This is a genomic window from Hymenobacter jeongseonensis (assembly GCF_015694725.1).
GTDB lineage: Bacteria > Bacteroidota > Bacteroidia > Cytophagales > Hymenobacteraceae > Hymenobacter > Hymenobacter jeongseonensis.
Genome location: NZ_JADQDQ010000008.1, coordinates 171,722 through 229,392, shown reverse-complemented (window position 1 = coordinate 229,392; position 57,671 = coordinate 171,722). Strand labels below are relative to the sequence as shown.

Sequence of the window (57,671 nt, the reverse complement as noted above, 5' to 3'; positions counted from 1 at the left end):
TGGTCACGGAACTGGGCGATAAGTTCATGGTCATTCGGTGGGAGCGGTTCCGGGCGGGCTAGGCGCCGGAGTGGTGAAAGGGAGCTATAGTAATTAGCGAAAATATAGTACTGGGGTAGCAAAGCGCTGGGTGGCGCTGCTACTTAGAGGTGGCTAAGACTTCCGGGGCGCGGGCCAGTGCTAAGCTGTACTATATCACTCACTTCCATTCACCAACCCTTTCATTGCTTATGCGAACTCCTCGCTACGCTTTAGCCCTTAGCGGCTTGATGCTGGCCAGCGCCGGTGCGGCTTTCGGCCAGGTGCCCACTCCGCCTCCCACGCCCCCGGCCGAAACGCCCACGGTGCCCGCCGGTACCAATCCGCTGCCCTCGGGCCAGCAAACGCCGTCGGCTCCGGTGGCGCCAGCAGCGGGCAGTGCGGCCACGCCGGTTCCCACCGAATCGGTGCCGTACGGGGCCGGGATGAAAATTAACATTTCCCCGGACGGGTCGAAATACCTCCGTTTCCTGACCTGGCACCAAGTGTGGTCGCGCTATACCCAGAACAACACGGGAACGCTGCGGGCGCCCGGCAAGCCCCAGGCCGAGCAAGTGGACTTTGCGCTGCGCCGGTCGCGGATGATTGTGCTGGCTCAGCTCAACCCGCGTTTTCTGGTGTACACCCACATTGGCATCAACAACCAGACGGCCGTGAGCGGCGGTGTGGCGCCTGCCACCGATGGCAAAAAGCCGCAGCTCTTCGTGCACGAGGCCGTGGTGGAATACAAGGTGAACAAGTACATGAGCCTGGGCGCGGGCATGCACTACCAAAACGGGCTTTCGCGGATGACCCGCGCCAGCACCGTGAACTTCCTTACCATGGACGCGCCGCTGACCAACTGGCCCACCATTGAGGCCATCGACCAGTTTGTGCGGGGCATTGGCGTGTACGCCAAGGGCCGGGTAAGCAAGCTGGATTATGCCTTCTCGGTCAACGAGTCGTTCCTGACCAACCAAGCCGGGCCCTTTAGCACGGCTGTCGGCCTGGGAGTAACCAACGCCACTTCGGGCGAGAACAGGGGCCGTAATGTGGCCGAGTACAATCCGCAGGGCACCAACCACGTGTACCAGGGCTACCTGGCTTGGGAATTTCTGGAGCAAGAGTCCAACCTGCTGCCTTTCAACGTGGGTACCTATTTGGGCACCAAACGCGTGTTCAATTTGGGGGGCGGTTTTTTCTACAACGCCGACGGCATGGTTTCGCGCCCTACGGACAACGTGCTGACCGCCGCGCAGACGGCGGCGGCCGCTTCGGCGGGCTTCTCGTCCTTCAACAACGCCGCCAATCAAGTGCAGACGCATGACATCGGCCTCTGGTCGCTCGATGCCTTCTTCGATACGCCCATCAACAAAGAATCGGGCACGGCCTTCACGGCCTATGCCGTGTACTACAACTACGACATGGGCCCGAACCACGTGCGGTTCATCGGCGCTTCGAACCCCGGCTACGGCACCGATGCCCGCCGCGGCAATGCCGTGCCGCATTCCGGTACGGGCCAGGTGGGCTACGTGCAAGCAGGCTTCCTGCTCCCCAAAAACCTGCTCGGCCCCAAGCTGCGGGTGCAGCCCTACGCCTCACACTTGCTGGCGAGCTACGAGGGGCTGAGGGATGCTTCGGGTGAGAAGAAAGGGGTGAACATTTTCGACGCCGGCGCCAACTTCTACGTCGATGGCCACAACGCCAAGTTCACCATCAACTACCGCGCCCGGCCCGACTTCACGGTGCCCGCCGGCACGGCCGGCACCGCGCCAACCGACGTGAAGTACCGCCCCGAAATCACGCTGCAAACGCAGGTGTTCTTGTAGGCCGCAGCGCCTCCGCTTCATTAATCAACCATAAACCTTCGTCACCTCATGGAACAAAGCATTCCCTCTGCATATGGTGCGCCGGCCGAAGCCAGCGTTGCGCACGACAACAACACAACCCCGACCAGTAAAATCTGGCAGGTAATCACGGCTTCTTCGGTTGGCACGGTCATCGAGTGGTACGACTTCTACATTTTTGGCTCGCTCGCCACCATCATCGGCCCCGTGCTTTTTGGCTCGAAAGGCAAGATTGAGGACACGCTGCTGGGCGCGCTGGCCGTTTTTGGGGCGGGGTTTGTGGTGCGGCCGTTTGGCGCCGTCTTCTTTGGCCGCATCGGCGACATGATTGGTCGCAAATACACCTTCCTGCTCACGCTGCTCATCATGGGCGGGGCCACGTTCGTCACGGGCCTGATTCCGAGCTATGATAAAATCGGGCTTGCGGCCCCGGCCATTGTGGTGGTACTGCGCCTGTTGCAAGGCCTGGCCCTGGGCGGCGAGTACGGCGGTGCCACTACCTACGTCGCCGAATACGCGCCCGACAACAAGCGCGGCTACTACACCAGCTTCATTCAAATTACGGCCACGGCCGGCCTGTTTCTTTCGGTCCTCGTAATTCTGGCCACCCGTAAAATTCTGGGCGAAGACGCCTTCAAAGAGTACGGCTGGCGCATTCCGTTCCTGCTATCGGGTATCCTGATTGTGGCTTCCTACTACATCCGCCGCAAGCTGGCCGAGTCGCCTTTGTTTGCCAAGGCCAAGGCCGAAGGCAAAACCAGCACCAACCCGCTGCGTGAATCCTTTGTGAACCCCGTCAACCGCCGCTTGGTGCTCATCGCGCTGTTTGGCGCCACCATGGGCCAGGGCGTGGTGTGGTACACCGGGCAGTTCTACGCCTACTCGTTCATGCTCTCTACTTTGAAGATGAGCATCGTGGACGCCGCCATTGTGCTCTGCACCGCGCTGGCGCTGGCCACCCCGTTCTTCGTGTACTTCGGTAGCCTGTCGGACCGCATTGGCCGCAAGAAAATCATTATGGCGGGCCTGCTGTGCGGAGCCGTCTTCACCGTGCCCATTTTCCATGGCTTGCAGGCCTTCGCTGGCCCGTTGACGGAAAAGACGGCTGCTGTGCCCGCCACCGTTGACGCCGCTGGGGCTGCCGTGGCCGCCGTACCGGCCGTGATGCAGTCGGCTTCGCCGCAGCTGCTGCCCATGATATTGCTCACCTTCTGCCTCGTACTGTTCGTGACCATGGCCTACGGGCCCATTGCCGCTTACCTCGTCGAATTGTTCCCCACCAAGGTGCGCTACACATCACTTTCGCTGCCGTATCACATTGGCAACGGGGTGTTTGGCGGGTTTGTGCCCTTCATCGCCACCTCGCTCACGGTGTGGGCAGCGGCGCAGCCCGAAGGCACGTTTACCAAGGAGCACAGCACGCTGATGGGCCTGGCCTATCCGGTTATCATTGCGCTGGTGTGCTTCATCATTGGCTCCTTGTACATGAAGGATGTGCGCAATGTGAAGCTGATGGACGACCAGCCCTCGGCGGCCGCATAGCGCCGGTGTTCTTGGCTGCAAATGCCAAAAAAAGCCGCTGGTCCATTGGGCCAGCGGCTTTTCCGTTAAATTGGAGGGCTACCGCACCCGCGTCGCGCCCTGGTTATGCCCACCGATTCCAACTCATCCATGCCGAACCGCACCCGCCCCGAGGACATCGAAATTCGGCGGGGGCAGCGGCTGCTGTTTCTGACGGTCTTATTTGGCGTAATGCTCACCTACCCGCTGCTGGCCGTGTTCGACCACGACACCCGCATTGGCGGCGTGCCCTTGCTGTACCTCTACATTCTGGCGCTCTGGATTATGCTGGTGGCCCTGACCGGGTATCTGGTCCGAAAAACCAACCACAAATCCAGGGAGTGAGTCTCGCCACCAATGGTAAGTAGGGTAATGGGGTAACTCATTGGCCATTCTTGCCTTCCTGTCCTTGCCCGTCCAGCTTTATTCAATATGTCCAAACTGCTCGTCATTGCCTTTTCGTTCGGCTACCTGGCCTTGCTCTTTGGCGTAGCCTACGCCGCAGAGCGACGGTCGGAAGCGCGCAAAAGCTTGGTGAGCAACCCCTACGTGTATGCCCTGAGCATGGCCGTGTACTGCACGGCCTGGACGTATTACGGCAGCGTGGGCCGCGCCGCGCACCACGGCTTGGAGTTCGTGAGCATTTACCTCGGGCCCACCTTGCTGGCGCCGGCCTGGTGGCTGGTGCTGCGGAAAATTATCCGGGTGTGCCGGCAGCAGCGCCTCACGTCCATCGCCGACTTTATTTCGGCCCGCTATGGCAAAAGCGCCTCGCTAGGTGCCCTTGTTACCGTGGTTTGTGTGCTGGGCATCGTGCCGTACATCGCCCTGCAAATTAAAGCCATTGCCATGTCCTTCGTAACCATGACGGGCAGCGGCGCCGGGGGCGAAGGGCCGGCCGCTGCTACTGCGCTCTACACCACCGGGGCGCTGGCCGTGTTCACCATTTTCTTCGGGGTGCGCTCGGTAGAAGCCACCGAGCGCCACGAAGGCATCGTGCTGGCCGTGGCCCTGGAAAGTGTGCTGAAGCTGGTCGCGTTTCTGGTGGTGGGGCTGTTCGTTACGTTTGGCCTGTTCGGCGGCTTCAAAGACTTGTTTGACCAAGCGGCGGCGGTGCCCGCGCTGCGGCAGTTATTTACCCTTCAGGGAGCCGGCGTTACCGGAGGCGGGTGGCTGACGCTGTTGGTGCTGAGCATGTCGGCCGTGCTGTTGCTGCCCCGCCAATTTCAGGTGTCCGTAGTGGAAAACGTGGACGAGGACCACCTGCGCAAAGCCATGTGGCTGTTTCCGTTGTATCTCATCGTCATCAACGTTTTCGTGCTGCCCATCGCCTTTGGCGGCATGCTGAAGCTCGGTGGCCGCGGCATCGATGCGGACACGTTTGTGCTGGCGTTGCCGCTGGCTGCGGGGCATTCTTGGCTGGCGCTGCTCACTTATCTGGGCGGAATTTCGGCGGCCAGCAGCATGATTATCGTCGAAACCATTGCCCTGAGTGTGATGATGAGCAACCACCTGCTTATGCCGCTGCTGGTGCGGGTGCCTGCCGCCCGGCCGGCTCTGCAAACCCGGTGGTTTGCTTATCTGGGCCGGGTGGCCTTGCAAAGCCGGCGGCTGGCCGTGTTGGCCGTGCTGCTGCTGGCGTATGGCTACTACGCCGAAGTGGGCAAACAGCTGCCGCTGGTGAACACCGGCTTGGTTTCGTTTGCGGCCGTAGCGCAGTTTGTGCCCGCCGTGCTGGGCGGCTTGTACTGGAAAGGCGGCACGCGGCGCGGGGCCACAATGGGCTTGCTGGCCGGCTTTGGCATCTGGTTTTTTACGCTGGTATTGCCCACGATGGTGGGGCCGGGCAAGCTTCCGCCGTCCATTCTAACCGTAGGCGTGGGGGGCATTGCCGGGTTGCGGCCCTTTGCCTTGTTTGGGCTGGAAGGCCTGGATTACCTCTCGCACGGCCTGTTCTGGAGCTGGTTTTTCAATATCGGCTTATACGTGGGCCTGTCCTTGGCGAAGCCGCCCACGGCGCTGGAGCTGCGGCAGGCCGACGTGTTTGTGGACGTGTTTCAGCGGCGCAGCCTGGGGGAGGAGGTGGCCGGCTGGCAGGGCCGCACCCCATACCCGGACGTTCGCGCGCTGCTGCTGGGCTTTCTGGGGAAGAAGCGCACCAACCAGGCCCTGCGCACGTTCGGCTCCCGCTTTCCGGATGCCATGCCGCAGGATAACCCGTCAGCCAATGCTGCCCCGGCTCATTTTGCCTCCGCCGACCCGCGCCTGCTGACCTACGCCGAGAAGCTCCTAGCCGGCAGCCTGGGCCCGGCATCGGCCCGCATGTTGGTGGCCTCAGTGGCCGGGGCCGAACAAATCAATTACGATAACGTGGTGGGCATGCTCCGCGAAAGCCAGCAGCTGCTCGAAGCCAACCGCCAGCTCCTGAAGCAGTCGCGCCAGCTCCAGCGCCTCACCGACGAGCTGCGCATGGCTTACGACCAGCTCCAGGCCCTGGACCAGCGCAAGGACGAGTTCCTGTACACCGTCACCCACGAGTTGCGCACGCCGCTTACCAGCATCCGGGCCCTGGCCGAAATCCTGGCCGACAACCCGGACCTTGAGGAGCCCGAGCGCCAGCGGTTCCAACTCACCATCAGCCGCGAAGCCGAACGGCTCACCCGCCTCATTTCGCTGGTGCTCGATTTGGAGAAGTTCGAATCGGGCCAGGCCACGTTGGAGCGCCAGCCCGTGCCCGTGCCCGAACTGCTGGAGGAAGCCGTGGAAGTAGTGGGCCAGCTGCTCCGCGACAAGCAAATCAACCTGCGCATCGACCTGCCGCCGCACGTGCCCGCTTTGCCCGCCGACCGCGACCGATTGATGCAGGTGCTGGTGAATCTGCTGTCGAATGCCATCAAGGCCTGCCGGGCCGATGGTTCGGGCCGCATTCGGCTCACCGTGACGTGCGCGGCGCCCCCTTTGCGCGCAAATGCGGCTGCTCATTCCGAAGTGCTTACCCTCGTCGTTTCCGACAACGGCAAGGGCATTGCGGTGGCCGAGCAGGAGCATATTTTCGAGAAATTCTTCCAGGCCCGCAACCAGACCACCCGCAAGCCCGAAGGCACCGGTTTGGGTCTGGCCATTACCAAAAAAATTGTCGACCTGCACCACGGCCGCCTTTGGGTGGAAAGCCAGCCCGACCAAGGGGCTTCCTTCTTTATAGAGTTGCCCGTTGTAAGCACCCCCGAGCTGGTCAGTTAGCCCATCTGATTTCCCCCGCCTGCTACCCATGAGCCATGAAAACACCCCACATTTTAATTGTTGACGACGAGCCCAACATCGTCATGTCGCTCGAATTTTTGATGCGCAAAAACGGGTACCAAGTGGGCATTGCCCGCAATGGCACCGAAGCCCTGGCCGCCATCGAGCAAACGTCCTACGACTTGGTGCTGCTGGATGTGATGATGCCCGACGTGGACGGCTACCAGGTGTGCCGGCAGTTGCGCCAGCGGCCCGACCGTACCGGCACCAAAGTCATCTTTCTTTCGGCTAAAAGCCGCGAGCCAGACATCAAAAAGGGGTATGAAGTGGGGGCCGATTTGTATATTCCCAAACCCTTCAGCACCCGCCAGCTTATGGAAAAAGTCCGGGAGCTGCTGGGCGTTGCGGCCTAAACCGCGCTTGTATTCCAGTGCTGGAAATTCCGCCTGCGCGCCCCCGCAGTTTCTCCCAGCCGCGCTTCTCACTGCCCACCCGCCCAATCCCACCCGCCCCATGAAACCTGCTTGCTCCTACGCCGCTACGCATGCCGCTAGCCTAGCCGACCCCGCCGCCTTTTGGCTGGCCCAGGCCCAGCAACTGCAATGGGATACTCCGCCCGGCGAAGCCCTGTTTCAGGATGCCAATGGTTTTTACCGGTGGTTTAAAAAAGGCACGCTCAACACGTCGTTTCTCTGCCTGGATTTCCACGTGCAGCACGGCCGTGGCCAGCAGCCGGCTCTGATTTATGATTCGCCGGTGACCAATACGCAGCGCACTTACACCTATGGCGAACTGCTGGAAATGACGGCTCGCTTCGCCGGGGGCTTGCGCGAATTGGGCGTGGCGCTCGGCGACCGGGTTATCATCTACATGCCCAACCTGCCCGAAGCCGTGGTGGCCATGCTGGCTTGTGCCCGCATTGGGGCAGTGCATTCGGTGGTGTTTGGTGGGTTTGCGCCCCACGAGCTGGCCGTGCGCATCGACGATGCCCAGCCGCGGGTTATCGTGTGTGCTTCGGGCGGGATGGAATTTGACCGCATCGTTGCCTACAAGCCGCTTGTGGAGGAAGCCATGGCTCAGGCTACGCACCAGCCGGCGCATGTGGTGGTATTGCAGCGCGATTTCGTAACGGCCAAGATGCAGCCCGGGCGGGATGTTGATTACCAGGAACTGCTGCAAGCCGAGCCTGTGGCGGCTGTGCCCGTGCCCGCCACCCATACGCTCTATATTCTTTACACCAGCGGCACTACCGGCCGGCCCAAAGGCGTGGTACGTGACCACGGCGGCCACGCGGTGGCCCTGCGTTTCAGCATGAAAGCGGTGTACGGCCTTGCTCCTGGCGACACCATGTTTGCGGGGTCGGATATCGGCTGGGCGGTGGGGCACTCCTACATTGTATACGGGCCCTTGCTGCAGGGCTGTACGTCCGTTTTATTCGAAGGCAAACCCGTGCGGACGCCCGATGCGGGTACTTTTTGGCGCCTGGTCGCGCAGCACAAGGTGCAGGTGATGTTTACCGCCCCCACGGCCATTCGGGCCATCAAAAAAGAAGACTCCGAGGGGCTACTGGCCCGGCAGTACGACCTAAGCAGCCTGCGCCAGCTCTTTCTGGCTGGCGAGCGTTGCGACCCCGCTACCTACACCTGGGCCGGCCAGCTCCTCGGCGTGCCCGTGGTGGACCACTGGTGGCAAACCGAATCGGGCTGGCCCATGCTGGCCACCATGGTGGGCCTGGAGGGGATGCCGCCACCCCGGGCGGGCAGTGCGGGCTTTCCCGTGCCGGGCTACAACGTCCAGATTCTCGATGAAGAAGGCGCGCCGGTACCAGCCGGCGTCACCGGCTTAGTGGCGGTGAAGCTACCGTTGCCGCCGGGCTGCTTGCCCACGCTATGGAACGACGACGTTCGGTTTCGGGAAGGCTACCTCAAGCCGTTTCCCGGCTACTATTTCAGCGGCGATGGCGGCTACCGCGACACCGATGGCTACTGTTACATTATGGGCCGGGTTGATGACGTAATCAACGTGGCGGGCCACCGCTTGAGCACCGGCGAAATGGAAGAAATTCTGGCCGCGCACCCCGCCGTGGCCGAGTGTGCCGTGCTTGGCATTGCCGACGCTCTCCGGGGCCAGGTGCCGATTGGCCTGGTGGTGCTCAAAGACGGCCAAACCATAGGGGAGGAGGCCGTGGAGCAGGAGCTGGTGAGCCGCGTGCGCACCCTGATTGGTGCCCTGGCCTGCTTCCGCTCGGTACTCGTGGTGAAGCGCTTGCCCAAAACCCGTTCGGGTAAAATTTTGCGCAAAACCCTCCGTCAGCTCGCCGACGGCGAAGGGTTTGCAATTCCCTCCACCATTGACGACCCGCTGATTCTTGACGAAATCAGCGCAGCTTTTCGGCGGCGGGCCATTGGGGCGGCTTTCGAAAAAGCTGGGTAATTCAGGTTCAAGGGCCTTTTACAACATTAAAATACTTCTCATTCTGCACCATACCAATCACCCCATTATGTCTGAAAATACCCCAGCTCACGCCCGCGTTCGCACCCTCGACGAATACCACGCCGCTTATCAGCAGTCGGTGGAAGACCCCGACGCCTTTTGGGCAGCCGTGGCCGAGCCCTTCACCTGGCGGCGCAAGTGGGGCAGTGTGCGCGGTGGGCAGTTTTCGCCCGAAGGCCAAAGCACTTGGTTCGACGGCGCTACCCTCAACATCACCGAAAACTGCCTCGACCGCCACCTCGAACAGCGCGCCAATAAGCTGGCCATCATCTTCGAACCCAACGACCCCCGCACCCGCCACCTGCGCCTGACGTATCGAGAGTTGCACGCGCAAGTGTGCGAAATGGCCAACGTGCTCAAGAAAAATGGGGTGAAAAAGGGCGACCGAGTGGTGCTTTACCTGCCCATGATTCCGCAACTGGCCATTGCCGTGCTGGCTTGTGCCCGCATTGGGGCGGTGCACGGCGTGGTGTTTGCCGGCTTCTCGGCCGCCGCCATTGCCGACCGCATAAACGATGCGCAGGCCTCCTTCGTCATCACGGCCGACGCCCTGGAGCGCGGGGCCAAGCAAATCCCAGTGAAGAGCGTGGTTGATGAAGCCTTGGCGCAGTGCCCATCGGTGAAGCGCATGCTGGTGGTGGAGCACACCGGCTGGCCCGTGCAAATGGTGGCCGACCGGGACGTCTGGTTTCACGAAGAGGTGATGGAGGTAGATAAAAACTGCCCCGCCGAAGAAATGGCGGCAGAAGACCCTCTCTTTATCCTTTACACCAGCGGCAGCACCGGCAAGCCAAAGGGCGTGGTGCACACCCAGGCCGGCTACATGGTCTGGGCCGATTATACGTTCCGGAACGTGTTTCAGGTGGAGGAAAACGACGTGTACTGGTGCACGGCCGACATCGGCTGGGTAACCGGCCACACCTACGGCCTCTACGGCCCGCTGCTGGCTGGCAGCACCACCGTGTTGTTTGAGGGCGTGCCTACCTTTCCTTCGCCGGGCCGGTTCTGGGAGGTGATTGACAAGCACAACGTCACCATATTCTACACTGCGCCCACCGCCATCCGCTCGCTCATGGCCGCGCCCATCGACCACGTGCTGGCGTATTCGCTCAGCAGCCTGCGCATACTGGGCTCGGTGGGCGAGCCCATCAACGAGGAAGCTTGGCATTGGTACCACCAGCACGTGGGCAAGGGCCGCTGCCCCATCGTGGACACGTGGTGGCAGACGGAAACCGGAGGCATCATGATTTCGGCCATGGCGGGCATTACGCCTTCGGTGCCGGCGCGGGCGGGCCTGCCGCTGCCGGGCGTGCAGCCCGTACTGCTGAACCAGGACGGGACCGAAATCAAGGGCAACGACCAGGAAGGCTACCTCGCCATTAAGGGCAGCTGGCCGGGCATCATCCGCACCACTTGGGGCGACCATGCCCGTGCGCAGCAAACGTATTTCCAGCCCTATCCCGGCTACTATTTCACCGGCGATGGCGCCCGGCGCGACGAACAAGGCCTTTACCGCATCATTGGCCGCGTCGATGACGTTATCAACGTGAGCGGCCACCGCTTTGGCACGGCCGAGATTGAAAGCGCCATCAACGAAAGCGAGTTTGTGGTGGAGAGTGCCGTTGTGGGTTATCCGCACGACGTGAAAGGCCAGGGAATTTACGCCTACGTCATCTGCCAAAACGGGGTGCCCACGACCGATATCGACATTCAGCGTACCGAGGCCAGCATTGTCGAAGCCGTGGTGGCCCACATCGGCCGCATCGCCAAGCCCGACAAAATTCAACTCGTTTCGGGCTTGCCCAAAACCCGCTCGGGTAAAATCATGCGGCGCATCCTACGCAAAGTTGCCGAAGGCGAAACCACCAACCTAGGCGACGTTACCACGCTGCTGGACCCTTTGGTGGTAGACGAGATTGTGGCCGGAAAGAAGTAGGCAGCTCCGCCAAAATCAGAAAGCGGCCCACCGGATTCATTCGGTGGGCCGCTTTTTGATTTTAGGCAGCAGTAAGCGTTAGCTTTCAAATCACCCAAATACCTTCACCCGCTCGCCTTTGTGCCTGGTGCGCAGGTGCAGCCGGATAATTTGCTGGATGTCCTTGTTATCAGTGAAAGGCTTAATTACATCGCGGAAATCGGCCAGTTTGCGAGCCGAAAACGTTTCGTCGACGTACCCAAAACCGCGGTAGCTGCCGTTCTCGACCAGCACAATGGTCTTTTCCAGTTCGGTGCGGCCCGCGCCAATTACCACGAACGTGTCGTGCTCGTAGCTGATGCTGTCGATGGCTTCGTCCACGCGCAAGTTGTAGCTCTCCGGCGCCTCCTGGCCCACGCAGGCGCCCTGGCAGCGGTGCACCTGATAGTCGAAGCACGCGCCCTGCGTTTTGTAAAGGCCGCACAGCTTTTGGCAAAGGTTGTACTTGGCCACTTTGTGGTAAAGAAAACCCTGGGCTTTGTATTGGTTGCCCAGCGCAATGATGGGAATTTCGGCGTTGCGGGCATCGGCGCGGCCGTAGGCCAGGCGCTTGTAGCCTTGCTCATCAATGCGCAGGTAGATGCCGGCCGGAAACACCGAGCGCCGCTGCTGTCGGTTGTAAGCCGGTTTGAGCTGTTTAATCAGGTGCGATTCGTAGAGCAGCGCCACCAACTCCGAGCCCGTCAGCTCCCAGGTGATATCGGCAATAGAATTTTTGAACTCCAGGCTTTTGCGCGATTTGACGTCCACTGCAAAGTGCTGCTGAATGCGCTTGTAAATGTTGATGCTCTTGCCCACGTAAATCACCTCGCCGGCTTCGTTGTGGAAGTAGTACACGCCCGTGGCCTGCGGCAGGCTGGCCACCAAAGCCGGCGAAACGAGCGGCGGAATCAGCGCCGTGCGAATGGCTTCCTGCACCGCCGCCACGCGCTTGGGCGAGGGTCCCTTGGTGCCATCGGGGCGGCGGCCGGCCGGTGCCAGGGCATCCACCCGCGCCAGAGTGTCGGCCGGAGGAAGCCCGTTTTGCACCGCTTCGCTATCCTGCGTGATTTTGAGCAGCCGGCCGAATAGCACCGCCGTGGCATGGGCATCGCCCGCGGCGCGGTGGCGGTTTTCCAGCGTAATCCCGATGTTCTGGCACAGCTTGCCCAGGCTGTAGCTAGGCTGGCCGGGAATGAGCGAGCGGCTTAGGCGCACCGTGCACAAGGTTTTGCGCGAATAATTGTAGCCGAGGTCAGCAAATTCCTTCTTCAAAAAGGAGTAGTCGAACCGCACGTTGTGGGCCACAAACACGCAGCCCTCGGTCATTTCCACCACCTTGCGCGCCACTTCATGGAACTTGGGGGCATCGCTCACCATGTCGTTGGTGATGCCCGTGAGCTGGGTGATAAACGGCGGAATCGCCCGGCCCGGGTTGAGCAGGGTCGCGTACTCGTCCACGATTTTCTCGCCGTCGTGGATATAAATGGCTATTTCGGTGATGCGGTCCTGGGTGGGCTGCCCGCCGGTGGTTTCAAGGTCAATAATGGCGTACAAATCGCAGGGCCGGGATAGTGGTCAGAAGAAAGACTAACAAACTTAGCCGGGCAGAAGGTTGCACAAGAAAAAAGCCGCCCCAATAGGACGGCCTTTTCGAGGAATATTAATCAGTGAAAGCAAGTCCGCAACTTAGGCGGGCCAACAGTACGGCCTTGACATTACTTAACCTGGCCTTTCAGCTGGGTTACCATGTTTTTGGCGTTCAGAATCTGACTGCGCTGCTGCTCAATTACACTTTTGGCCTGCATGGGCAAGTCAGCTGAGAGGGCCGTTTCGTAGGCTTTTAGGGCCGTGGCATCGCCAGTTTCACACTCGTTGAGGATGGCCTTGTCGTCGTGGCCCGTAATGGCCGATTTAATGTTAATCCAGCCGCGGTGGACGGCGGCGGCAGCATCTGTCATGGCGCCTTCCAGGGTGCCGCTCTCGTTCACATTTACCCCAAACTGCTTGGCCTGCTGCGACAGTTCGGACGCAAATTGGGCCCGCTGCTGCGAGAGGCGACTCAGTTCCGTTTTGATTTTGGGATTGGTCACACCCTCGGCAGCTTCCTGGTAGCCTTTGGTTGCCGACTTGTTGATTTCAACCAAGTCATTGTAAGCACGGACGGTTTTTTCATTCGGTGTTGCCATAGCATAAAGGATGGTTGGTGGAAGATATATTTCCTGTAAATACTGCCGCCATCAGTTATTGGTTACACAAAATAAGGTTAAAGTCCAGCTTCTACATGCGCTTTATCATGTGCCAGGCTTTGCCAAAAAAGCCCGGTTTGCTGCTCGAAGTGTCCTTTTTGCTGTCGTCACCGTCCGTGACGTCGCCCAGCAAAAATCCCCAGGGTTCGGTCGTTTTGTTCGAGTCAAACACAACCTTGAGTACGGCCACAAGCGGGATACTTAATATCATGCCCGGCGTGCCCCACAACTCGCCTCCCAAGATGAGGGCCACAATGGCTGCCATGGGATTGATGCTCACTTTGGAGCCGGTAATCATGGGCGTGATGAAGTTGCCTTCCAGAAACTGCACAAACACAAACACGCCCACCACCGCGGCCGCCTTGCTTGGGGAACCGGTCTCGACCAGTGTAATCAGGGCCGGAATGGTGGCGCCTACCAGGATACCGATGTAGGGAATAACCGCCAGCACCGAAGCGAAAATGGCAAAAAAGATGGCAAACTTCACCCCGAGCAGCAACAGCCCAATGCCATTGAGCACCGCCACAATCACAATCACCATGAGCAGCCCCGTGATGTAGGCCTGCACCACGCTCTGAATGTTGTCCATGGTATGCAGCACGGCCGTGCGCTTGTCTGGCGACACGAAGCGGAACATGAACTGCCGCATATGGTCGCGGTAATACAGGAAGCAGAAAATATAAATGGGCACCAGCGTGAGCACGCTCAGCACCCCGGCCGTGGTGCTGATGGTGCTGCCAAGAAAGCCGCCGGCCGACTTTTTGGCCGAGCTCAGCGAAGAGTCAATCAGCTCGTCTTTGCTCATCACGCGCATGCCAAACCGGTCGTGCAGCCACTTCTGGCCTTGGTCGAAAAACGTCACCAGCTTTTGCTGAATCATGGGCAACTCGGCCCGTAAATCCATGATTTGCGCGCCGAATACCACGACCAACCCGGCAATGCCGCCAATCAGGAGCAGAATGGTTGCGAGAATGGCGATGGACCGCGGCCAGCCCCGCGCTTCCAGCTTGCTCACCAAGGGCAGCAGCAGGGTGGAAAGCAAGGCCGAAAAGAACAGCGGCAGCAGAATGCCGTCGAGCTTGTGCAGCACAAAAACCAGCAGCGACAGGCCAATTAGCAAAAATGTGTAGTGTATCACCGGCGCCAGCTTGGCTTCGGTCAGCGCTCCGCTTTGCTGAGATACGTTGGAATGCGGCGAGCCGCGGTTGATTAGAGGAGGAAACATAAGTAAGGAGTGAGAGGGGAGTGGAGATGATGCAATGGGCCGAAGCATTGCGAGTGAACCGGAGCCTGGAAAGCGGTGTTGGAAACTAAATAAATTAGTGAGAAGATGCTAAAAGAGCTGGCAATATTTCTTGCCCTGCTGCTATTTTGTGCGTTATTTTACCTAAAACCTGGACAACAGTTGCCCCAATGAACGACGAATCCCTGACCGAAGCCGCCGAAGTGGCGGTTAAAGTCGCCGACCACGGCTACAACGAAGACAGCATTCGCTCGCTGGACTGGCGCGAGCACATCCGGCTGCGTCCGGGTATGTACATCGGCAAGCTGGGCGATGGCTCCGCTTACGACGACGGCATCTACGTGTTGGTGAAAGAAGTGGTCGATAATTGCATCGATGAACACGTGATGGGCCACGGCCGCACCATCGATATTAAGATTTCGGATTCCCGGGTGCAGGTGCGGGATTACGGCCGCGGCATTCCATTGGGCAAGGTGGTGGACGTGGTGAGTAAAATCAATACGGGCGGCAAATACGATTCTAAGGTGTTTCAGAAGTCCGTGGGCTTGAACGGCGTGGGCACCAAAGCCGTGAACGCCCTCAGTGGCTATTTCTTGGTGCAAAGCGTGCGCGAAGGCGTGCTGAAGTCGGCCGAGTTTGCCCAGGGCAAGTTGGTGAGCGACCCCAAACCCCAAAAAACCAGCCAGCGCAACGGCACGCTGGTCACGTTCCAGCCCGACGACACAATTTTCAAGAATTACCGCTTCATCCCGGAGTACCTCGAAAATCAAATCTGGAACTACGTCTACCTCAACGCCGGCCTGACCATCAACTTCAACGGGCAGAAGTATTATTCCGAAAACGGACTGCTCGATTTGCTCTCCCGCAAGGCCGACGTGGAGCACCTGCGCTACCCCATTATCCACCTCAAGGCGGCGGATATCGAGATGGCCATGACGCACGGCAACGACTACGGCGAGGAGTATTACTCCTTCGTGAACGGCCAGTATACTACACAGGGCGGCACTCACTTAGCGGCATTCCGCGAAGCCGTGGTGAAGGCCGTGCGCGAATTCTACAAGAAAGATTACGACGCGGCCGACATCCGGGCCAGCATCATTGCCGCCATTTCGGTGCGGGTGCAGGAGCCGGTGTTCGAGAGCCAGACCAAAACCAAGCTCGGCAGTGTGAACATGGGCGAGGACGGCCCCTCGGTGCGCGGCTTCATTCTCGATTTTGTGAAGGAGCACCTGGACAACTACCTGCACAAAAACCAGGCGGTAGCCGAGGCGCTGCGCAAGCGCATCGAGCAGAGCGAACGGGAGCGCAAGGACATGGCCGGCGTGAAAAAGCTAGCCAACCAGCGCGCCAAGAAAGCCAACCTGCACAACCGCAAGCTGCGCGACTGCCGCTTCCATTTGGGCGAGAATGCCAAGGACGGCGCCGAAAAAGAATTGCTCACCACGCTTTTTATCACCGAAGGCGACTCAGCTTCGGGCAGCATCACCAAGAGCCGCAACGTGGAGCTAGAGGCCGTGTTCAGCCTGCGCGGCAAGCCGCTGAACTGCTTTGGCCTGAAGAAAAAAATCGTGTACGAGAACGAGGAATTAAACCTCCTGCAGCACGCGCTCAACATTGAGGAAGGCATTGAGCACCTGCGTTACAACCGCGTGGTAGTGGCTACCGATGCCGACGTCGATGGCATGCACATTCGCCTGTTGCTGCTCACGTTTTTCCTGCAGTTTTTCCCCGACTTGGTCCGCAACGGCCACGTCTTCATCCTCGAAACGCCGTTGTTTCGGGTGCGCAACAAGAAGGAAACCATTTACTGCTACAACGAGCAGGAGAAGCAGGCCGCCATGCGTAAGCTGGGCAAAAACCCCGAAATCACGCGTTTTAAGGGTCTGGGGGAGATTTCGCCGGAAGAATTTGGCAAATTCATCGGCGAAAACATCAAGCTCGAGCCCGTTATTCTGCAGTCGGACCGCAGCATTCAGCAGGTGCTCACTTACTACATGGGTAAAAACACGCCCGACCGCCAGAATTTTATCATCGATAATCTTCGCCTCGAAAAAGACTTGATTACCAGTGATGTACTGCCGGCAGCGGAAGTGCTGGAAGTGGAAATAGTTTAATTTTATCATGCCGTTCAGTAGCGTTATAATGCGCTGTTTGGCAACGGCCGAGCAGCGCATTATTGCATTTAAGTAATAAATTATGAAGGGCTAATCGGGTAGACGTTTTGTTCAACCTCAACAATATTACCTTTATCTGATTATTGCCAAGCTGAATGCGAAAACCTTTACTGAAGTGGCATCGAGTGGCGGTGCGGGCGTTATTCATCTTCGCGGGCGGCGTTGTTCTTCTAGCTGCGCCAGCCCGTTTGGCCGCGGCCGTTAGCAGCCAGCCTACTGCTCTGGCAGCCGTTCCGCCGCCGCAGTCTAGCCTGTGGCACTCCCAACAGCATCGAATTGATAGCATCAAAGCGCTGATTGAAAACCATTCAGATTTCGATTCAACCCGCGTGGTCCTGCTCACGAACTTGGCGTGGGAAGTCAAGCTGCAAAATGTGAAGGCTGCGCGCCCGATATTAGAGGAGGCCCTTTCGCTGGCGCGCCGCCTGCGATACAAAGATTTAGTGGCCGAAACCCTATTGGATTTGGCCGATTACCACATCACCCTGGCGGAATATGGCCCGGCGGTGCGGCTCCTGAACGAATCGCGCGATGAGTTTAAGAAGGTGCATGACCAAGGCGGTGAGGTACGCTGCCACGGCCGCTTGGCGCAGGTAGCCGACCAGCAAGGGCAGTACGCTGCCAGCTTGGCCCACTGCTTTCAGGGCTTGGCCTTACCCACCAACACGAATACCCGCCGATTTCAGACCAACCTGAAAATCCAGGTGGGTAACACGTTTACTAAACTGGGCGACTACGCTCACGCCCGCGACTATCTTTTCGATGCCCTGCAGGTAGCTCGTCGTTATGACTATCCTGACCGCATCAATTTGGCGTTGGGCGGCCTTGGGGATGTAGCCAAGAGCCAGAAAAAGTGGGCTGAGGCGCGGCACTATTACGTGCAAAGCATGGCCGTGAGCCAGAAATTGCACAATGCATCTGAGGTACTTACCATGCAACTGAACTTGGCTGAGGTGAGTGAGCGGCAAGGAGATTTCGCTCAGTCGTTTGCGTTAGCATCGGCCGCATTGCGGCAATCCATTCTGGCTGGCCAGCGGGTGGCCATTCCCCGAGCACAGGGGATTTTGGCTCGGGCCTTCCTGCGGCAAGGGCAGTCCGATAGCGCGATTATCTACGGCGAGCGCAGCCTGCAAGCTAGCAAACTAGTCCGGGCCGTTGAGGGCAGCCGGGCGGCTAATGAGGTGCTGGCGCTGGCCTACGCGAAGGAGAAGGATTTTGCGCGCGCTTATCAGGCTTCCATTGGCCGCAAAGCTTTCAATGATAGCCTGCTCAACGAATCGACGGTTCGCCGCACGGCCGCCCTGCAATTAAACTTTGAATTGGGGCAGCAACAGGCGCAAATCAAACTGCTCACGCAGCAATCGCGCCTGCAGGCACAGGAACGCGAGCTCGATAAGTTGCGGCAGCAGCGCCAGTTGCTTGGTCTGAGTGGGCTTGGGGTGCTTGCAATTGGCTTTGCCGGTTATTTGCTGTGGCGCTTTCGCCAGCGGCAGTCCGCCCGCGAATCGGCGTTGCGAACGCTGCTGGCGGCCGATTTGCGGGACGATGTGGGCGCGCTGCTCCGCCAAATCAGCCTTCAAAGCAACCTCCTGCAAGAGGGCTTAGCCGATGCCGCGGGCCAACGCCTGCAAATCAGCCGGCTGTCGGAAGCCAGCCGCACCGCGGTGCGCCAGCTCAACGACGTGGTGTGGAGTCTCGACACCCAACAAGATTACCTGGCCGAGCTACTGAACCGCATGCGGGAATATGCCCACGAACTGCTGTGTTCCCGGGGCATCGAAGTTGTGCTTGAAGCTCCCGAGGTAGCCGCCACGGTGCGGCTACACACCCGCCTGCGCCGCAACTTGTACCTGATTTACAAGGAAAGCCTGCAGCATATTCTCAAGCACGCAATTCATGCCACGCAGGTCATTATTCGCATTCGGCTCGAGGGGCCTCAGCTAATCATTGATGTCATCGACAATGGCCAGTCCGTTCCTGCCGGCGGCCAAGCCGGCTTGGACTTGCGGGCCGGGCAGGGGTTGGCCCACATTGACGCTCGAGCCAATGCTATTGGTGGAGCCGCCACTACCGGACCCGTCTTGGCCGCCGATGGGACTCGCACCGGCTTCGGCGTGCGGATAGCTGTCCCATTGCCAACCATTTAAGCTGAACCGTTAATTGATTATTGTCAATATCACTTTCGCGTGATTCAATTTTTGCAATTATGTTTTTACAAGAACCAAATAATTGATTATTTGCGATGTTTCTGGTAGAATAATTTGTATTTATATTGCAATAAATAATTTAACATTATCAATAACAAGGCTTGTTTTAGTATCAGATTGACACAAGCCATGGCCGTTGCCTTTTTTATTTAGAGACCTAGGCAAGGCTAAAATATTTTACTCGAGAAAGTTCGGCATTTTGCATTGTTGGTTTTTTTGCGTAGGTTTGAACCGCCGCCTAGGGGTAGACTAGTCGGCACATTCCACGGAAAAGCTCGGGCCTTTGGCTCGGGCTTTTTTCGTTTGGCGAGGTTTGGATTAATTGTCCAGCTTGCTGGAATGTAAATCACAGCCGAATTGGCTATTGATATTAGTTTGCGGTTTGTGATTTAATGCCGTTATTTGATTCAGGACAGCGTTTGCGATTAGTTGCAGGCTGTGCGAAACCCCTGAAGTAGCTAAAAAAATTGGGAACTTTCCAGCTCTGCCTGGAATTGTAATTTGTTGCGCTCCTCGCTGATTCCGGTATTTTTGACGGCAGTTCGCCGACTTCTTTTGATTTCCCTGTGGCTACTCTCGATACTCCTGCTTCCGAATCTCCTGACGAAAATTTCTTGCAGCCCGGCGATTCGTTGGACTTTGACCTGACGGCGTTTTCGCCCGCCGCCGCGGCCGATGCGGTAGAGCCCGCCAGTTTTGCGGACCACGATGCGGCGGAGCAAGCACTCGCGCATCCCGCCGGTGGCGCGCTCACTCCGCCTGTTGAGGCGAATAGCTTGTTTGGCGAAACGCCCGCCGTTCATATGGCCGTCGACATTGCGCCCGAACCCGAGACCGAGGAAGAGCCCAAGTTTGCGCCCGGCGAGACTATCCACGACGTTGCTACTGTGAAAGGAATGTACCAGAACTGGTTTCTGGATTATGCTTCCTACGTAATTCTGGAGCGCGCTGTGCCCGCCATTGAAGATGGCCTGAAGCCCGTGCAGCGGCGCATCCTGCACGCCATGAAGGAGATGGACGACGGTCGCTTCAACAAGGTGGCCAACGTCATCGGCCAAACCATGCAATACCACCCGCACGGCGACGCCAGCATTGGTGACGCCATGGTGAACCTGGGCCAGAAAGATTTGCTAATTGAAACCCAGGGCAACTGGGGCGACGTGCGCACCGGCGACGGCGCCGCCGCGCCGCGCTACATTGAAGCCCGGCTGAGCAAGTTTGCCTTGGATGTGGTGTTCAATCCCGACACCACCGAGTGGCAGCTTAGCTACGACGGCCGCAAGCGCGAGCCCACCACGCTGCCCGTGAAATTCCCGTTGCTGCTCGCGCAGGGTGTGGAGGGCATTGCCGTGGGCTTGAGCACCAAGATTATGCCTCACAACTTCCGGGAGTTGTGCAAGGCCAGCATCGACGTGCTGCGGGGCCGGGAAGTGCAGCTGTTTCCAGACTTTTCGACGGGCGGACTGTGCGACGTGACCAACTACAACTCGGGCATGCGCGGTGCCAAAATCCGGCTGCGCGCCACCATTGAGAAGGTCGATAAAACGCTGCTCATCATCCGCGACATTCCGTACGGCTCCACGACTACGGCGCTGATGGAAAGCATCGTGAAAGCCTCGGAAGCCAACAAAATCAAGATTAAAAAGGTGGTCGATAACACGGCGGCCAACGTGGAAATTCAGGTGCAGTTGCCTGCGGGCGTTTCGCCTGACCTGACCATGGACGCGCTGTATGCCTTCACCGATTGTGAAATCAGCATCTCGCCCAACACCTGCGTCATCATTGATGACAAGCCCCGCTTTGTGGGCGTGGAAGACGTGTTGCGGCAAAGCACCAAAGCAACGGTGCGCCTGCTGGAGCGCGAGTTGGAAATCAGGCAGGATGAGCTGTGGGAAAAGTGGCACAACGCCTCGCTGGAGAAGATTTTCATCGAAAACCGCATTTATCGCAAGATTGAAGAGTGCGAAACGTGGGCCGAAATTCTGGAGACGATTGACAAAGGGCTCAAGAAATTTGTGCGCATAGAAGGGGAGAAGGCCAAGGCCGACGACCAGCGAATTCTGCTCCGGCGGCCCATACTGGAAGACGACTTGACCCGCCTGACCGAAATTCGCATCAAACGCATTTCGAAATTCGACGGCTTCAAAGCCGATGAGTACATCCAGCGGCTGGAAGCAGAATTGGCTGAAGTAGCCGACCACCTAGCCAATCTGACCCGTTACGCCATCAATTACTTCGAAGGCCTGCTGAAGAAGTACGGCGCGGGGCGTGAGCGCAAAACGCAGCTGCGCACCTTCGACGTGGTGACGGCGCAAAAGGTGGCCATTGCCAACCAAAAGCTCTACGTGAACCGGGCAGATGGCTTTGTGGGTTTTGGCCTCAAAAAGGACGAGTTTGTGTGCGATTGTTCCGACCTCGACGACATCATTGCCATCAAGCGCGACGGCACGTTTACGGTGACCAAAATCGCTGAGAAAACCTTTGTGGGCCGCGATATTCTTCACGTCGGCGTTTACAATAAGAACGACGACCGGCTGGTGTACAACATGGTGTATTTGGACGGGGCTTCGGGCATTTCCTTCGCGAAACGCTTCCTGGTTTCGGGTATCACGCGCGACAAAACGTACGACCTGACCAAGGGCACGAAAGGCACCAAAACCCTGTACCTGACCGCCAATCCCAACTCAGAGTCCGAAATCGTCAGCATTCAGTTGTCGGACAAGGCCCCGGCGCGGGTCAAGCAGTTTGATTTCGATTTTGCGGAGCTGGGCATCAAGGGAAAAGGTTCGATGGGCAACATCGTGACCAAGCAGCCAATCAAGAAGATTACGCAGAAAACCCTTGGCGATTCCACCCTGGGCGGCCGCGAAATCTTCTTCGACAGCGTAGTGGGCCGCCTCAATACGGCCGGCCACGGCCGGTACCTGGGCACCTTCGATACCGAAAACCACGTGCTGGTTGTTTTCAAGGACGGCAGCTACGAGCTGACCACGCCCGACCCGGCCAACCATTACGACGTTCCTAACATTGTGCTGCTGCGCAAATACGAGCCCGAAACGGTGCTTTCGGCGGTGTACGTTGATGGCGATACCAAAATCCACTACGTGAAACGCTTCCGCATTGAGACCACGACGTTGGCCAAGCGGTTTACTTTTATTTCCGAATCAAAGGGCTCTAAAATGCTGGCCGTCACGGCTAACCCGGAGCCGATGATGGAGGTGAAAGTGCAAAAAGACAAAAAGGCGGAGAAGGAAACGGAGAAAATCAGCCTGCACGAATTCATCGACGTGAAGGGCTGGAAGGCAATGGGCAACAAACTCAACTACTTCAAGCTGCACGCCTTGGCCCTCCTCACCGACGAAGGCCCGGAGCCGCAACGCCGCGAAGTATCCAAGAAGCGGGTGGTTGCCGCACTAGCCAAGCCCAGCGAGGGCGGGGCAGGTGCGGCCACCACGGAGCGCACGGAAACGAACGGAGCCGTTGACGTCACCGCCGAAGAAGTGGCTCAGGCCCGCGAATTGCTTAAGCGGCCCAAAGCACAGCTCGGCTTGTTCTAGGGCGGGCTGCGATTCAAATTGGCGTTGAAACTTGATAATCCGCGCTTCTGTTTCGCCTAGCAGAAGCGCGCTTTGCAACGCTAACCCCGTTTTCTTGCCCTTGGGCACAAGCGGGACTAGCCGAGCCCATTTATTTGCTTTATGTCGTCGTTGTTGTGGTTACGGCTGTGCGTGTTGCCTGCCTGCACCTGGGTGCGATGGCTAACGCTGGCATTTCTGTGCGGTACCATGGCGCCACTGCCCGCCGCGGCCCAGTTTCGAAACCGGACGCGGAAGCCAGCCACTGCCCGGCCGCCCGTAGCCGCGGCCTTAACTGCCGACCCGCCTGCCGTTCTTCAGAAGCTGGTGCAGGCGAGTACCTTAGTGAACCAATTCAAGGATTCCGAAGCCCTGGCGGTTTACCAGGAGGTACTCAAAACCAATCCTACTCACTACCTGGCCTTGTGGCAGGCCGCTGTACTGAGTGTGAAAATTGGCGCTCGGTACTCCGACGAAACCCGCAAGGCGGCTTATTTCGACGCGGGGCGCCAGTACGGGGACCGCGCCTTGCTGCTCCGACCCGAAGGAGGCGAAAGTAATTTTGCCGTGGCGTTGGCTTTGTTCAACCAAGCCACTCTTTATAAGGCGGGGGCGCGGCTTAAGGCCTTCGACGACTTGCGCTCGCACGTGTACTTGGCCACTCAAAATCGGCCTGATTTGCCGCAGGCCTGGCAGTTGCTGGGGCGTTGGCAGTACCGCGTGGCCCATTACAACTTGCTCGAGCGCGTGTACAGCAACTTGGTACTGGGCGGTGTGCCGTCGGGCGGCGACAGCCGCAAGGCCATGGAAGCGCTGGAGAAAGCGCGTAGCCTGGCACCAACCAATTTGCAGTTCTGTTATGACCTGGCGCGGATGTATCAATACCAGGGCCGCCGCCGCCTCGCCATCCAGACGCTGCGGGATGCGGAAAAAATAAGCCCCATCACCAGCGAAGACCTGGTGATTAGCAGGCTTTGCCGCCAGATGCTGCCCCCACTTTTACGCGCCGATGCCCAACGACAAAAGCGGTTAACATCATTGGAGAGGAAGAATGCTGACCCTGACAAAGTCCCAGTAAATTCTTCAGTCAGTAAATAGTAGTAGTGGCTTGGCTTCGGTTCTCCTTGGATGCACATTGGCTAGTGTGGACGTTGCTTCGTTTTATCTTCGTTCAGGAAAGCGCCTATTTGGATTGGATTCGGGGCCGTTTTTTCTCTGTAATAGCTTGTGGGGCATCCCAGAATCATGAATTATCAGCGGTTATTAAGGCTTGGTTGGAGTTCATTGGTCGTGCTGGCGTTTCCCAATTGCTCGACGCAACCCGCAGAGCGCCCCGACACCATGGTAAACCTCGCAACGGTGCAAAGTGGGCCGCGGGTGCAAGCCGATGAGCTCAACGGCGCCATTGCCCAGGAACCGCGCAATGCGGCGCTGTGGGTGCGGCGCGCGACCCTGCGGCTAGCCGCAGGCGACCCCCGCGCCGCGCTCAGTGACGTTACTGCCGCCTTGGAAATCGATGACGCTGATGGTACCATTTATTACGTGCAGGCCCGCGCTTTGCGAACGCTGGGCCGATTGCCAGAAGCACTGGCAGCAGCGCGCCTGGCGGCCAAATACGGGTTTACGGGGCCTGAATTGCCCTTGTTTGTTGGGGAAACCCATCTGGCAGCACGTGACTACGGCGCGGCACTTGATAACCTCGACCGTACCCTGCGCCTGGACCCGGACCAGCCCGCCGCGCTGTTCTATAAGGGGCTAGCTTACGCCGCTACGGCCGATACCTCCACGGCCGTGCAGTACTTGCAGGATGCGCTCGCCCGTGCCCCCCGGCAACCCGAAATTCTGCACCAGCTAGCCTTTCTCCTGAATGCCTGGCGTGTACCGACCGATGCCGCCCGCTACGCCGCCCTCGGCATGAAGCTGGACACTACGTCTGGACTTTTGCACTACGACTACGGCCGTCAGCTTGAGTTGCGGGGCCGTCCCGACAGTGCCCTGTGGTACTACCGCCGGGCCCTTGCCCTTGATACCACCGTATACCGGGCCGATTACCGGCTGGGCTTGGCTGCTGCCCGCGAACGCCGACCCGCCGCCGTGGTCGAGCACCTGAAGCGGGCGTTGCGCCGCAACCCCCGCTTGCCTCAGGCCCGGGCCCTGTTGGCCGAAGCCTTGGAAGTCCAAAACCGGCTGCCCGAGGCATTAGCGCAGTTTCGTCGGCTGGTGGCGGAAAACCCTGGCAACGCGCATTGGACTTTCAAAGTTTGGAAAACCAACGAGCGGGTGCAGGCCACACTGCCCGATAGCCTGCGCACCTCGCCCCGGTACTATTACCGCCGCCCGGCCGGCATCGTCCGGCCGGCGCCCATTAGCCCCTTGCCTTCCCTCAGGCCCACCGCCGAGTGAGAAGGCGATGAAACCAGCCAGGGAATTGATGAATAAGAAAATGCCCAATTTCGCATTCTCAATTCTTAATTCCTCATCGGGCAAGGTGTAACTTGCGCCTTGCTTTGCCCATTGGGCCCCTTTTACAACATTTCTATGCTCAACATAACCCTCCCCGACGGTTCGGTTCGCCAGGTCGAGTCCGGCTCGACCGGCCATGCCCTGGCCAACAGCATCAGCGAAGGCTTGGCCCGCAATGCCTTGGCCGTGCGCGTCAACGGCGAAGTTCGCGACCTTCACCGCCCCATTACTGAGGACGCTACCGTCGAAATTCTGACCTGGAACGATGAGGCCGGCAAAGCGACCTACTGGCACTCCTCGGCCCACCTGATGGCCGAAGCGCTGGAAATTCTTTACCCCGGCGTGAAGTTGGCCATTGGTCCTGCTGTGGAAAACGGCTTCTATTACGACGTAGACTTGGGCGAAGGGCGCAGCATTTCCAGCGAAGACTTCCCCGAAATTGAGAAGAAAATGTTGGAGCTGGCCAAGCAAAAAAGCCGGTACATCCGTCAGGAAATCTCCAAAGCCGACGCCATTGCTTATTTCCAAGAAAAGCAGGACCCGTATAAGCTGGAGCTTCTTGAAAACCTGGAAGACGGCCAAATCACTTTCTACACGCAGGGGGGCTTCACCGACCTCTGCCGCGGCCCGCACATTCCCGACACTAGCACCATCAAAGCTGCTAAGCTGATGAACGTGGCGGGCGCCTATTGGCGCGGCGATGAGAAAAATAAGCAGCTGACGCGCCTTTACGGCATCACTTTCCAGAAAGCCAAGGACCTAGCCGAGTACCTCGAGCGCCTGGAAGAAGCCAAACGCCGCGACCACCGCAAGTTGGGCAAAGAGCTCAAGCTGTTCGCTTTCTCGGAAAAAGTAGGAGCGGGGCTGCCGTTGTGGCTGCCCAAAGGCACTGCCCTGCGGGAGCGACTTGAGCAGTTTCTGCGCAAAGCCCAGGTTAAATCCGGCTACCAGCCCGTGGTCACGCCCCACATCGGGTCCAAGGAACTGTACGTGACCAGCGGCCACTACGAGAAATACGGCGCCGATTCGTTTCAGCCCATCAAAACGCCCAATCCCGGTGAGGAATTCTTCCTCAAGCCGATGAACTGCCCGCATCACTGCGAAATCTATAAAACCGAGCCGCGCAGCTACCGTGACCTGCCCGTGCGTTTGGCCGAGTTTGGTACGGTGTACCGCTACGAGCAGTCAGGCGAGTTGCACGGCCTGACGCGGGTGCGGGGCTTCACCCAAGACGATGCCCACATCTTCTGCCGGCCCGACCAGGTGAAGGACGAGTTCAAGAAGGTGATTGACATCGTCCTCTACGTGTTGAAAGCCTTGGATTTTCCCGACTTCACGGCCCAGATTTCCCTGCGCGACCCCAACAACAAAACCAAGTACATTGGCTCGGATGAGAACTGGGAGCGCGCCGAAACGGCCATTCAGGAGGCCGCGGCCGAAAAAGGACTGAATACGGTGACGGTGCTAGGCGAAGCTGCCTTCTACGGCCCCAAGCTGGATTTTATGGTGCGCGACGCCATTGGCCGGCGCTGGCAGTTGGGGACCATTCAGGTTGATTACAATCTGCCCGAGCGGTTTGACCTTGAGTATGTTGCGTCGGACAATTCACGCCAGCGCCCCGTCATGATTCACCGGGCGCCGTTTGGCTCGTTGGAGCGTTTTGTGGCGGTGCTTATCGAGCATTGCGGCGGCAATTTTCCACTGTGGCTCACCCCGGAGCAGTTCATTGTGTTGCCCATCTCGGATAAATACATTGACTATGCCCATGAGGTGAAGGCCCAGTTGGAACAGCACGAGCTACGCGGTACCGTGGACGCCCGCGATGAGCGGATTGGCCGCAAAATCCGTGATGCTGAAATGAGCAAAATTCCTTACCTGCTGGTTGTGGGGGAGAAAGAGGCTCAGGACAACATCATTTCGGTGCGCAAGCACGGCGAAGGCGACTTGGGTTCCATGCCCCTGGATGCCTTCGTGCAAAGCGTGCAAAGCCAGATTGTAGAAGCTTATTAGTAGGTGCTGGGGAAGATGCTGCTGTGAACGGAGACCGAGAATGGCTTCCATTTACAGCATCCTTTCAGGCTTTTCTGTACTCATTGCAAGAGGGATTTGCCTTTACCAACATAAATACCGATATTTGCCCCCTGATTGCCAGGCCCTACCCGGCCGGAATCGCCCAGAATCTCATTTCCCGCCACTTTTTAGGAGGAGGACCAAACCATAGCAGCCCCGAACCGTCGGTACGTGCCCCGCCAGCAGGTGGAAGAGCCGTTCAAAATCAACCAAAAAATCCTGGCCCGCGAAGTGCGTCTGGTCGGTGATAACGTCGAACAAGGCGTTTATCCAACCGACCAAGCCCGCAAAATGGCCCAGGACCAGAACCTCGACCTCGTTGAGATTTCGCCCACGGCCACGCCGCCCGTTTGCCGCGTCATCGACTACTCGAAATTCAAGTACGAGCAGAAGAAGAAAACCCGCGAGCTGAAGGCTAAGCAGACCAAGGTCGTGCTCAAGGAAATTCGTTTCGGCCCCAATACCGACGAGCATGACTTCGCCTTTAAGGTGAAGCACGCCCAGGAGTTTCTGCGAGAAGGTGCCAAAATCAAGAGCTACGTGCATTTTGTGGGCCGTAGCATTGTTTTCAAAGAGCGGGGCGAAATCCTGTTGCTCAAGTTTGCGCAGGCCCTCGAAGACCTCGCCAAAGTCGAGCAACTGCCCAAGCTGGAAGGCAAGCGCATGTTCCTCTACCTGGCTCCGAAAGCAGCTGCCGTAGTTAAACCTGCCGCCAAACCCGCTGCTACTCCGGACAAAGCCGAGAAGAAAGCGCCTAAGCCAGCCGAGCCCAAAGCTGAAACTGCCGAACAAACCTCCGAAACGGCTCCGGCTTCTGCCGATGCCGCCGAATAGATTTTTACCCGGTTGAAGATGGCTTCCCGACCCTTGGTCGGTCAGCAATCAACAATCAACAACCAACCCTCCAACACTTACTACAATGCCGAAAGTAAAGACGAAATCCGGTGCTAAGAAGCGCTTTGCGCTCACCGGAACGGGCAAGGTGAAGCGGAAGCACGCCTTCAAATCACACATCCTCACGAAGAAGACGACCAAGCAGAAGCGCGGTCTGACCCATACCGGCCTCGTGAGCAGCGCCGACATGAACCGTGTGCGCCAGATGTTGAACATCTGATTTTACTTGTTTCTGGTCTGGGCATAATTTTTTTTGCCTCGGGCTTGAACAGTACGTCACCTCATTATTTAAATTTCACCAGGCTTCCGGCCTTAAGACAATAACCCGTCGCCGGCTGCCAAAAACTCTCTAGGTTATGCCAAGAAGTGTCAACCACGTGGCCTCGCGCCACCGCCGTAAGAAAATCATGCGTTTGGCGAAAGGCTACTACGGCCGTCGCAAAAACGTGTGGACCGTAGCCAAGAACGCCGTTGAAAAAGGCCTCTTGTACGCTTACCGCGACCGTAAAGTAAAGAAGCGTGAATTCCGGGCCCTCTGGATTCAGCGTATCAACGCCGGTGCTCGTGAGCACGGGTTGTCGTATTCGCAGTTGATGGGCGGCTTGAAAAAAGCTGGCATCGAACTCAACCGCAAAGTTCTGGCTGATTTGGCCTTAAATCACCCCGCTGCCTTCAAAGGCATCGTGGATAAAGCGAAGTAAGTGCCTTTCAGCGCGATTTAGCAAGAAAACGCTGGCCTTTGGGTTCAGCGTTTTCTTGTTTTGGGGCCCTGCTATTTCTTGTGGCGCTATACTCGAGGCAACCCGCTATTCCGCGGCCACCCCAACCTTAAAACCAGTTAAAGGTTAGCTTAAAATAAAAAAACCGCTCCAGCCGATAGCCGAAACGGTTTTTGAAGTAGCGGGGACGAGAGTTGAACTCGTGACCTCAGGGTTATGAATCCTGTGCTCTAACCAACTGAGCTACCCCGCCGGGTTTTTTGTGGGTGCAAAGGTAACGTTACAAAAGGCCCCGACGCAAGCTGCAGGGGCAAAAAACACCATATTTCTCTCCCGTGGCCGGATTTAAACCGTGGTTTGTCCAGGCTCCTTCGTCTTAATTCCTATGGCTTTGCCTGATACCCAAACTAAAACGCGTTTCGTTGTTGAATTCCCCATCAATGCGTCACCCAAAATTCTTTTTCCTTACTTGGCAACTGCTTCAGGTCTTTCGCAGTGGTTTTGTGACGATGTACGGTACGTAGAGGGGCAACGCCTCAACTTTATCTGGGACCAGGACAACCACTACGCCGAGATTTCGGGCCAGCGCCTGAACCGCGGGGTGCGGTTCGTATTCCTCGACGAACACCGCCAGCCCGTAGCCGATGCCAACTTTTTAGAATTTACCCTCGATTCCTCGCAGGTGACCGACGAAGTGTACCTGCGGGTTGTGGATTACTCCTCCGCGCACGATACCGATGAGCAGCAGGAAATGTGGGAAAGCCTCGTGGCCAAGCTACGGGAGCAGGTAGGCGGGTAGCATTCCTGGAATGCTGGTTGCCTGAAGCACGTTGTGCTCCGGTACTTTTTCGCGTGGAGTTTCGTTTTCCTGCTGGCATCAGTCCACTCCCGTTGCCATTACTTATGCTCAAAAAGCTCGATAAGCTTATTTTAAAGGCCTTTGCCGGGCCGTTTCTGCTCACGTTTGCGGTAGTTCAGTTTATTCTACTCACGCATACACTCCTAAAGTACCTTGATGACATCATCGGCAAGGACTTGGGAACGGGCGTGTTGCTGCAGCTGCTGTTTTATTTCAGTGTGCTCATCGTACCGGTGTCACTGCCCTTGGCGGTGCTGCTCTCATCGCTGATGACGTATGGGAATTTAGGTGAGCACCACGAACTTACGGCCATCAAAGCATCGGGCATCGCCCTGACTCGTATTTTGCTGCCCGTCTTTTTGCTTACCGCTGGCTTGGCGGTGGGGGCGTTTTGGTTTAACGAAACCATTGTTCCGCGCGCCAATCTTAAAGCGTATAGCTTGTTGTGGGACGTGCGGCAGCAAAAACTGGCCTTGGATATTCGGGAAGGCGTGTTTTACAACGGAATTCCGGGTTACACCATCAAGGTGGACCGTAAATCCGGGGAAAACGGCGACCGGTTGCACGGCGTCATGATTTACGACCACACCCAACAATCGGGCAATGCCAAAGTCATGCTGGCCGATTCGGGCCGCATGTTCACCCGGTTCAATGGCGGCTACCTTGGTCTGGAACTCTTCCACGGCCACAACTACGTGGAGCAGCCCGATGCGCAGGACCGGGCCGGCGCCAGCTTCGTCCGGCAAGGCTTCGACCACAACATGGTCACCTTCTCCTTGGCTTCATTCGGCACTACCCGTACGCCGGAGGACCTGTTTAAGGAAAACCGAATGATGCTCAACATCGCGCAGTTGCATACGGCAACCGATTCGGTGCAAAAAAAGCTGCACGTCGAGCAAGGCCAACTTACGCGGCAAACCAATGCCTATTATACCTTTTTGCGGTTCGACACCACTGGGCGGGCCGCAAATCGTCGGGTTGAGGCATTGCAGGTGCCGGCTTCGCGTTTGGCCGTGACCACGGCTCCCATCCTGCAGCAGGCGGCCAACCGCGCCAACAACATGAAAGCTTTTGCGACATCCAGCGCGGAGCGGATGAATGAATATGCGCGTAGTTCGGCCTTGTTCCGGATTGAGGTCTACCGGAAATATTCACAGTCGATGGCTGTATTGCTCATGTTCCTGATTGGAGCGCCCTTGGGGTCTATTATTAAGAAAGGCGGATTGGGGGTGCCCATTCTGGTGTCCATCCTCTTTTTTATCATCTATTACGTGCTTAGCATCATGGGCGAAAAGTACGGGCGCGAGTTTGTCATGCCCGTTGGCATTGGCATGTGGATGTCTAATCTGGTGCTGCTGCCCGCTGGCTTGTTCTTCTTGTATCAAGCCTACAACGACTCCGGCCTCTTGGAAATGGACTTTTGGCGTCGGTTGCCGCAGCGTCTTGGCATTCCGGCACTGCGCAAAATCACGGAGCCTGCGGTAGAAGAATAGGCGGGGCTTTGAGCCACCTTTCAGGGCATTTGCATAAATCCTCCACCGCGCTTTTATCCTGTTTTTAAATTGCGTACCTTTGCGGCACCCCAATGTGTGGGGTATCATAACAACATTTTTTTCATCCCAAAATCTAAGACGGGGTAATACCTATCAACCGATGATTTTAACTACAGAAGCAAAACAGGCCATTTTCGAAAAGAATAGCCTGCAAAAAGTGAAAACCGATACCGGTTCGGCCGAGGCGCAAATTGGTCTCTTCACCCACCGCATCAACCACCTCACCGAGCACTTGAAGGCCAACAAGAAGGACCACAGCACTCGCTTGGGCCTGCTGAAGCTGGTAGGTAAGCGCCGCCGCATGTTGGACTACCTGCAGCACCGCGAAATCAACCGCTACCGCGCCATCATCAAGGAGCTGGGCATCCGTAAGTAAGTCCAGAGTCTGAGAGTAGGGAGCCTTCCAACGAAGGTTCCCTACTCTTTTTTTGTTCGGGTCGGTTTTGCGCCGAGGCTGGCCCGTGGCACTGTTTTGTATCGGCGCGCTGTTGCTGTGTTTACCTGAGTAACGAAGGCCGCTGGCGGCGTTCGTTTTTGGCTGCTCGCCCGCTGTCGCTTTTCCAAGCAAATCCCGCTGATGTCCCAACCCCACGCCATTACCAAAACCTTGGCGCTGCCTGACGGCCGCGTTATCTCCATCGAAACCGGCAAGCTGGCCAAATTCGCCGACGGCGCCGTTGTGGTTCGCCTCGGCGATACCATGCTGCTCGCCACGGTGGTTTCGGCCCCGAGCCAGCGCGAAGGCGTTGACTTCCTGCCGCTGTCGGTAGACTACCAGGAGAAATTTGGCTCGGCCGGCAAAATCCCCGGCTCGTTCCAGCGCCGCGAAGGCCGCCTGTCGGACTACGAAATCCTAGTCTGCCGCCTCGTCGACCGCATCCTGCGGCCGATGTTCCCCAAGGACTACCACTACGAAGTGCAGGTGATGATTACGCTCATCTCTGCCGACAAAGAAGTGCAGCCCGACGCCCTGGCCGCTTTGGCCGCTTCGGCAGCTTTGTCGATTTCGGACATTCCGTTTGCTGGCCCCATTTCCGAAGTGCGCGTGGCGCGCATCGACGGCCAGTTCCAGATTAACCCCAAGACTTCCGATTTGGCCCGCGCCGACATGGACCTCATGGTAGGCGCTACTGCCGACTCCGTGGCCATGGTGGAAGGCGCCATGAAGGAAGTGAGCGAAGAGGAAATGGTGGCGGCCATTGCCTTCGGCCACGAAGCCATCAAGGCCCAGTGCCAGCTGCAAAAGGACCTGGCCGAGGCTGTGGGCCGCACGCCGGAGTCGCAGCCACGCGAGTATCCGAAGTACGACGAGAACGAGGAGCTGAAAAAGCACATCCATGCCGGCATCTACCAAGGTGCTTACGACGTGGCCCGCGCCGGCAACACCAGCAAGGGCGGCCGCAAAGAAGGCTTTTCGCAGGTGAAAAAGGCGTTTTTGGAGAAGCTGTTGGCTGACCAGCCCGAACTGGACATGAAGATGTTCGGCCGCTACTACAGCGCCGCCGAGAAGAAAGCCATCCGCGACATGATGGTGAAGGAGCGGGTGCGCCTCGACGGCCGCCAGCTCACCGAAATCCGCCCCATCTGGTCGGAAATCAACTACTTGCCCGGTGCCCACGGCTCGGCCATCTTCACCCGCGGCGAAACCCAGAGCCTGACCACGGCTACCCTCGGCACCAAGCTCGACGAGCAGATTGTCGACCAGCCCCTCACCAAGGGCTACTCGAAATTCATGCTGCACTACAACTTCCCCGGTTTCTCGACCGGTGAGGTGAAGCCTAACCGCGGCGCTGGCCGTCGCGAAATTGGTCACGGCAACTTGGCCCTGCGCTCGCTGCGCCAGGTGCTGCCGCCCGATGAGGAGAACCCCTACACCATCCGCATTGTGTCGGACATCCTGGAGTCGAACGGTTCCAGCTCGATGGCAACCGTATGCGCCGGTTCGCTGGCGCTGATGGATGCCGGTGTGAAGATTTCGGCCGCCGTGGCCGGCATCGCCATGGGTCTGGTACAAGACAAGGAAACGGGTGAGTACGCCGTATTGAGCGACATTCTCGGCGACGAGGACCACCTCGGCGACATGGACTTCAAAGTGACCGGCACCGAAAAAGGCATTTGCGCCTGCCAGATGGACATCAAAATCCAGGGCTTGAGTAATGAGATTTTGACGGCTGCGCTGCACCAAGCTCGCGAAGGCCGCCTGCACATCCTGCGCGAAATGGCGAAGACCATTGCCGCGCCGGCTGCGGAGTTGAAGCCTCACACGCCGCGCTCGCACAAGATGTTGATTGACAAAGAATTCATCGGCGCGGTAATCGGGCCAGGTGGCAAAGTCATTCAGCAAATCCAGAAGGATACCAACGCCACGGTTATTATCGAGGAGAAGGACGAGAAGGGCCACGTGAGCATCTACGCCTCCAACCAGGAGGACATGCAGGGCGCCATCGACCGCATCCGGGCCATCGCGGCCCAGCCGGAAGTGGGTGAAACCTACAAAGGCAAGGTGCGCAGCATCCAGCCCTACGGTGCCTTCGTGGAAATCATGCCGGGCAAAGATGGCTTGCTGCACATCTCGGAGGTGACGCACGAGCGGATTCAGACCCTGGAAGGCTTGTTGGAAGTGGGGCAGGATATTGACGTGAAACTGGTGGAAATCGATAAGAAAACCGGCAAGTACCGGCTCTCGCGCAAGGTGCTGCTGCCCAAGCCCGAGGCGGCGGCCGCCAGCAATGGCGAAGCTCAAGCCTAGATAGGCGCCGAAGTCCCGAACTAATGTCAGGGGGAGCCTGTTGGCTTCCTCTGACTGAGGGGACTAGCCGGGCGGCTTTTTCTTACGTACAACCCCATCAGATATCGTTCTTACCTAGTCCCATGAGACAGCTAAAAATTAGTAAGCAGATTACCAACCGCGAAAGCCAGTCGCTGGATAAATACCTCCAGGAGATTGGCAAGGTTGATTTGCTCACGCCCGACGAGGAGGTAACGCTCGCGCAGCGTATCCGCGACGGAGACCAGCAAGCGCTGGAGAAATTGACCAAAGCCAACCTGCGTTTCGTTGTATCGGTAGCCAAGCAATACCAGAACCAGGGCCTGAGCCTCGGTGACCTCATCAACGAGGGCAACCTCGGCCTTATCAAAGCTGCCAAACGCTTTGATGAAACCCGCGGTTTTAAATTCATTTCCTACGCTGTATGGTGGATTCGTCAGTCTATTCTGCAGGCCTTGGCCGAGCAGAGCCGTATTGTGCGTTTGCCCCTGAACCGCGTGGGTTCGCTGAACAAAATCAGCAAGTCATTCTCGGAACTGGAACAGAAGTTTGAGCGCGAGCCTTCGCCCGAAGAAATCGCTGAAGTTCTTGAGCTGACCACTTCAGAAGTAGTGGACACCCTGAAAATCTCGGGCCGTCACGTATCCGTGGATGCACCGTTTGTGCAGGGTGAAGAAAACCGCTTGCTCGACGTACTCGAAAACGAGGACGAGGAGTCGCCGGACATGGCCCTGATGAACGACTCGCTCCGCAAGGAAGTGCAGCGCGCCCTGAGCACGCTCACCAAGCGCGAAGCTGATGTTATCACGCTGTACTTTGGGTTGAACGGCGAAGCCGCTTTGACTTTGGAGGAAATCGGCGAGAAGTTTAACCTGACCCGCGAGCGGGTTCGTCAGATTAAGGAGAAGGCCATTCGTCGTCTGCGGCACACGTCGCGCTCAAAAGCGCTGAAGCCTTATCTCGGCTAATCAATTAGTTTTGCAGAATGAAAAACCCCGACCGTTAGGTTGGGGTTTTTTGTACAGCCTCAGCATTGCGGTAATGTGAAGTGCCGTGTGATGTGAGCATTTAAATTCTATAATTCAACGATTCGCAAAGCAGGGCTTTGCGCTACAATCTTCGAAATGTCTGAACACATCAAGTGCCTGATTATTGGCTCCGGCCCGGCCGGTTATACTGCTGCTATTTATGCGGCTCGGGCGAACATGGCGCCGGTAATGTACATGGGTTTGCAACCGGGCGGTCAGCTCACTATTACCAACGACGTGGAGAATTTCCCTGGCTATGCCGATGGCGTGATGGGGCCGCAGATGATGGAAGACCTGAAAAAGCAGGCCAGTCGGTTTGGTACTGATATTCGTTACGGCATTGCCACCGCGGTTGATTTTTCGGTGCACCCGCGTAAAATCACCATCGATGAAACACTGGAGTTGACGGCTGATACCGTGATTATTGCAACCGGGGCTTCGGCTAAGTGGCTGGGTATTCCTTCGGAAGCGAAGCTCAATGGCTCGGGGGTATCGGCCTGCGCTGTGTGCGACGGCTTTTTCTACCGGGGCCAGGAAGTGGCCATTGTGGGCGCGGGTGATACCGCTGCTGAGGAGGCCACTTACTTGGCCAACCTGTGCAGCAAGGTGACCATGATAGTGCGCAAAGGCGAAATGAAAGCCTCAAAAATCATGCAGCAGCGCGTGCTGGATAATCCCAAGATTGAGGTGTTATTCAACACCGTGACCGACGAGATTTTGGGCGAGCACGCAGTGGAGGGGGTACGAGTAAAAAACCTGCTGACCCATGAAACGAAGGAAATCAAGTTGACGGGCTTCTTCGTGGCCATTGGCCACGAGCCCAACTCCAAGATTTTTCAGCCCTTCCTGCACCACGACGAGCAGGGCTATTTGAAGACCATACCCGGCACCAGCAAAACCAACGTGGACGGCGTATTTGCATGCGGCGACGTGCAGGACTACACTTATCGGCAGGCCGTGACGGCGGCTGGCACCGGCTGTATGGCGGCGCTCGACGCGGAGCGTTATTTAGCCGCGCTCGGCGCACACTAAAATCCTTGCATTGACGTGTTAGGCAAGACGAGCTTTGTGGTTCGTCTTGCCTGACTTCTTTGTTTAGACTGAACGGCACGAGGGTGTGGACTTTTGCTCCAATGCCCTCGGCCTTTTTCCTGTTTGCTTTTGACCTTTCTGAAAACAACTTACTGGCGGCCGGCGCTGCTGCTGCTGGCATTTTTGCTGGTGCTGGCTGGCCTCAATCCGGCCCAGGCTCAGCGGCGCAAGGCGCCCCGCACCAAAGCCCGGGCGGGCAGCACCTCCGGCAATGCCGATTTTTTTCGCATCAAAACGCCCAAGATGCGCTACGTGCGTCCCGATACAACTACGGTGATTGAGACCGAGGAATTGCCCGACGACAACTCCGATGCGGCGAAATCAATTTTCTTTAATCCAGCCAAAAAGCTCAGCATTGTGAGCGAGGATACTTCCAAACTCAATTTGGGCGGGCAGGAAATTGTGGAGATGTCGGAGGAAGTGCTGATTGATTCTTCCTGGGTGAAAGTGGCAGGCTATTATTCCATTTGGGATACGCGCAGCGTGAACCCTTACCGCGTGGATGGCCGCAGCTACCGCGACTCCCTGAAGCTGAAGCTGATTGACCCGCCGCGCCAGCGCTTCGCTAGTATGCCCCTGGTTAAAACCCCCATTACCTCGGGGTTTGCCTTCCGGGGCTACCGTTGGCATTACGGCATGGACCTTGACCTGAATACCGGCGACTCAGTGAAAAGTGTCTTCGATGGCGTGGTGCGCATCAACGCGTGGGACGGGGGCGGCTACGGCAACTACATTTTGGTGCGCCACTACAACGGCCTGGAAACGATTTATGGCCATATGAGTAAGGCCTTGGTACCCGTCGGTACTTTTGTGAAAGCGGGGCAGCTCATTGGCTACGGCGGTAACACGGGGCGGAGCACGGGCTCGCATTTGCATTTCGAGGTGCGCTACCAGGGCAACCCTATCAATCCGGCGCTGGTGTACGATTTCCCGGACTACAAACTGCGCAAGGATAATTTCACCATTACGTCGGAACTGTTCAACTACTACAGCCGCGCCCTGCAAAACCGGAGTCGGAGCAGCAATAGCCGGAGCAGCAGCAGTCGGCCTTCCAAGGCCCGGCAGACCGTCACTTACAAAGTGCGCTCGGGCGATACCCTTTCGGAAATTGCCGAACGACACGGAGTGGGACTGAGCACCTTGAAAAGATTAAATCCCGGCGTCAAGACCTTGCAGCCCGGCCGCAGGGTCCGCATTAAGTAAAACAAGCGGTATTAAGTAAGCGGTACGCCTCATACCTATTTCCCTCGGCTTGACAAATGCTGCCTGCCAGTCGTAACCCCCTGTAATTTGTGATAAAGCTCGATATTCTGGCCCTGGGGGCTCATCCCGACGACGTTGAGATGTCGTGCTCCGGCACGCTAGCTGCATCGGCCGTTGCGGGCAAAAAAATTGGGGTCGTTGACTTTACCCGCGGGGAGCTAGGGACCCGGGGTACGCCCGCAATTCGGGCGGCCGAGGCAGCAGCGGCTGGCCTAATTCTGGGATTGAGCGCGCGCGAAAACCTGGGCCTGCCCGATGGTTTTTTTCGCAATGAGCGGGAACACCAACTCCCCCTTATTGCCGCCATTCGTCGTTATCGGCCCGAGGTAGTGCTCTGCAATGCCGTTCAGGACCGGCACCCCGACCATGGACGCGGCGCGCAACTGGCCACGGATGCCTGCTTTCTGGCGGGCCTGCGCATGATTGAAACCATTGGCGATGACGGCCTGCCGCAAGCCCCGTGGCGACCCCGCAACGTGTACCATTACATTCAGGACCGCGCCCTCGTGCCGGCTTTCGTGGTGGATATATCGGCCCATTGGGAAACGAAGTGGGCTTCCATTCAGGCCTACGGAACGCAGTTTTTCAATCCCAACCTCGACGAGCCAAGTACCTACCTGTCGAGCCAGGAATTTTCGAAATTCATGGAAGCGCGCGCCCGCGAGTTCGGCCACATGATAGGCGTAGAATTTGGGGAAGGCTTCACGGTACACCGGCCGGTGGGGGTGCGGGAAGTGACGGATTTTATTTAACCGCAAACGACTTCCTGAGCTAATCGGAACAAAGTGGAAGTTTTTCCCGTTTCTACGGAAAATATTCCCATCTTTGGGAATGTACCATCCGCCTGCACTCATGACTGCTGCTCTGCCCTCCGCTGCTTACTCGCCTGCCTTGCTCGGGCTGCAGGCAACCGTGGCCGATTCCTTCGCGCTGGTGATGCAGGCCCGTACCGGCGTGCTGGCCAAAACCGCCTTCGACGTGGCTGCGCTGCTGCAATTGAGTGCCGACGAATTGGCCAACTTGCTGCACACCACCACCAAAACCCTGCGTACTTACCGGCTTGGCAAAAAACGCCTAGCCCCCGCCGCCAGCGAGCAAGTGCTAAAACTGCTGGCCCTGGCCCGCCAGGGAGAGGAAGTGTTTGGTTCGGTGCCCGCATTCCGACGGTGGCTCGATAAACCTGCCTACGGCCTCGATAATCAGCCGCCGTTGGCCTTGCTGGAAACCAGCGGGGGTATTGATTTGGTGGCCGACGAAGTCGACCGCATTGCCCACGGCGACTTCGCCTAGGCCCGCGCGTGGAAGTCTACCGCATCTGCCTGGCAAAATATGCCGGCGAACTAGTGGCCTCCGGCAATCCCGGCCGCTGGAACCTGCGCGGCCAGTTGGTCATTTACGCCGCCGGCAGCCGCGCTTTGGCCTGCCTCGAAAACGTGGTGCACCGCAGCGGCGAAGGCCTCAACAGCCTCTTCAAAGTCATCCGCATCGAAATCCCTGACGCGTTGGCAATAGAAAGCTTAACCTTGGACGAACTGCCAACGGACTGGCAATTGCCCCGCCACTACGCCCGCTGCCAGCCGCTGGGTGCGGCCTGGTACCAACGCCAGACGGCAGCCATCTTGCGGGTGCCGTCGTCCATCATCGCCCACGAGCACAACTACGTGCTCAACACCAGGCACCCGGATTTTGCACAGATTCGCATCGTGGGATGGGAGGATTTTGCGTTTGACCCACGAATTAAGACGGACGCTGAATAGCAAAGCCAAGGGAACAGCGGGCCCGTTGCGCTTACTAAAGGGCTTCACCGCAAGCGTGTCCTAAGTAAGCCCGCTCGCGTATGCAGAGGTATGGATACTGCGGTTTTCATATCGAATATACCCCCGTGGGCCCTATTTACTTTGGTGTTTGGCGTGGGCTTAGGGGCTAATGAGTTGGGGTTTCGCTTGGGCCGGCTGCTGATTCGAAGGAAGGCACGCGAGCCGGAACCGCCCGTCGCGGCGCTGGTGGGGGCTATTCTTGGGCTGCTGGCTTTTTTGCTCGCCTTCACGTTTGCCATGACTTCTTCCCGATTTGATGCGCGCCGGGAACTGGTGATAGAGGATGCAAACCGGATTCGAACCGCCTACCTATACACCCGCCTGCTACCGGAGAAACAGGGGCAAGCGCTGAGGCAGCTTTTCCCGGAATACGTAGCGCTCCGCCTGCATATTACTTCGTTGGCCGTCGCCAAAAAACGAGAGCCCCGAATCGATGAAGTTCAGCGGTTGATGTGGCGGGAGGCCATGTCGCTGGTACCGGAAAATATGGATTCGGAGGTGCGCAGCTTGTTTATCAATGCTTTGAACGAAGTACATACTGTGCATACCACCCGCAAAACAGTTGCTCTGAACTACCACATTCCGGGCGCTATCTGGGCGGTATTAAACTTGCTTTCTGCCATGAGCATGCTCAGCCTTGGGTACCAAACCGGCATGTTCAGTGCGCGCCGGTTGGCCGGAATCCCCTTGCTGGCCGCAGCATTTGCCTTGGTGATAACCATGATAGCGGCAATGGACGCAACCGGCCAACGGGGATTTTTAATTAGCCAACAGCCCTTAGAAGACGTGCTGAAGCTAATCCAGTCAGGCAAGTACTAATGCCGGCAGAATCGGGTTTATGTGTTAAAAGCAGGGACCCCCGGCCACATTCGGTTCTTGCTGGGCGGCTGTTTTATGCCCGCTGAGCAGCAGGCTGCCTTGATACACGACGACTTACAACCGGTAACGTAGACCAAGCGATGTGGAAAAGCCAAGGTTGAACCCGTAATAATTTTTGATGTTCTGGTCGGGGTTGGTGCTGCCCAGCAGGTCAGAGGTTAATTGTAGGTGCTGGCCCAGGCCGTAGCGCAACCCAATACCCGCCGAAAGCAGGGCGTTGAAGCCGTTTTGACGGGGCAGGGTGAATACTTGGGGACTGGTAGGATAGGAAAACTGGAGCTCCTGGCGTTTGACGTGCACAAAAGTTGCCTCCAAAATGCCATCGACCTGAAAGCGTCGTTCCGGCTGGGAAAACGTGGCGCGCAACTGCACCGGTAGTCCCCAAATTGCGTGCTGCTGGTTTTGATTTAACTTGCCCCTACCGTATAAAACCCCAGCTTGTACCGCCAGATTGGACGTGAAATAATAGCCGCCATGCGCACTGCCCGTGTAAAGTAGGCCGCCGGTGTCAAAGTCGTTGATGATAAAAGTATGGCCTTCGAAGGCCGATTTTACGCCTATGTACCAAGGGGAGGGGGGCGGCGGGCCAGCTGCCGTTTGGGCCTGTGTCGTGCCTGCCAGCAGCCCGCAACAAGCACTCAAAACACAGGTTTTTATTAACGTCGCCAGCGGCCGAGGTAGAGGAAGCAAGTGCATGCGCGTGGAAGCGGGGTTACAAGTAAGGGATAAGAGAAGGGCAGATGGTTTACTAACGAAGTGCTAAACAGGCTGAAGGTGCCTGATTACCGCACGCCCAATCGATTCCGGCGCCAGCCCGAAACTGCTGCGTCCGTTGCTTCCCCATTCGCGCTAGCCATTATGGTCTTTTTATCGCTGAGCAGAAGCGCCCCCAGCACCGCAGCTACTTGCGCTGTTTCCGCATCTGGGGCGGCGGGAGCGAGGGTAGTGGGTGAGAAATGGTCGCGGATAAAGTTTGTGTCGAAGTTGCCGCTGACGAATGCCGGATGCGTTAGCACGTAGGTGCCGAAGCCTAAGGTGGTTTCGATGCCGGTAATTTTAAACTCCTCGATGGCGCGCAGCATGCGGGCAATGGCCTCGGCGCGGTCGGCCCCGAAGGCGACCAGCTTGGCAATCATCGGGTCGTAATGAATCGGAATGTCCATGCCCTGCTCGAAGCCGTCGTCGACGCGCACGCCGGGGCCCTGGGGGCGGACGTAGGTGCTCAGGGTGCCGATGTCGGGCAGGAAGTTGTTTTGCGGGTCTTCGGCGTACACGCGTACTTCAATGGCGTGGCCCGTGATGGAAAGTTCTGCTTGCGAGAAGGCGAGGAGCTCGCCCTGAGCCACTTTGATTTGCTCTTTCACCAAGTCGAGCCCCGTGATTTGCTCCGTTACGGGGTGTTCTACCTGGAGGCGGGTGTTCATTTCCAGGAAGTAGAAGTTGTGCTGGTCATCGAGCAAAAATTCTACTGTGCCGGCGCCGGTGTAGGCGCAGGCGCGGGCCACGTCCACGGCGCACTGGCCCATTTGGGCACGCAGCTCAGGGGTGAGCACCGAAGAAGGCGCTTCTTCAATGACTTTTTGGTGGCGGCGCTGGATGCTGCACTCGCGTTCGAACAGGTGCACGATGTTGCCGTGCTCATCGCCCAAAACCTGGATTTCGATGTGGCGCGGGCCAGTCACGAATTTCTCAATGAAAACGGCACCGTCGCCGAAAGCCGACACCGCTTCGTTGATGGCCAGCTGCATTTGTTCTTCAAACTCCCCGGCGTTGTTCACGATGCGCATGCCCTTGCCGCCGCCACCGGCCGAGGCCTTGATAAGAATGGGAAAGCCCACTTCCTGCGCAATCTGCTTCGCGGCGGCCACGTCGGAAATGGCTTCGTCGGTGCCGGGCACCAGCGGAATGTTGTAGGCTTTCACGGCCTGCTTCGCCGAGAGCTTGTCGCCCATCATTTCCATGGCCTCGGGGCTGGGGCCCACGAAAATGAGGCCGGCCTCGCGCACGGCGCGCGCAAAGCCGGCATTCTCGGAGAGGAAGCCGTAGCCGGGGTGAATGGCATCAACGCCCAATGTTTTGCAGACTTCGAGAATTTTGTCGCCGCGCAGGTAGCTGTCTTTGGACGCGGGCGGGCCCACGCACACGGCTTCGTCGGCGTAGCGCACGTGCAGGGCGTTGCGGTCGGCTTCGGAGTAGATGGCCACCGTGGCGATGCCCATTTCTTTGGCGGAGCGGAGAACCCGCAGGGCGATTTCGCCCCGGTTGGCGACGAGCAGCTTGGAGATTTTCTTCATGAGGGGGCTCCAACCGGCAGTTGGAGAGGCATTGAGCGGTGGGTGGGAAGCCGCAGGGGCGGACAAAACTCCTGCGGAAAGCAGGAGTGAGGGCGCAAAGAAAGTTGGAAACTCATGGGTTACCGTAAACATCGAACCCAGAATGACGTTATTAAGCCCAAATTATGTACAACGGCGGCCCCGGGCTACCTTTGTGATTGGGCCTGCTGTGCGTGCTATGCGCGCGCCTCCTGCGGCCCTTATGCTGCTTTTACAACCACCCTATTTCCCGTTTTTTCAGTGGATATTTTCGACCGGATTTCGGCCAACCGCGGCCCCCTGGGCTCGCAATCGCATTACGCCCACGGTTATTTCGCTTTCCCCAAGCTGGAGGGCCAAATCCATCCCCGCATGCAGTTTCGCGGCAAAGAGGTGTTGACCTGGAGCCTGAATAATTACCTTGGCTTGGCCAACCATCCCGAAGTGCGGCAAGCCGACATCGACGGCGCCACCGAATTCGGCATGGCTTACCCCATGGGCGCGCGCATTATGAGCGGCAACTCGACGCTGCACGAGCAGCTGGAAAACGAGCTGGCCGATTTCGTGCAAAAGCCCGGGGCATTGCTTCTTAACTTTGGCTACCAGGGCGTGGTCAGCATTATTGATGCGCTGGTGAGCCGCCACGATGCCATTGTGTACGACGCCGAGTCGCACGCCTGCATCATCGACGGCGTACGCCTGCACCAAGGCAAGCGGTTTGTGTTTCCTCACAACAACATCGAAAACCTCGAAAAGCAATTGGAGCGCGCCAAGCGCCTGACCGACGAAACCGGCGGCGGCATCCTGGTAATTACCGAGGGCATGTTCGGCATGTCGGGCAACCTGGGCAAGCTGCGCGAAATCGTGGAGCTGAAGAAGAAATACGACTTCCGCCTGTTCGTGGACGATGCTCATGGTTTTGGCACGCTGGGCGCTACCGGAGCCGGAACGGCAGAACATTTGGGCTGTGCAGAGGGCGTAGACCTAATTTTTTACACGTTCGCCAAGAGCATGGCCAGCATCGGCGCATTCGTGGCCGGGCAGGAAAGCGTGATTGAATATTTGCGTTACAACATGCGCAGCCAGATTTTCGCCAAATCGCTGCCCATGCCGTTAGTAATCGGTGCCCTGAAGCGTCTGGAGCTGATTCGCAACCACCCCGAATACCGCGAAAAGCTCTGGACCATTGTCCGGGCCCTGCAGGGCGGCCTAAAGGAAAAAGGATTCAACATCGGCACCACCGAGTCGCCGGTAACGCCCGTGCTGCTGAACGGTGAACTTTCCGAGGCAACGGCCCTAACCTTCGATTTACGTGAGAATCACGGCATTTTCTGCTCTATTGTGGTGTATCCGGTGGTGCCCAAGGGCGTTATCATGCTTCGTTTGATTCCCACGGCTATGCACACGCTGGAAGACGTGCAAGAAACGATTGTGGCCTTCGAAGCCATGGGTGCCAAGCTGGCCAAAGGGCTTTACAACAAAACCCCCGCGCCTTTCCAAACCGCCTAATTTCGCCGCTATGGCACTTCGCGCCGGCCTCCCAGATGGGAGGCCGGCGTTTTTGTTTTGGTACTATACCAAGGAAGTGCCGGGATGTCTACTTTGCGCAAAGGGCCTTTTTTTTGGCAAAATAGGCCTCTAAAAGCAGGGGAGGGGCTTTTAGAAAAAAAATGGAAAACTTGCTTGCATTTGAAATCCCTGTATATTAGGGCCGGCTTAACACCATCATACTTTCATTTTTCACCCCAAACCCAACCCACAATGAACAATTTCGGCAAACTGAAGGACCTCGTGATGTCGCTCGAAGACGACTTTTCGAAATTCTACGACAAGCAGAACGCTGCTGCGGGCACCCGTGTGCGCAAAGGCATGCAGGAGCTGAAGACGATGGCCCAGGCGTTCCGTACCGAAGTACAGAACACTAAGAACGCCGGTGCTGCCGCTCCCGCTGCTAAAGCTGCTCCCGCTGCTAAAAAGGCTGCTCCTGCTGCCAAGAAAGCTGCTCCTGCTAAAAAGAAGTAAGGCCCGGCCACGGCTTCGCGCGCAACCTCAAGGTCGCGCCGGCGCTGTGGATGCTAGCCCAAAGAAAAGGCCCCGCTGGATTCAGCGGGGCCTTTTCTTTGGGCTAGTTATTGGTAGCAGCAAGCAGCGCAGCCAGAGGTGCGGGGTTGCTTATTCCAGCTCAATCAGGAAGTAGTTCTTCTTGCCTTTTTGAGCCACCAAGTATTTGCCAGCCAGTAAGGGCAAGGCTGCTACTGAGGATTCGGGCGAGGCCACTTTTTCGCGGTTCAGGCTCACGCCGCCGGCCTGAATCATTTTCTTCGCCTCGCCTTTGGAAGGGAAAATCTTGTGCATGGTGGCATCGCTGAGCAAGGACACGGCATTCAGATGGGCGAACTCCGAGCGAAGCACGAGGATGTGCGGCACGCCCGCGAATACGTCGAGCAGCGTGGCTTCGTCCAAGGCTTGCAGGGCCTCGAGGTCGCCTTTGCCAAACAGAACTTCGGAGGCGGCGATGGCGGCTTCGGTGGCTTCGAGGGAATGCACGCGGGTGGTGACGTCGCGGGCCAGGGCTTTCTGGAGCACGCGCAGGTGGGGAGCCTGGGCATGTTCGGTCTCCAGGGCCACAATCTCGGGCTCGCTCAGCAGGGTGAATACTCGGATGAGGCGGGGCACATCGGCATCGGCGGCGTTGTAGAAAAATTGATAGAACTGATACGGGGAGGTCAGGGCGGGGTCGAGCCAGACGGTGCCGGTTTCTGATTTGCCGTACTTCGTGCCGTCGGCTTTGGTGATGAGCTGGCCGGTGAGGGCGTAAGCTTTGGCCTCGCGGCCCTCGGCGCTGCTGATGCGGCGGATGAGTTCGGTGCCGGTGGTGATGTTGCCCCACTGGTCGCTGGCGCCCATTTGCAGGGTGCAGCCCAGGGTTTTGTTGAGGTGCACAAAGTCGTAGCCTTGCAGCAGCTGGTAGCTGAATTCGGTGTAGCTGATACCGTCGGTGCCGCTGTCCTCGTTGCCGCTGATGCGGCGCTTCACCGAGTCCTTGGCCATCATGTAGTTTACGGTCAGGTGCTTGCCAACTTCGCGCAGGAAGCCCAGGAAGCCAATGTCCTTGAACCAATCGTAATTGTTCACCACCAGCGCGCCGGTGGGGCCTTGCGTAAAGTCGAGAAACTTCTCAAGTTGCGCTTGAATGCCGTGCTGGTTGCGGCGCAGGGTGGGTTCGTCGAGCAGGTTGCGTTCGGCCGATTTGCCGCTGGGGTCACCAATCATGCCGGTAGCGCCGCCTACCAGGGCCACGGGCCGGTGGCCCGCCCGCTGCAGGTGTACCAGCAGCATGATGGTGGCTAGGTTGCCAATGTGCAGCGAGGCGGCGGTGGGGTCGAAGCCGATGTAGCCGGTGATGGGCGCGTGGGCCGCCAAGTGTTCGGCAGTGCCGGGCATGGCGTCATGGTACATGCCGCGCCAGGTCAGTTCTTCAATTAAATTCAAGGCTGAATGGGTGATTGAGTGAATGGGCGAATCAAATGGGTAATTCATCCGCGTAACGTGGGCCCAAAGGTACTAGGCAGCTTTACCTTTGCTCGCGTGGATAACCGCACTGATTGTTTATTCACCCATTCACTCATTCGCGCATTCTCCCCTTGATACTAGAAGCCGACGCCCTCCTAAAGCAGCTGCAGCAGCGACAGTTTCAGCCTGTGTATTTTTTGCAGGGCGAGGAGCCGTTCTATATAGATGCAGTTGCCGACCTGATTGAGAAAACCGCCCTAGCCGAGCACGAGCGCAGCTTCAACCAAGTGGTGCTGTACGGCAAAGACGTGGACGTGACCGGTATTCTGAGCCAAGCCAAACGCTTTCCGATGATGGCCGAACGTTCGGTTGTCATCGTGAAGGAAGCCCAAACTGTGGCCGATTTGGAGCAGGAGCGGAGCTGGCCTTTTCTGGAAGCATACCTTAAAAACCCGCTGCCCAGCACGGTACTGGTCTTGTGCTACAAGCACAAGACCCTGGACAGCCGTAAGAAGCTAGGCAAGCTGCTGAGCGGCAAAGAATCGCCGGCCGTGCTGATGACCAGCAAGAAGCTCTACGACAACCAGGTGCCGCAGTGGCTCACGGCCAACGTGCGCCACCGCGGCCAGCAGATTACGGGGCAGGCCACGGCCATGCTGGCCGAGTACATTGGCGCCGACCTGGGCCGGCTGGCCAACGAAATCGACAAGCTGGTGCTCAACCTCAAGCCCGGCCAGCCCATCGACGAAGAGTTGGTGCAGCAAATGGTGGGCATCAGCAAGGATTACAACATTTTTGAGCTGCAGAAAGCCCTCGTGCAGCGCGATGTGCTCAAGGCTAACCGCATTCTGGGCTACTTCGCCGCCAACCCCAAGGCCAACCCGCTCATCCCCAACCTGACTTTGCTGTTTGGGTTTTTCAGCAAGCTGCTGGTGCTACATCAAGCCGGCTCCAACCCGGTCGATGGCGAGTTTAAGAAGCTGGGTATAATGAACAGCTTCGCCCAAAAAGAATACCAGCAGGCCCTGCGCGTGTACCCGGTGGAGCGGGTGGTAGGCATCATTCACCTCATCCGGCGGGCCGATGCACAAAGCAAAGGCATCGAAAGCGGCTCGATGGACGACGGTGAAATTCTGCGGGAGTTGGTGTGGCTGATTCTGCACAACGTGCCCGAAGGGGTGCTGCAGTAACACCAACCCGCTGCGGGCCGTAACAGGAGTGGATTTTACCTTAAGCTGATTTCACTCATGAGCGACAACCAACCGAGTGGCACCCTGGGGGGCCTCCTTTCCGGCCTATTCGGCCGCAGAACCAATGTCGAAGGTACGCCAGTGGGCGCATCACCATCCCGCAAACTAGTAGGTGGAGCTTTGCTGGCCGCCGGTGCCGCGTACTTGTATAAGCGTTACAAAAACGGTACCCTGAAGGTGCCCAACTTCACTCCCCCAAAATAGTCAAGCGGCTTCAGGATTTTGAACGAAAGCCCCGTTGGCACGCGCCGACGGGGCTTTTTACTTGTTGCAACACATACAAGCACACAGACACCATGCTTAAGGCGTACACCCAAATTTGGTATGGCGACCTATATCAGGATACGCCCGTGTGGTTCGCCGAACCGCTGCACTTGGTGGCCGAATGGAGGTGTTTTGTTCGATATGGCCAGATTTTAGACGTGCGACCCTATAAAGGAAATTGGCGCTCCCATTTCACCCCAACTGTGCTAGAGCAGGCGCTAGCGGCTTATTTACCCTCAGCTCTGGCAGCTTTTGCGTTGGAAATTGGCTGCACGGCTGACGGAAAAACCGTGGTAGTGGAAGGAACGAAGGCTATGCGCTGGGTGCTTATTGCCTGACGGCAGTAACGTATGCTAAGTTTCTGTCGGCACGCTGGGCCGAAATGACGGGCAGCGAGGACTACTGCCATTTTCAACTGACCGGCTTTTGTCAGTTCGGCAATGAATCCTGCGTTTCTGCGTTTTGTGGGCAACCTACGGGCTTTTATCGCTACTTTTGGCGAGTTCCCGGGTCCGGTGCGGCCCCTCCACGCAAGGTATTTTCATGAAGCTATTTCCCCGGTTGGCGCTGGCCGCCGCCCTGAGTGCCGTGGCGCCAGTAGCGGCCCACGCCCAGCAAACCCAGGTTTTTGCCGCCGATGAGCGGTTCTTTCAAGAAGGGCTGGAACTGTTTGACCGCGGCCAGTACGGCGCGGCCCAGGAGGCGTTCCGGCAGTACCTCGCCGTCGAGCCCGTTCGCAGCAGCCAGGCCAGTCCCATTTCGGCCGACCGCACCGCCGATGCCGAGTACTACTACGCCGTAAGCGGCCTGTATTTACTGCATCCCGACGCCGAGGGCCTGATTCTGGCCTTCGCCGACCAGCACCCAGCGCACCCGCGTTCGGCCGTGGCCTATTTCGAGCTGGGCAAGTTTTACTTTGACCAAAAGAACTATGAGTCGGCTATTCGCTACTTCCAGAAAGTAGCCCCCGACAACCTCAGCAACGAGCAACGCGCCGAATCCGACTTCAAACTCGCTTATAGCTACTTCGAGCAAAAGGAATACGAGAAGTCCCGGCTGCTTTTCGACCGCAGCAAGCAAGTCCAGAGCGAGTTCAAATACGCTAGCTCCTACTACGCAGGCTACCTGGCCTACCGGGCCGGCGATTTTGCCGCCGCCCGCGCCGACTTGGGCGTGGCCGAGCAAAACGACGCCTACAAGCCAGTGGTGCCCGCCATCGTGTCCCAGATTTACTACAAAGAAGGCAAATACGACGAGCTGATTGGCTACGCCTCGAAGGCCCTGAAGGACACCCCGCCACCGCAGAATTCCGACGAAATTCAGCTGCTGCTCGGCGATGCGTATTACCAGAAGCAACAGTACAAGGAGGCCGCCGAGGCCTTCGATAAGTTTGCCGCCATCCGCAAGGGCAAGATTGAGCCGAGCCTGCAGTATAAGATTGGCTTCGCCAACTACAAGATGGGCGACTTTAAAGGCGCCATCGCCAGCCTGAAAAACGTGGCCGTGCGCCGCGATTCGCTGGGGCAGAACGCCGCCTATCACCTGGGCCTGAGCTACGTGCAAGCCAACCAGAAGCCCCAAGCCGTTACCGCTTTCGACGCCGCCCGCCAGGGTGATTTTGATAAAAAGATTGCCGAGAACGCCTCCCTCAAGCTAGGCCAGGTGCACTACGAGCTGGGCAACCTGCCCGAGGTGATTGCCGTGCTCCGCGACTTCCGCAAACGCTTTCCCCGGTCGGCCAACCAAGCCACGGTGGATGATTTGCTGAGCACCAGCTTTCTGGCTTCCACCGACTACTCTCAGGCCCTGGCGTACCTCGAAGGCCTTGATGACCGAAGCGACAAGCTAAACGCCACCTACCAGCGCGTGGCGTATTCGCAGGCTGCGTCGCTCTACAACAACAGTAACTACAGTGCGGCCCTGCCGCTGCTGGATAAGTCCTTGAAATACCCGGAAGATGACGCCTTGCGCGCCGCGGCCCAGGTCTTGCGAGGCGAAATTTACAGCGTGGGCCAGCAGTACCCCGATGCCATCACGGCCTACTCGGCGGCCGCCCGGGCGGCCCGGCAGGGCGGTGTGAGCGCCGAAGAAGTGGAGTTTGAACAAAAGGCCCGCTACGGCTTGGGCTACGCCTATTATAATACCAAGCAGTATGAACGCGCCCGGCCACAGTTTCAGGCTTTTCTGAACGACAAATCGGCCAAGCCCGACGACCCGAATTACTACGACGCCACGCTGCGCCTCGCTGACACCTACTATGTGGCCAAAAGCTACCCGCAAGCGCTGGACCTCTACGACAAGGTGATAAAGGCTAACGCTGCCGATAAGGACTACGCCTATTATCAAAAAGGCCGCACGCTGGGCGCCATGGGCCGCCGCGATGAGGCGACTACCACGCTGGCCTCGCTCCTCAAAACAAGCCCCAACTCGCGCTACGCAGAAGAGGCCGTGTTCCAGCAGGCCCAGCTTTCTTTCGAAGCCGGCGAGTACCAGCCCGCCGCCACCGGCTTCTCCCGCCTGATTGACAACCGGCCCAACAGCCCGCTTGTGCCGCAAGCCCTGCAGAAGCGCGGCGTCTCCTTCGCCAACCTGCAGCAGCACGAAAAGGCCGTGGCCGATTTCCAGCGCGTGCTCACCGAATTCCCGCGCAGCGAAGCGTCCTCGCAGGCTCTCTACAGCCTCCAGGAAAGCCTGACGGCGCTGGGCCGCACCGAAGAATTTGACGCGGCCCTGGCTTCGTTTAAAATCCAAAATCCCGACAGCAAGGCCACGGAGAGTGTCGAATTTGAAGCTGCTAAATCGTTATATCTAGCTGAGAAATACCAGCCGGCCATTCTGCGCATCGAGTCTTACTTGAAGCAGTACCCGCAGTCGGCTCTCGGGCCGGATGCCCGGTTCTTCCTGGCCGATTCTTACCTGAAAACCGGCGACAAGCAGCAGGGCTTAACCCGGCTGCGCGCCGTGGTGACCGAAGGAAAAAGCGAGTTCCTGAACCGCGCCGTAGGCCGCCTTGCCGACCTGGAGTTTGAAAATAAGAGCTACGCCGAAGCGGCCAAGCTATACGAGCGTCTGCGCGGGGCTAGCACCAACCGCCGCGAAGTAGCCAATGCCACCCTAGGCCAGATGCGCAGCTTGTACGAGGCCGGCGACTATCCCGGCACCCGCCGCGTGGCCGAAGAATTGCGCACGCAGGCCGGTGCAACATCAAATGCCACCAACGCGGCGCTGCTGTACATCGGCAAGGCCAGCTACCGCGCCGGCACCTTCGACCAAGCGGCCACCGAACTGACCGCTGCCGTAGCCGCCGCTCCCAACGACGTGAACGGCGCCGAAGCCCAGTATTACCTAGCCGATACCTACTTCAAACAAAAGAAGTACGAGGAAGCCATCGCCGAGGCGCTGAAGGTGAACGCCAATTTCAGCAGCTACACCTTGTGGCAGGGCCGCGCCTTCTTGTTAGTCGCCGATGCCTATGCCGCGCAGGGCGACAACTTCCAGGCCCGTGGCACGCTCAACTCCATCATCGACAATAAATTCCCGGTAGCGGAGATAGTGGAAGGAGCCAAGCAGCGCCTCAAAACGCTGGGAGCCGACCAGCCCGACGAGGCTGCTGAACCGGCCGCCCCCAAGCCCGCTCCGGCCAAAACGCCCGCTAAAACCCCAACCAAGGGCAAGGCCGCCGCGCCGCGCAGCAACCTACGGGACGCTACCGCTCCGGCCGATACGGCCACCCAACGCTAGGCGCCGCGTATTTTTTCATTGAATAATCATTTGCTGATGAAGCGTTTGTTGATACTACAGAATAAGCCAACGGTGCGCCCACTGGCGGGTTGGGTGCTGGCGGCGGCATTGGTGGGGGGCTTGATGCCCACGGCTTCGGCCCAAACCACGCGCCCCCGAACCACGGGCAAGATTGAAGAAGCCGAGATTGAAATTGTGAAAGAACGGGTAAATCAACTGCCCGAAGCCACCCGCAACTTTTCGAAAATCAAGCTGCCCGCGCCTCCCCCGGCCGAACGCAAGGTGGCCTACACGTTTCCAGACTTCCGGCTGCCGGCCGACCGCCTGAATCCGTCGGTGAAGGTGCTTACCATCCGCAGCGAGGAGCTAACGCCGCTCACCGGCAACTTTATCAAAGCAGGATTGGGAAATTACGGCACGTTTTACGGGCGGGGGTATTTCCATAGCACCCGCAATACCGACCACGCTTACGGCCTCGACATCAAGCACGTGAATTCCCTGACGGGGCCCGTTGATGGCAAGAATTCCGGCGTTTCGGAGTCCAGCGCGCACCTGATGGGCGAATTATACCGAGGCACCGCCGCCTTTGGCGCTACCATTGACGTGGGCCGGGAACGCTACAATTTCTACGGCTACGAGAAGGCAGCCAACCAACCCGAAACCACCCCCAAGCCGGATGCCGCCGATATCAAGCAGGTATTCAACCGCTTTGGAGTAAAGGCTTACGCCCACAACCGCGACCCCGAGCAGGTGCTGACGTATGATGCCGGCATCGGGTACCGGTATTGGGGCGACAGCTTCAATGCCCAGGAACACAATGTGATGGTGAACGCCAAAGGCGGCTACGCACTGGGCGAAACCAGCCGCGTGACCGTCACCGCAGATGCCTCGTTCATCTCGGAGAAAGACCTGGCGCCCGGCAACCCGGTTCAGCCCGACCCGCTGCCGTTGGTGACGCGCAACCGCACGTTTGTGCAAGCCACGCCGGCCTATGAATTCATCAACAAGCGCCTCGCCTTTACCTTGGGCGCCACGTTGGGTTATTCATCCGACACTACGACGAATGTGAGCAAGGGGGTGATTTACCCGGCCGTGCGGGTGGGCTATACCATTGCCCCCGAGAAATTTATGCTGTATGCGGGCCTGGGTGGCGCCCTGCAACGCGTCACGCGCTACGACCTGAGCACCGAGAATCCATGGCTAAACCGGGGCCTGAACGTGGCCGATACCCACCGGGGCCCTACTATCTACGCGGGGTTCACGTCGACGCCAGTGCGGGGTCTTGAACTCAACGCCCGGGCCACGTATGCGCGCGACCGCAACCTGTATTTCTACCTGAATAACGCCATTGACCCCACCAAGTTCGACCTCGTGTATGACCAGAATGCCACTGGCGTGCTGAACATCCACGGCGAGCTGTTGTACAACGTGGCCGAGAAATTCCGGTTGGGCACCCGCCTTGACTATAATAAGTACGCCCTCAAAAACCTGCCCCAGCCTTTTCATCGGCCCGAATTTCAAGGCTCCGTATTCGGAACATACAATGTTTTTGACAAGCTGATGGTCAGCGTGGAGGGGTATTTTTATGCGGCCAGCTACGGCATTAGCTACCGGCCAGGGTCCACCTTCGGCGACGTGCGCACGCCTGACTTTTACCGCGCCACCGACCCGATTATCGATTTAAACCTGCGCGCTGATTACCGCATTACGCCAAAAATATCCATCTTTGTAATGGGTAATAATCTTGCCAATCGACAGTATCAGCGCTTCTACGGCTATCCGGTGAAGGGCGTGAACGTGCTGGGCGGCGCTACCTACACGTTCTAGGTTTCTGGTTATTAATTGCTTAACATTCATCCGGCCGCTTTTGTCGGAATTAAGGAACCAAGGAATCAGTGCCAAGCCACCGGATACTAGTAATCAGTAACTCCAAAAAATGCATCTCGCCGACCACATCCGCCCCCTGCTCCGCGACCACGACTGTGTGATTATCCCGGATTTTGGGGGCCTTGTGGCCGATGTGTCGTCGGCCCGGGCCCAGCCCGGCCGGCAGGTGTTGAGCCCGCCCACCAAGCTGGTGGCTTTCAACCAAGCCCTGACGCGCAACGATGGCCTGCTGGTGGATGCATTAAGCCAACACCTGGGCTTATCCATTGCCCAGGCCCGTGAAGCCGTGCGAACCGCCGTGGCTGGGCTGAAGCAGGAGTTGGATGAAACCAACCGAACCGAATTGCCGGGTATTGGCATTTTCCGTCGCGCGGCGGGCCGGGGTTTGGCCTTCGAATACACCGGTACCGACAATCTGCTGGCTTCGGCGTTTGGCTTGCCACAATTGGCCGCTCGCCCCGTGCGGGCGAACGATGCCCGCCCCAAACGGCCGCAGCCCGTATTGCGCGGGGGGGCTACACGCCGCCCGCGCTGGGCACGCCTGTTGCCCGTGGGGGTTATTGCCTTTGCCGCCAGTTTGCTGCTGTTGGCCAACTACCAAGTAGCCCTCAATGCCGGGTACCTGCCCACCGCCTGGCAAACCCAATTGCCCAAATTGGAATGGGCCCAACGTCCGGCCAGCACCACGTCCGTCTCTGAGCCCCAACAGGCAACGTTGGGCCAGCACGACTTCAATTCGTCGGCCGCCCCGCTCGCATCCGAGGGCATGACGCCGCTGGAGACTTCTGCTGCTACGTCGGCTCCCGTTGTTGCTCCACAGCCAGCCACAGTACCTGCTCTAAATGACGCAAAACCGGAGGCTAGTAAGGTCGTTTCATCGGCTATTGCTGCCCCTAATGCCGACATAGTAGAGAAATCGGCCATAAAAACCTCGGCTGAAGCCACCAGTACTAGCGAAGCGAAAGCTCCTGCAGTTGCGGCGCGCCCCGCAGCCGTTGCGGCACCGGTGGCCAAGGCGGTAGAAAGCTCCACTACAATTAAAAGCCGCACTGGCCGTTACTACGTTATTGCGGGCGCCTACCGGACGCTGGCCCACGCCGAAAGAGGCCGCAAGGCCCTTACCAAAACCGGCCACGCCACGCACATCATTCTGCCTCCTGCCGGCAGCCGCTTGTTCCGGGTTACTGCTGCGGATTATGCCGATTTAGCTTCGGCGCAACGCGAAGCACAGCGTTTGCGCATAACCCAGCGCAGTGACTTCAATACTTTGAAATTTTAAACGAACGCATGTCCGTATTCCTTTTGCAAGTTGCCGCCACCGCGGCTGATTCTGTTAATACCGCCGTTTCGGATGCTCCGATTGTTCAGTCCGAAGTTCCCGTTCTTGATTTGATTCTGCGCGGGGGCCTGATAATGATTCCCCTCTTAGCGCTTTCTCTCATCTCTATTTACATCATTCTAGAGCGGTACTTGGCCATCCGCAAGGCAGCTGGCAACCCCGATTCCTTCATGAATGGCATCCGTTCGTTGATGGTAAAAGGCGATTTGGCCGGGGCCAAGCTGCTGTGCGCCCAAACGGCGTCGCCCTTGGCCCGCATGGTAGAAAAGGGCCTGCGCCGCATCGGCCTGCCACTGAAAGAAATTGAAACCAGCGTCGAAAACGTGGGCAAAATTGAAATTGCCCGCCTCGAAAAGAACATCAGCATTCTGGGCATTATTGCCGGCATTGCGCCCATGCTGGGCTTCGTGGGTACCATTATCGGGGTTATCAAGATTTTCTATTCCATTGCCGCCACCAAAGAGTTTGGCATTCCGCAAGTGGCCGACGGCCTGTACGTTAAGCTCGTGACTTCGGCCACGGGCCTCATCGTGGGCATCATTGCGCACGTGGGATACCATTGGCTCAGCATCCTCGTCGAGCGGATGGTGTTCCGAATGGAGAATTCTGCCATCGAGTTCATGGACATCCTCCAGGATAACTAAGTTAACAAAAAAAGAGAAGTGAGGAATGAAGGAACTCCGGCGCGTCGCCCATTCTTCATTCCTCACTTCTCTTTTTTAATTCTAAATAAAGATGAATCTTTCCCGCCGCCATCGCCTCACGTCGCACGTCGAGACTGGGGCCATGAACGACATCATGTTCTTCCTGATGTTGTTCTTCCTCATTGCCTCCACGTTGGTCAACCCGAACGTTATCAAACTCCTGCTGCCCAATGCCAGGTCGAGTAAGCAGGTAATGAAGCAGCCCATCACCGTGTCGGTGGATGCGGCGGGCACCTATTTCGTGAACAAGAAGCCCGTGAATCCGGCCATGGTAGAGCCCGAACTGGTGGCGCTGGTTGGCACCGTGCCCACCACCGAGCAGCCCACTGTGGTGCTGCGGGTCGATAACTCGCTGAACGTGCAGAAGCTGGTGGACATCCTGGAAATTGGCAACCGCCTGAAGCTGAAAATGGTGATGGCAACCCAGGCCCAGCAAGCCGCCGGGAAGTAGAGATGGGCCGGATGTTATTTCGGCAGTGAGTTATGAAGAAGCAGGTCAATACCTACTTAGGGTAGGAATGAGCCGGCATTTTTGAACTCACTTTCGCCCGATGCGTTAAAAAACAGTTGCACCATCCCTTCATCACCAACAAGATGGCTATCGATTATCCCGAACCGTACCGCCGCGAGGCCCTGATTGGCACCCTGGTCATTCACGGCTTGTTGCTGTTGCTGTTCATGTTCACGTTTTTTAAAGGGCCGAACCCACCCTTGGCCGCCATTGGCGGCGATGGAGTGGAGCTGAATTATGGCATCGACGAGGCGGGTTCGGGCGATGTGCAGAGCATGGCCACGGCCAACAAATCGCCCAACCGCGAAGACAGCCGCCCGCCCGTAGCCAACCCCGACCCCCAGCCCCGCCCCGAGGTAGCGGCCACACCGGCCCCCACGCCGCCTTCGCAGGAGAAAATCATTACGAGTGAGGCCGAAGAAAGCCCGGTTTCTGAAGCTCCCGTTGAAACGCCCGCTCCGCCCAAAGAAGAAGTTAAAGTAGCGCCCAAGCCGGCCCGGAAAGTTGCCGTCACCTTTTCGCCCAAGGGCAATGAGTCGGGCGGCGGCAACGGCGTGAATGGCACCAGCAACGCGCCCACCGGCAATAATAACGGCGACCGGCCCGGTGCCGTGGGCGACCAAGGCGACCCCAACGGCTCCCTCGATTCCAAAGCCCTTTACGGCGCCCCGGGCAGTGGCGGCAGTGGCAGCAGTCCCGGCAGCGGCGGCCTGGAAATGAGCGGCTGGCGTTTGGAGAGCAAGCCCGTGGTTGATGCCATCGACAATAACTCCGGTGTTGTCCGCTTCAAGATTAAAATCTCGTCGGATGGCGAAGTGGAATCGGTTTCTAAAGTGTCGGGCAACGTTTCCTCCGCTCAGGAAAAGCTTTGCCGCGACAAGCTGCTCGATGCCAACTTTATTAAAACCAACAGCGCCGCAGGTGGTGCTACTGGGTTTTATACCTTCAGGTTTACAGTTCGATAGCAGTTTGCTCACTTAGTAAAAGCCCCGTGGTGTGCCCAGCATGCCACGGGGCTTTTGGGTTTGATGCGCCAAGCAGGCCGTTACTTTGCACTTTCAAAATAAGCTTTTACCAGCCTACTCGTGACCTATTCCGAAACCCTGGCTTATCTGTACGACCAACTGCCCATGTTTCAGCGGGTGGGAGCGGCGGGCTTCAAAAAGGGCCTCGGCAATACCCTTAAACTGGCTGAGGCCATGGGGCATCCGGAACAGAAATTCCGAAGCGTGCACGTGGCCGGTACCAATGGCAAGGGGAGTAGCTCGCACTTGCTGGCAGCAGTGCTGCAAGCGGCCGGCTACAACGTAGGATTGTATACCTCGCCCCATCTGCGGGAATTCACGGAGCGCGTCCGGGTAAATGGCCAGGAACTATCCGCCGATTACTTAGTAGAATGGGTGGCGCGCTGGCGTCCGCTTTTTGAAGAAGTGGAGCCCTCCTTTTTTGAAATGTGTGTGGCGTTGGCCTTTAGCTATTTCGCCGAGCAGCGCGTCGACGTGGCCATTGTCGAAGTAGGCTTGGGCGGGCGGCTGGATTCGACCAACATCATTACGCCGCTCGTTTCGCTCATCACCAACATCAGCTACGACCACCAGGCGCTGCTGGGGAATACCCTGCCAGAAATTGCGGGGGAGAAAGCCGGAATTATTAAGCCCAGCGTTCCGGTAGTGGTAAGCCAATCCCAGCCGGAAGTGGCCGATGTTTTCAAACGAGAAGCTGCGGCCAAATTGGCTCACCTCGTTTTCGCCGACCAAGTTTATCACGCTGAATTTACCGACGAGCCTTCCCTGCAAACCGGCCTGCGGCCAGTGGCCGTGACCCAGCAGGGCCGCCCGTACCTCCTTAATGCCGAGCTAGGCTTGCCGGGCGACTACCAACAGCTCAACTTGCCCGGCGTATTGGCCACGCTGGATGAACTGCGGGCCCAGGGCTTCCGGATTACCGAAGCGGCGATACGTACCGGCCTGCGGCAAGTAACCCACCTCACGGGCCTGCGGGGACGATGGAGCATCATCGGCCACCACCCGTTGGTGGTAGCCGATACCGGGCATAATGCCGCCGGTCTGCGGCTGGTGCTGGCGCAACTGCTGCGCCTGCCGCATCGGCACCTGCACTTGGTTATCGGGGCGGTGAATGACAAGGACGTGGCCGGCATGCTGGCGCTGCTGCCGAAGGAGGCTACC

43 protein-coding genes, 1 tRNA gene and 2 pseudogenes (2 of these 46 running past the window's edge) are annotated in these 57,671 nt (G+C 58.0%); 39 read left to right on the top strand and 7 right to left on the bottom strand.

Features of this window, described 5'->3' with window-relative positions:
• The 8 genes from I2I05_RS16460 to acs all read left to right on the top strand — a co-directional run.
• A protein-coding gene (locus I2I05_RS16460) for an IS1/IS1595 family N-terminal zinc-binding domain-containing protein (protein WP_196283370.1) crosses the window boundary here: on the top strand, positions 1–62 show its end. It extends 361 nt beyond the left edge of the window; 62 of the gene's 423 nt are visible here — the last part of the coding sequence; its start codon lies beyond the left edge, outside the window; the stop codon is at positions 60–62.
• A 168-nt stretch (positions 63–230) separates the two neighbouring features.
• Positions 231–1,847 carry a hypothetical protein gene (locus tag I2I05_RS16455; RefSeq protein WP_196283342.1) on the top strand — a complete coding sequence of 539 codons (1,617 nt, stop codon included), beginning with the start codon at positions 231–233 and terminating at the stop codon, positions 1,845–1,847.
• 48 nt (positions 1,848–1,895) lie between these two features.
• Positions 1,896–3,407: an MFS transporter gene (locus tag I2I05_RS16450; RefSeq protein ID WP_196283341.1), complete on the top strand. Its 1,512-nt coding sequence runs from the start codon at positions 1,896–1,898 to the stop codon at positions 3,405–3,407.
• 105 nt (positions 3,408–3,512) lie between these two features.
• Positions 3,513–3,770 carry a DUF485 domain-containing protein gene (locus I2I05_RS16445; protein ID WP_196283340.1) on the top strand — a complete coding sequence of 86 codons (258 nt, stop codon included), beginning with the start codon at positions 3,513–3,515 and terminating at the stop codon, positions 3,768–3,770.
• A gap of 87 nt (positions 3,771–3,857) precedes the next feature.
• Positions 3,858–6,665 (top strand): sensor histidine kinase, encoded by a 2,808-nt coding sequence (locus tag I2I05_RS16440; RefSeq protein ID WP_196283339.1) that lies wholly within the window; start codon positions 3,858–3,860, stop codon positions 6,663–6,665.
• Positions 6,666–6,700: 35 nt separating this feature from the next.
• A complete protein-coding gene (locus tag I2I05_RS16435; RefSeq protein ID WP_196283338.1) occupies positions 6,701–7,078 on the top strand; it encodes a response regulator transcription factor in 378 nt (125 codons plus the stop codon).
• 100 nt (positions 7,079–7,178) lie between these two features.
• Positions 7,179–9,098, top strand: a complete 1,920-nt coding sequence (locus tag I2I05_RS16430) for an AMP-binding protein (protein WP_196283337.1) — start codon at positions 7,179–7,181, stop codon at positions 9,096–9,098.
• A gap of 67 nt (positions 9,099–9,165) precedes the next feature.
• A complete protein-coding gene (acs, locus tag I2I05_RS16425) occupies positions 9,166–11,094 on the top strand; it encodes an acetate--CoA ligase (protein WP_196283336.1) in 1,929 nt (642 codons plus the stop codon).
• 90 nt (positions 11,095–11,184) lie between these two features.
• Here the strand turns inward: acs and I2I05_RS16420 are convergent, their stop codons facing one another.
• From I2I05_RS16420 to I2I05_RS16410, 3 genes are all read right to left on the bottom strand, one after another.
• The gene (locus tag I2I05_RS16420; RefSeq protein WP_196283335.1) at positions 11,185–12,669 is read right to left on the bottom strand and encodes an exonuclease domain-containing protein; all 1,485 of its coding nucleotides are present in this window, start codon (positions 12,667–12,669) and stop codon (positions 11,185–11,187) included.
• Between the two features lie 161 nt (positions 12,670–12,830).
• A complete protein-coding gene (locus tag I2I05_RS16415; RefSeq protein ID WP_196283334.1) occupies positions 12,831–13,301 on the bottom strand; it encodes a ferritin-like domain-containing protein in 471 nt (156 codons plus the stop codon).
• 91 nt (positions 13,302–13,392) lie between these two features.
• On the bottom strand, positions 13,393–14,586 hold the full coding sequence (locus I2I05_RS16410) for an AI-2E family transporter (protein WP_196283333.1): 1,194 nt from the start codon (positions 14,584–14,586) through the stop codon (positions 13,393–13,395).
• 188 nt (positions 14,587–14,774) lie between these two features.
• Here I2I05_RS16410 and I2I05_RS16405 point away from each other — a divergent pair, with 188 nt between their 5' ends.
• From I2I05_RS16405 to rplT, 9 genes and pseudogenes are all read left to right on the top strand, one after another.
• The gene (locus I2I05_RS16405) at positions 14,775–16,718 is read left to right on the top strand and encodes a DNA topoisomerase IV subunit B (RefSeq protein WP_196283332.1); all 1,944 of its coding nucleotides are present in this window, start codon (positions 14,775–14,777) and stop codon (positions 16,716–16,718) included.
• 155 nt (positions 16,719–16,873) lie between these two features.
• A complete protein-coding gene (locus I2I05_RS16400; RefSeq protein WP_196283331.1) occupies positions 16,874–18,925 on the top strand; it encodes a tetratricopeptide repeat protein in 2,052 nt (683 codons plus the stop codon).
• 863 nt (positions 18,926–19,788) lie between these two features.
• Positions 19,789–22,542, top strand: a complete 2,754-nt coding sequence (locus tag I2I05_RS16395) for a DNA gyrase/topoisomerase IV subunit A (RefSeq protein ID WP_196283369.1) — start codon at positions 19,789–19,791, stop codon at positions 22,540–22,542.
• Between the two features lie 141 nt (positions 22,543–22,683).
• A complete protein-coding gene (locus I2I05_RS16390) occupies positions 22,684–23,658 on the top strand; it encodes a tetratricopeptide repeat protein (RefSeq protein WP_196283330.1) in 975 nt (324 codons plus the stop codon).
• A 243-nt stretch (positions 23,659–23,901) separates the two neighbouring features.
• Positions 23,902–24,963, top strand: coding sequence for a tetratricopeptide repeat protein (locus tag I2I05_RS16385; protein WP_196283329.1), 1,062 nt, complete (start codon positions 23,902–23,904; stop codon positions 24,961–24,963).
• Between the two features lie 135 nt (positions 24,964–25,098).
• Positions 25,099–27,033 carry a threonine--tRNA ligase gene (gene thrS, locus I2I05_RS16380; protein ID WP_196283328.1) on the top strand — a complete coding sequence of 645 codons (1,935 nt, stop codon included), beginning with the start codon at positions 25,099–25,101 and terminating at the stop codon, positions 27,031–27,033.
• A gap of 207 nt (positions 27,034–27,240) precedes the next feature.
• Positions 27,241–27,798: pseudogene (gene infC / locus I2I05_RS16375) on the top strand (translation initiation factor IF-3); the annotation flags it as partial.
• A 214-nt stretch (positions 27,799–28,012) separates the two neighbouring features.
• Positions 28,013–28,207 carry a 50S ribosomal protein L35 gene (rpmI, locus tag I2I05_RS16370; protein WP_046242504.1) on the top strand — a complete coding sequence of 65 codons (195 nt, stop codon included), beginning with the start codon at positions 28,013–28,015 and terminating at the stop codon, positions 28,205–28,207.
• Positions 28,208–28,343: 136 nt separating this feature from the next.
• A complete protein-coding gene (rplT, locus tag I2I05_RS16365) occupies positions 28,344–28,688 on the top strand; it encodes a 50S ribosomal protein L20 (RefSeq protein ID WP_196283327.1) in 345 nt (114 codons plus the stop codon).
• A gap of 197 nt (positions 28,689–28,885) precedes the next feature.
• Here the strand turns inward: rplT and I2I05_RS16360 are convergent.
• A tRNA-Met gene (locus I2I05_RS16360) sits at positions 28,886–28,959 on the bottom strand.
• A 132-nt stretch (positions 28,960–29,091) separates the two neighbouring features.
• On the opposite strand from I2I05_RS16360, the gene I2I05_RS16355 reads away from it, so the two are divergent.
• The 11 genes from I2I05_RS16355 to I2I05_RS16305 all read left to right on the top strand — a co-directional run bounded on the left by I2I05_RS16355 (position 29,092) and on the right by I2I05_RS16305 (position 39,904).
• Complete coding sequence (locus I2I05_RS16355; RefSeq protein ID WP_196283326.1) at positions 29,092–29,505, top strand: START-like domain-containing protein; 414 nt, start codon at positions 29,092–29,094, stop codon at positions 29,503–29,505.
• A gap of 104 nt (positions 29,506–29,609) precedes the next feature.
• The gene (locus tag I2I05_RS16350; protein WP_196283325.1) at positions 29,610–31,058 is read left to right on the top strand and encodes an LptF/LptG family permease; all 1,449 of its coding nucleotides are present in this window, start codon (positions 29,610–29,612) and stop codon (positions 31,056–31,058) included.
• A 160-nt stretch (positions 31,059–31,218) separates the two neighbouring features.
• Positions 31,219–31,494, top strand: coding sequence for a 30S ribosomal protein S15 (gene rpsO / locus I2I05_RS16345; protein ID WP_092669123.1), 276 nt, complete (start codon positions 31,219–31,221; stop codon positions 31,492–31,494).
• A 201-nt stretch (positions 31,495–31,695) separates the two neighbouring features.
• The gene (gene pnp, locus I2I05_RS16340; RefSeq protein ID WP_196283324.1) at positions 31,696–33,867 is read left to right on the top strand and encodes a polyribonucleotide nucleotidyltransferase; all 2,172 of its coding nucleotides are present in this window, start codon (positions 31,696–31,698) and stop codon (positions 33,865–33,867) included.
• A 122-nt stretch (positions 33,868–33,989) separates the two neighbouring features.
• Positions 33,990–34,853, top strand: a complete 864-nt coding sequence (locus I2I05_RS16335; protein ID WP_035566352.1) for a sigma-70 family RNA polymerase sigma factor — start codon at positions 33,990–33,992, stop codon at positions 34,851–34,853.
• Positions 34,854–35,009: 156 nt separating this feature from the next.
• Positions 35,010–35,945 carry a thioredoxin-disulfide reductase gene (gene trxB / locus I2I05_RS16330; protein WP_196283323.1) on the top strand — a complete coding sequence of 312 codons (936 nt, stop codon included), beginning with the start codon at positions 35,010–35,012 and terminating at the stop codon, positions 35,943–35,945.
• Between the two features lie 129 nt (positions 35,946–36,074).
• Complete coding sequence (locus tag I2I05_RS22365) at positions 36,075–37,208, top strand: M23 family metallopeptidase (protein ID WP_317192364.1); 1,134 nt, start codon at positions 36,075–36,077, stop codon at positions 37,206–37,208.
• Between the two features lie 92 nt (positions 37,209–37,300).
• Complete coding sequence (gene bshB1 / locus I2I05_RS16320) at positions 37,301–38,020, top strand: bacillithiol biosynthesis deacetylase BshB1 (protein ID WP_196283366.1); 720 nt, start codon at positions 37,301–37,303, stop codon at positions 38,018–38,020.
• A 100-nt stretch (positions 38,021–38,120) separates the two neighbouring features.
• Complete coding sequence (parS, locus tag I2I05_RS16315; protein ID WP_196283322.1) at positions 38,121–38,558, top strand: type II RES/Xre toxin-antitoxin system antitoxin; 438 nt, start codon at positions 38,121–38,123, stop codon at positions 38,556–38,558.
• A gap of 8 nt (positions 38,559–38,566) precedes the next feature.
• Positions 38,567–39,025 (top strand): RES family NAD+ phosphorylase, encoded by a 459-nt coding sequence (locus tag I2I05_RS16310; protein ID WP_196283321.1) that lies wholly within the window; start codon positions 38,567–38,569, stop codon positions 39,023–39,025.
• Between the two features lie 90 nt (positions 39,026–39,115).
• A complete protein-coding gene (locus tag I2I05_RS16305) occupies positions 39,116–39,904 on the top strand; it encodes a bestrophin-like domain (protein WP_196283320.1) in 789 nt (262 codons plus the stop codon).
• A gap of 114 nt (positions 39,905–40,018) precedes the next feature.
• Here the strand turns inward: I2I05_RS16305 and I2I05_RS16300 are convergent, their stop codons facing one another.
• Positions 40,019–40,606 (bottom strand): outer membrane beta-barrel protein, encoded by a 588-nt coding sequence (locus I2I05_RS16300; protein ID WP_196283319.1) that lies wholly within the window; start codon positions 40,604–40,606, stop codon positions 40,019–40,021.
• A 140-nt stretch (positions 40,607–40,746) separates the two neighbouring features.
• The gene (gene accC, locus I2I05_RS16295; protein WP_196283318.1) at positions 40,747–42,258 is read right to left on the bottom strand and encodes an acetyl-CoA carboxylase biotin carboxylase subunit; all 1,512 of its coding nucleotides are present in this window, start codon (positions 42,256–42,258) and stop codon (positions 40,747–40,749) included.
• A 279-nt stretch (positions 42,259–42,537) separates the two neighbouring features.
• Here accC and I2I05_RS16290 point away from each other — a divergent pair, with 279 nt between their 5' ends.
• Together I2I05_RS16290 and I2I05_RS16285 are read left to right on the top strand one after the other, a co-directional pair.
• On the top strand, positions 42,538–43,785 hold the full coding sequence (locus tag I2I05_RS16290) for an aminotransferase class I/II-fold pyridoxal phosphate-dependent enzyme (RefSeq protein WP_196283317.1): 1,248 nt from the start codon (positions 42,538–42,540) through the stop codon (positions 43,783–43,785).
• 252 nt (positions 43,786–44,037) lie between these two features.
• Positions 44,038–44,208, top strand: a pseudogene (locus I2I05_RS16285) (histone H1); the annotation flags it as partial.
• A 240-nt stretch (positions 44,209–44,448) separates the two neighbouring features.
• On the opposite strand, the gene tyrS reads toward I2I05_RS16285, so the two are convergent.
• Entirely contained in the window at positions 44,449–45,768 is a 1,320-nt protein-coding gene (gene tyrS, locus I2I05_RS16280; RefSeq protein WP_196283315.1) for a tyrosine--tRNA ligase, read from the bottom strand.
• Positions 45,769–45,920: 152 nt separating this feature from the next.
• On the opposite strand from tyrS, the gene holA reads away from it, so the two are divergent.
• From holA to I2I05_RS16235, 9 genes are all read left to right on the top strand, one after another.
• Positions 45,921–46,979 carry a DNA polymerase III subunit delta gene (gene holA, locus I2I05_RS16275; protein ID WP_196283314.1) on the top strand — a complete coding sequence of 353 codons (1,059 nt, stop codon included), beginning with the start codon at positions 45,921–45,923 and terminating at the stop codon, positions 46,977–46,979.
• Between the two features lie 356 nt (positions 46,980–47,335).
• On the top strand, positions 47,336–47,641 hold the full coding sequence (locus I2I05_RS22460; protein WP_196283313.1) for an ATP-grasp domain-containing protein: 306 nt from the start codon (positions 47,336–47,338) through the stop codon (positions 47,639–47,641).
• A gap of 205 nt (positions 47,642–47,846) precedes the next feature.
• Positions 47,847–51,044 (top strand): tetratricopeptide repeat protein, encoded by a 3,198-nt coding sequence (locus I2I05_RS16265; protein ID WP_196283312.1) that lies wholly within the window; start codon positions 47,847–47,849, stop codon positions 51,042–51,044.
• Between the two features lie 36 nt (positions 51,045–51,080).
• A complete protein-coding gene (locus I2I05_RS16260) occupies positions 51,081–52,871 on the top strand; it encodes a TonB-dependent receptor (RefSeq protein WP_196283311.1) in 1,791 nt (596 codons plus the stop codon).
• Positions 52,872–52,980: 109 nt separating this feature from the next.
• Complete coding sequence (locus I2I05_RS16255; protein WP_196283310.1) at positions 52,981–54,210, top strand: HU domain-containing protein; 1,230 nt, start codon at positions 52,981–52,983, stop codon at positions 54,208–54,210.
• A gap of 8 nt (positions 54,211–54,218) precedes the next feature.
• Positions 54,219–54,914: a MotA/TolQ/ExbB proton channel family protein gene (locus I2I05_RS16250; protein ID WP_196283309.1), complete on the top strand. Its 696-nt coding sequence runs from the start codon at positions 54,219–54,221 to the stop codon at positions 54,912–54,914.
• Positions 54,915–55,005: 91 nt separating this feature from the next.
• Positions 55,006–55,425 (top strand): ExbD/TolR family protein, encoded by a 420-nt coding sequence (locus I2I05_RS16245; RefSeq protein ID WP_196283308.1) that lies wholly within the window; start codon positions 55,006–55,008, stop codon positions 55,423–55,425.
• Positions 55,426–55,568: 143 nt separating this feature from the next.
• The gene (locus I2I05_RS16240; protein WP_196283307.1) at positions 55,569–56,450 is read left to right on the top strand and encodes a hypothetical protein; all 882 of its coding nucleotides are present in this window, start codon (positions 55,569–55,571) and stop codon (positions 56,448–56,450) included.
• Positions 56,451–56,570: 120 nt separating this feature from the next.
• Positions 56,571–57,671, top strand: the 5' portion of a protein-coding gene (locus I2I05_RS16235) for a bifunctional folylpolyglutamate synthase/dihydrofolate synthase (RefSeq protein WP_317192362.1). The gene runs 213 nt beyond the window's last position; the window shows 1,101 of its 1,314 coding nt (coding positions 1–1,101); it begins with the start codon at positions 56,571–56,573; its stop codon lies beyond the right edge, outside the window.

Coding starts and splice junctions, on each gene's coding strand:
- acs (WP_196283336.1), top strand. CDS start 9,166: ATGTCTGAAAATACCCCAGCTCACGCCCGCGTTCGCACCCTCGACGAA.
- I2I05_RS16430 (WP_196283337.1), top strand. CDS start 7,179: ATGAAACCTGCTTGCTCCTACGCCGCTACGCATGCCGCTAGCCTAGCC.
- I2I05_RS16335 (WP_035566352.1), top strand. CDS start 33,990: ATGAGACAGCTAAAAATTAGTAAGCAGATTACCAACCGCGAAAGCCAG.
- I2I05_RS16400 (WP_196283331.1), top strand. CDS start 16,874: ATGCGAAAACCTTTACTGAAGTGGCATCGAGTGGCGGTGCGGGCGTTA.
- rpsO (WP_092669123.1), top strand. CDS start 31,219: ATGATTTTAACTACAGAAGCAAAACAGGCCATTTTCGAAAAGAATAGC.
- parS (WP_196283322.1), top strand. CDS start 38,121: ATGACTGCTGCTCTGCCCTCCGCTGCTTACTCGCCTGCCTTGCTCGGG.
- I2I05_RS16390 (WP_196283330.1), top strand. CDS start 22,684: ATGTCGTCGTTGTTGTGGTTACGGCTGTGCGTGTTGCCTGCCTGCACC.
- rpmI (WP_046242504.1), top strand. CDS start 28,013: ATGCCGAAAGTAAAGACGAAATCCGGTGCTAAGAAGCGCTTTGCGCTC.
- I2I05_RS16440 (WP_196283339.1), top strand. CDS start 3,858: ATGTCCAAACTGCTCGTCATTGCCTTTTCGTTCGGCTACCTGGCCTTG.
- pnp (WP_196283324.1), top strand. CDS start 31,696: ATGTCCCAACCCCACGCCATTACCAAAACCTTGGCGCTGCCTGACGGC.
- I2I05_RS16415 (WP_196283334.1), bottom strand. CDS start 13,301: ATGGCAACACCGAATGAAAAAACCGTCCGTGCTTACAATGACTTGGTT.
- accC (WP_196283318.1), bottom strand. CDS start 42,258: ATGAAGAAAATCTCCAAGCTGCTCGTCGCCAACCGGGGCGAAATCGCC.
- I2I05_RS22460 (WP_196283313.1), top strand. CDS start 47,336: ATGCTTAAGGCGTACACCCAAATTTGGTATGGCGACCTATATCAGGAT.
- I2I05_RS16355 (WP_196283326.1), top strand. CDS start 29,092: ATGGCTTTGCCTGATACCCAAACTAAAACGCGTTTCGTTGTTGAATTC.
- I2I05_RS16455 (WP_196283342.1), top strand. CDS start 231: ATGCGAACTCCTCGCTACGCTTTAGCCCTTAGCGGCTTGATGCTGGCC.
- I2I05_RS16405 (WP_196283332.1), top strand. CDS start 14,775: ATGAACGACGAATCCCTGACCGAAGCCGCCGAAGTGGCGGTTAAAGTC.
- thrS (WP_196283328.1), top strand. CDS start 25,099: ATGCTCAACATAACCCTCCCCGACGGTTCGGTTCGCCAGGTCGAGTCC.
- I2I05_RS16240 (WP_196283307.1), top strand. CDS start 55,569: ATGGCTATCGATTATCCCGAACCGTACCGCCGCGAGGCCCTGATTGGC.
- rplT (WP_196283327.1), top strand. CDS start 28,344: ATGCCAAGAAGTGTCAACCACGTGGCCTCGCGCCACCGCCGTAAGAAA.
- I2I05_RS16260 (WP_196283311.1), top strand. CDS start 51,081: ATGAAGCGTTTGTTGATACTACAGAATAAGCCAACGGTGCGCCCACTG.
- I2I05_RS16410 (WP_196283333.1), bottom strand. CDS start 14,586: ATGTTTCCTCCTCTAATCAACCGCGGCTCGCCGCATTCCAACGTATCT.
- I2I05_RS16305 (WP_196283320.1), top strand. CDS start 39,116: ATGGATACTGCGGTTTTCATATCGAATATACCCCCGTGGGCCCTATTT.
- I2I05_RS16385 (WP_196283329.1), top strand. CDS start 23,902: ATGGTAAACCTCGCAACGGTGCAAAGTGGGCCGCGGGTGCAAGCCGAT.
- trxB (WP_196283323.1), top strand. CDS start 35,010: ATGTCTGAACACATCAAGTGCCTGATTATTGGCTCCGGCCCGGCCGGT.
- I2I05_RS16450 (WP_196283341.1), top strand. CDS start 1,896: ATGGAACAAAGCATTCCCTCTGCATATGGTGCGCCGGCCGAAGCCAGC.
- I2I05_RS16255 (WP_196283310.1), top strand. CDS start 52,981: ATGCATCTCGCCGACCACATCCGCCCCCTGCTCCGCGACCACGACTGT.
- I2I05_RS16250 (WP_196283309.1), top strand. CDS start 54,219: ATGTCCGTATTCCTTTTGCAAGTTGCCGCCACCGCGGCTGATTCTGTT.
- I2I05_RS16265 (WP_196283312.1), top strand. CDS start 47,847: ATGAAGCTATTTCCCCGGTTGGCGCTGGCCGCCGCCCTGAGTGCCGTG.
- I2I05_RS16245 (WP_196283308.1), top strand. CDS start 55,006: ATGAATCTTTCCCGCCGCCATCGCCTCACGTCGCACGTCGAGACTGGG.
- I2I05_RS16435 (WP_196283338.1), top strand. CDS start 6,701: ATGAAAACACCCCACATTTTAATTGTTGACGACGAGCCCAACATCGTC.
- I2I05_RS16350 (WP_196283325.1), top strand. CDS start 29,610: ATGCTCAAAAAGCTCGATAAGCTTATTTTAAAGGCCTTTGCCGGGCCG.
- I2I05_RS16445 (WP_196283340.1), top strand. CDS start 3,513: ATGCCCACCGATTCCAACTCATCCATGCCGAACCGCACCCGCCCCGAG.
- I2I05_RS16395 (WP_196283369.1), top strand. CDS start 19,789: ATGGCCGTCGACATTGCGCCCGAACCCGAGACCGAGGAAGAGCCCAAG.